Raw genomic sequence first — 57,671 nt, 5'->3', positions numbered from 1 at the left:
GCTGATTTGTTCCACCGACGCGGCTTCTTTGGCGGTGAGCACCGGTTCGCGCAGCGGCGACACATAGCCCGCCGAGCCGAGCGCAACGTTTTGGGTGAGCGCGGCGAGATAACCCAGCGTTACCGACGGGTCGTAAATCTGCGCGACATCGCCAAAACTCGGGTCGTAAAACGGCACATCGCGCACCCACAGCGTGGCAATGCCGCTTTGGTCGGCGGCTTTTATCACGGTGGCGAAGTCGTCCATTTCGGGCACGGGGCTGTCGGGATAGCCTTTGAAGGGCGCAATCAGGCCCAATGTGAGTTTGCCCGGTTGGAAAGTGCGGGCGAAACCGCGATGGTTTTGCAGGCGTTCGGGTAATTTCAGCGCAGTCATTTTTTTGCTCCTTGTGATGTGTTTTTGCACGGGATGAAGTATATTTGTTTTATTCGGGAATGTGCTTCCCTAATCTCGGGCAAGAAAATACCAAATGTAGGTCGGGCATTGATGCCCGACGTTTTTAAATTTACCTGTATTTGTCGGGCATAAATGCCCGATCTGCGCAAGAAAAATTTATGGAACTCAACAATCTCAACGATATGACCGCCTTTGTCGCCAGCGTAAAAAGCGGCTCGTTTACCGCCGCCGCCAAACAACTCGGGTTGACCCGCTCCACCATCGGCAAACGCATCGCCCGCCTTGAAGCGCGGTTGAACGTGCGCCTTTTGCAGCGCAATACGCGCAACCTTGCGCCCACCGATGAAGGGCGGCTGTTTTACGAACGCTGCACCGCCGTGTTGGAAGAGCTGGAAAACGCCGAGCAATGCCTTGCCCAACGCAGCATCGAGCCGCAAGGCCGTCTGAAAATCAGCGCGCCGCTGGTGTTGGGCAAAACCATCTTGCCGCCGCTGTTGGCGGATTTTCTCCACCGCTATCCGCAAACCAGCGTCGAACTCTCACTCACCGACGACTACGCCGACCTGATTTCAGACGGCTACGATCTCGCTCTGCGCAACGGCAACCCGCCCCAATTCGACAGCCTGATCGCCCGCACCGTCGGCAGCCAGCAAATGCTCACCTGCGCCGCCCCAGGCTATCTCGTTCAACACGGCACGCCGCAAAGCCCCGACGATTTGGCACACCACCAATGCCTGCATTTCCTACACGGCGGCCGCGTCAGCCGCTGGCGTTTCCAGCAAAAAGGCAAAGAAACCACCTTCCAAGGCAGCGGACGCTTCAGCGCCGACAACGGCGAAGCCCTGCTGGAACTCGCGCTGTCCGCATTCGGCATCGTGCAACTGCCGCATTATCTGGTGCAAACCGCCCTCGATTCAGGCAGCCTGAAAAGCGTTTTAAATGATTTCCAATCCAAACCCGTGCCCGTGATGGCGGTGTATCCCAGCCGCAAACAGCTCTCGCCCAAAGTGCGGGCGTTGGTGGATATGATGGGGGAAGCGTGGGGGAAGGCCGTCTGAGATGCCGCCGGCCATTCCAAAAAAGCTGCCTGAAAAACAAAAAAGGCCGTCTGAAAACCTAATTCCGGGTTTCAGACGGCCTGAGAACTTTGCAAAATCCCCCAAAATCCCCTAAATGTCTTGGTGGGATTTTGGGGGATTTTGCAAAGGTCTCATGTAAAAATAAATCGATAAGGTATATAATTGGCGCGCAATCCATCATTTCACAGAGACAAATTATGCACACACAAAATCTTATTATCGGCTTTGGCAAAGCGGGCAAAACGCTGGCGGCAGATTTGGCGAAACACGGGCAGCAGGTCGTGCTGGTGGAACAGTCGGCGCAGATGTACGGCGGCACTTGCATCAACATCGGCTGTATTCCCAGCAAAAAACTGATTGTCGAGAGCGAGCAGCGCGGGCATAACGCCGACAAAGCGGCAGTGTTTGCGGCGGCGATGAACGCGAAAAACACCCTGATTCCGAAATTGCGCGCCGCCAATTTCGCCAAACTGGACAATCTGGACGGCGTAACCGTGCTCAACGCGCGCGCCGAGTTTCTCGACGATCGCACGGTCAAACTGACTGACCCAGACGGCGGCGAGCAAACCCTTACCGCCGAACGCATTTTCATCAACACCGGTGCCACCCCGCGCCGCCTGGGTGTGGCGGGCGAAGACAGCCCGCGCGTACTGGACAGCACCGGTGTGCTCGCGCTGAACGAACGCCCGCGCCGCCTCGTCATCATCGGCGGCGGCTACATCGGCTTGGAATTTGCCTTTATGTTCCACGCTTTCGGCAGCGAAATCACCATTCTCGACGGCGGCGACCGCTTCCTGCCGCGTGAAGATCGCGACATCGCCGAAGAAATGCTGCGCGTATTAAACAGCAAAGGCATCAAGGTGTTGCAAGGCGTGAAGATTGAAGCGTTCCGCGACAATACGGCGGACACCAGCGTCATCACGTCGCAAGGCGAATTTACCGCCGACGCGGTGTTGGTGGGCGTGGGGCGCGTGCCGAACACGCAAGGATTGGGTCTGACAAACGCGGGCATCAAAACCGACCAGCGCGGCTTCATCCTCGTTGACGACCATCTGCGCGTGCAAGGCAAAAACCACATCTGGGCGATGGGCGACGTGGCGGGCAGCCCGATGTTCACCTACATCTCGCTCGACGACTACCGCATCGTGCGCGAACAGCTTTTCGGCGACGGCAAACGCAACCGCGCCGACCGCACCCCGTTCCCGACCGCCACCTTTACCGAGCCGCCGCTCGCTCATATCGGCTTAACCGAAACCGCCGCGCAGCAATCGGGGCGCGAGGTGAAAGTGTTGAAACTGAAAGCCGACGCAATTCCGAAAGCCAAAATCCTCAACCAAACCGACGGCCTGCTCAAAGCCGTGGTGGACGCGCACAGCGGCGAAATTCTCGGTGTAACCCTGTTCTGCGCCGAAGCGCACGAGATTATCAACCTGTTCAAAATGGCGATCGATCACCGCATCCCCGCCACCTACATCAAAAACCAAATCTTCACCCACCCGACCATCGCCGAAGGGCTGAACGATTTGTTCGCGGGCTGCTAAAAAACTGGTTGTAAAACGACCGCACTTGATACGGAAATGCCGTCTGAAAGCGATTTCAGAATCGGTGCGGGTATGTTGTTTGTAACCAAGTTTGTAGAGGCCGTTTTTCTTTGTCCAACGGGCATCTTTGTCCTTACTCGGTGTGGTTTGGCCGCTGACTTGTCCTTCTTCATCGACTTCTATAGCCTGACGCTGTTTGCTGCCGGCAGTTTGAATAATGGTGGCGTCAATGACGGCGGCGGATGCTTTCTCTATTTTTAGGCCTTTTTCGGTCAGTTGGCGGTTAATCAGTTCCAGCAATTCGGACAGGGTGTCGTCTTGCGCCAGCCAGTTGCGGTAGCGGCATAAGGTGCTGTAATCGGGGATGCTCAGTTCGTCAAAACGGCAAAACAGGTTGAAGTCGATGCGGGTGATGAGGCTGTGTTCGAGTTCGGGATCAGAGAGGCTGTGCCATTGTCCGAGCAGGACGGCTTTGAACATGGACAGCAGTGGATAGGCGGGACGGCCACGATGGTCTCTAAGGTAGCGGGTTCTTTGACGATTCAGGTACTGTTCGATCGGTTGCCAATCAATCACTTGATCCAACTTCAATAGTGGGAAGCGATGGAAAATCCTCTAAATGTCTTGGTGGGAGTTTAGGGGGATTTTGCAAAGATCTCGGTGTATAGGAAGGAATTTGGCGGTAAAGTATTTGCGATATTCCTTATGCTTTTATCAAATTGCTGTTCAGAGCTGCTATGGAGCGTTTTGATGTTGATTGGCATATCGCTTTGCAGCCATTTTGTCATTGCGCGATGACAAAACGATAGCGAAATAGTGACAAAATGTGCGCGAGATTATAACGCCGTGTAAAAAATAAGATCTAAAATTTGGTCTTTTTCACTTTATTTTTACATATTTATGCGATAAATTGAAATATTAAAATCAACTAATTGATTTTGAGCGATTATACAATTTACATTTTTTTATAATATAGAAACAACCATTTTGAGTTACATATAATTAAATATTGTAAAATATAACACAAAAAAATGAGAGAAACCTTATAAAATAAGGTTTCTCTTTTTTACACTTTTATTGACACAGGCGGATTGAGACCTTTGCAAAATTCCCCAAAATCCCCTAAATTCCCACCAAGACATTTAGGGGATTTCTCATGAGCACCTTCTTCCAGCAAACCGCCCAAGCCATGATTGCCAAACACATCGACCGCTTCCCACTATTGAAGTTGGATCAGGTGATTGATTGGCAGCCGATCGAACAATACCTGAATCGTCAAAGAACCCGTTACCTTAGAGACCACCGCGGCCGTCCCGCCTATCCCCTGTTGTCCATGTTCAAAGCCGTCCTGCTCGGACAATGGCACAGCCTCTCCGATCCCGAACTCGAACACAGCCTCATCACCCGCATCGACTTCAACCTGTTTTGCCGTTTTGACGAACTGAGCATCCCCGATTACAGCACCTTATGCCGCTACCGCAACTGGCTGGCGCAAGACGACACCTTGTCCGAATTGCCGGAACTGATTAACCGACAACTGGCCGAAAAAAACCTAAAAGTAGAGAAGGCATCCGCCGCCGTCATTGATGCCACCATTATTCAGACCGCCGGCAGCAAACAGCGTCAGGCCATAGAAGTCGATGAAGAAGGGCAAGTCAGCGGCCAAACCACACCGAGCAAAGATAAAGATGCCCGTTAGACAAAGAAAAACGGTTTATACAGACTCGGTTACAAACAACATACCCGTACCGATGAGGAAGGCTATATCGGGAAACTGCAGATTACCCCCGCCAATGTCCATGAGTGCAACCATCTGTCGTCTTTGTTGGAAGGCATTGCCGAAGGTACGACCGTCTATGCCGACAAAGGCTACGACAGCAAGGAAAACCGGCAACATCTGAAAGAGCATCAGTTGTTAGACGGCATTATGCGCAAAGCCCACCGCAACCGTCCGCTGACGGAGGCGCAAACCAAACGCAACCGATATTTGTCGAAGACCCGTTATGTGGTCGAACAAAGCTTCGGTACGCTGCACCGTAAATTCCGCTACGCCCGGGCAGCCTATTTTGGTCTGCTCAAAGTGAGTGCGCAAAGCCATCTGAAGGCGATGTGTTTGAACCTGTTGAAAGCGGCTAACAGGCTAAGTGTGCCTGTTGCCGCCTAAAAGGCGGCCCGGATGCCTGATTATCGGGTATCCGGGGAGGATTAAGGGGGTATTTGGGTAAAATCAGGAGTAATTAGGAGCGGAAATAGACGAAAACCTGTGTTTGGGTTTCGGCTGTTGGGGGAAAAGGAATTTTGCAAAGGTCTCTGCCTTTTGCGTTGAAGTTTTCCAACCCCCGCCCGATACGTTTTTCGTTATAATCATCCCGATTCCTGTTTATATATATTTCAAAATGTTCAAACGCTTCCCTTTATTTTTCCTCTGTGCCGCACTGTTTTCGGGCTGCGCCACTCATCCCAAGCACACCCCCGCCGCCGTGGAAACCGCCGAAACGCTCGGTCTGCCCGCCAGCTCGCAGCCGCCGATTGCGCCGCAATGGTGGCGTGCGCTCAACGATGCCAAGCTCGACAGCCTGATTGACACCGCCCTCGCGCGTTCGCCCGATTTGGCGGCGGCACAGGCGCGCTTGCGGCAGGCGCAGGCGGGGGCGGATTTGGCGGATTCGCAGCGCGGCGTGAAGATTGGATTGGGGCTGAGCGGCGCACTGCTGCACCGCGACGGCGTAAACGAGCGCGAGAAGCCCGAACTCATCAGCGATTTGGAAAAGCGGCTGCTGGGCGACCACGGCACCAATATCACTTATGAATCGCTGCAACTGCAAGGGCAATGGTCGCCCGATGTGTTCGGCAAATACAAGCACCAGCTGGAAGCTGCGCTGGGGCAGCAACGCGCCGTGGAATACGAAATCGCGCAGACGCGGCTGCTGCTGGCGCAGGGCGTGGCGACGTATTACCGCCAATGGCAGTTGCTGCTGGAAACGCGGCAGCGCGTGGCGCAGCGGGCGCAGTTGAATCGCGAACGCGAGCAGGTGGTGCGCGAGCTGATTCGCGCAGGACAACTTGCACCGAGCAAACTCTATGCCGTGCAACAGGGCAACAGCCGTTTTCAGGCTGCCTTGTCAGATTTGGACGGCAATATTGCCCAAGTGCGCCACGCGCTTGCCGCGCTGACAGGACAACCGGCGCAGGCGTTGGACACTTTCACGCCCAATCCCGCCACCACCACCCCCGCACCGCCCGTGTCGCAGCTCACCGCCGATTTGCTCGGCAAACGCCCCGATTTGGCGGCGCAGCGCGAGGCACTGACCGCCCGCCGCCATCTGGTTGCCAGCGCGAAAACCGAGTTTTATCCGAACATTACCATCAAGGCGCTGGCCGGCTTGTCCAATGTGGAAATCGGCAACCTGCCGCATTCGTCGTCGTTTCTCGCCGGACTGCTGCCGAGCGTGAGCCTACCGATTTTTACTTCCGGCACGTTGCGGGCGAACCTGTCGCGCAAGGAAGCCGAGTTTGACGAGCAGGCGGCGCGTTACAACAAAAACGTTTACACCGCCCTGCGCGAGGCGGCCGACGCGCTGACGCAATACGAAACCGCTGCCGCAGCCGTGCGCGACCAAACCGAGATGACCGCGCTGGCCCGCAAAAACGCCGCCGCCGCGCAAAGCCGCTACCGCGCGGGGCTGGACAACAAGCTTGACTGGCTCGCCGCGCAGGACGAAACCCTGCAAAACGAAGCGCAACTGGCGCAGGCACAGGCGAAGCTATTTACCGCGTGGCTGGCGTTAAATACCGCCTTTGGCGGAGGTTTTGCGGCGGACAAATAAGGTGTAGAAATCCCTAGCGTTGTTTACAGTATTTCAGGAGAATACTGACATGAACATGCACAAAAATACCCGCCTCACCCCGCACCACCGCCAAGCCATTTGGACAGCATACACACAGGAGAAGGAAAGCGTAAGCTCATTGGCACGGCGTTACCAAGTCAGCCGTGTCACCATCTATCGCGCACTTAAAGCCGCAAGGGGTAGGCTGCTCAAACCCCAAACCAGCACCAACAACCGTTTCAAACAGGCAAAGTACGGAATGAAACGCCTAGCCAAGGTAGAACGCAGCATTCAGAAAAAACTCAAAAGGCAGGCCAAACGCTACAATAAATCCTACCCCGGAGAGCTGGTACATCTCGATACCAAACGGCTGCCGCTGCTCAAAGGTCAGAAAGCCACCGACAAACGAGATTACCTGTTTGTCGCCATTGATGATTTCTCAAGAGAACTGTATGCCGCCATCCTGCCGGACAAAACCGCAGACAGTGCGGCCAAGTTCCTAACGGAACAAGTCATCGAACCCTGCCCCTATTTGATCGAGTGCGTGTATTCGGACAACGGCAGCGAATATAAAGGCGGGGCAAGTCATGCTTTCGGTACTGCCTGTTATGAAAACGGCATCAATCAAAAGTTTACCCGTCCAGCCCGTCCGCAGACCAACGGCAAAGCCGAGAGGGTTATTCGGACGATTATGGAAATGTGGCACGAAAAGCAGAGTTTTGACAGTCGGGAACACCGGCAAAAGGAGCTGTGCCGATTTGCGAACTTTTATAACACCGTGAAGCCGCACGGTAGTCTGGGCGGCGATACGCCGTTTGAGGTCTTGCAGGCTTACTTTTCTCAACCTGTGGTGTAAACAATGCGGTTATTTTCTACAGCTGAGGTAGCCTAAAAATCTAAAACTTTGTCCCGTCCACCCCACCAAAGGAAACCCCATGCCCCTGCAATCCGGCGGCTACACCTTCAAGCCGCATGAAATGCCCTTTATGCCGGGTTCGCCCGCCTCGCCCGAGCATCCGAAAAAGCGGCGGCTCGCGTATCTTGCCATCGGTTTATTACTCGCGCTGTCGTCGGGCTTCCAAAACGGGCTGCTCACCGCCTCGCTGCCGCAGCTGCGCGGCGATTTGTCGCTCGATTTGCAGCAGGGCGGCTGGATTCAGGCGGCGTATTTCATGGCTTACGCCTGCATGAGCGTCCTCTTTTTCAAAGTCCGCAAGGCGTATGGCCTGCAACGCTTCGTCCGCATCACCCTGTTCGCCCAGCTTGCCGCCAGCCTACTGCAACTGGTTTATCACCATTACGAAGTGGAACTCATCGCGTGTGTTGCCGCCGCAATCGCCGCCAGCGGCCTGCTGGTGCTGTCGATTTACTACATGATGCAGGGCTTTACCGGCACGAAAAAGCTGGTCGGGCTGGTGTTCGGGCTGGGTCTGATGCAGGTCGGCACGCCGCTGGCGCAGAGCCTCGTGCCGCTGCTGTATGGCGACGGCGACCTCAACGGCGTGTTCGCCTTTCAGGCTACCCTCGCGCTCGCCTGCACCGCCTGCCTGTTCGCCCTGCCGCTGCCGCCCGGCATCACCGTGCGCAAATCGTTCACGCTGACCGACGCGCTCAGCTTTACCCTGTTCGCCTCCGGCATCGCGCTGTTGTGCGCCTTTCTCGTGCAGGGGCGCACGGTGTGGTGGACGACGCAGTGGCTCGGCTGGCTGCTCGCGGGCGGTGTGGGGCTGACGGGGCTGGCGTTGTACATCGAATCGACGCGGCACAAGCCGATGCTGGACTGGCACTGGATGACCGTGCCGCAAATCCTCATCTTCGCCGTGATGGGCGTGATGGCGCGGCTCTTGACCTCGGAGCAGACCGTCGGCGCGGCGGGGCTGATGGGCGCGGTGGGCGTGGGCAGCGCGCAGATGAGCACGTTTTACCTGATTGTTGCGGGCGGAATGCTGGCGGGTGTGGTCGGCAGCCTGATTTTGCTGGATATCAACGACATCCGCCGCCCCGTGATGGTTGCGCTCGCCTGTTTCGCCCTCGGTGCGTGGCTGGAAATCGGCGTGGGCATGCAGACCCGCCCCGCGCAACTTTATTTCAGCCAGTTTATCGTTGCCTTTGCCTCGCTGCTGTTTATGGGGCCGATGATGCTTGAAGGCGCACTGCGCGCGCTGGCGAAAAGCCCCGACCACATGATGAGCTTCTCCGCCGTGTTCGGCCTGTCGCAAACCCTCGGCGGGCTGGCGGGTGCGGCGGCATTCAGCGCGTTTTTAACTTACCGCACCCGCGACCACCTCGCCGCCATCGCGCAAAACCTGACCCTCTCCAACCCCGCGCTCGCCGCCGACATCCAGCGCAACGCCGCCGCCCTCTCCGCCACCCTCTCCGACCCGGTGCTGCTGCAAGGCCGCGCCGTCTCGCAAATCACCGCGCAGGCGGGCAAAGAAGCGTCGGTGGCGGCATACAGCGACCTGTTCGCGCTGCTGGCGGCGATGGCGGCGGTATCGACCCTCGTCGCCGTCGCCCTGTGGCTGTACCGCCGTTATTACAAGATTGATATTCTGGCGGCGGAGAAGGCGAAAGTGTTTGCGGCGTTGGGGAAATAGTGTTTCAGACGGCATTAAAGGCAGCCTGAAAACCACCGCACCAACCCATTAACCGAATCAACCCCCAAATCAACGGAAAGCAAAAAATGTCCCAACCCGACACCCCCGAACAACCCGACACCGAATCCCCAAAAACCGCCGTGCCGCAGCCCGAGATGCAGCCTGAAACGTCGTCTGAAACCCCGTCCGAGCCGCAAGAGCCCGCCCAATGGCAGCCTGAAAAACACCGTTTCGGCAGCATCGGCATACTCGCCGCCAGCGCAATCGGCGTGGTGCTTGCCCTGTATGCCTTCCGCCTGCCGCCCTTCGGCATGGGCGAGGTTTACACCAACAACGCCTATGTGCGCGGCAGCGTAACCGCCGTCAGCCCGCGCGTGGGCGGCTATGTGCAGAAAGTGCTGGTGCGCGATTTTGACAACGTAAAAGCAGGGCAGCCGCTGGTGGAAATCGACCCCGCGCCCTACCGCGCCAAAGTCGCCCAAGCCGAAGCTGGGCTGGCGGGGCAGCAGGCGGCGTTGAACAAAACCGCGCAGGACAAAGCCTCCGCCCTCGCCGTCTCCAAAGCCAACCAAGCCGCGATTGACAACGCCCGCGCCCAGCTTGACCGCGCCCGCCGCGAATGGCAGCGCATACAGGCGGTGAGTGCCGATGCCGTGTCGCAAAGCAGCCGCGATGCCGCGCAAACCGCCGTTAAACAAGCCGAAGCGGGCCTGAAACAGGCGCAGGAGCAATACGCCGTGGCGCAGCAGAACATCATCAACACGGGCGTAGGGCGCGAGGGCGCACAGGCGGGCATCGCCAACGCGCAAGCCCTGCTGGACTTGGCAAAACAGGATTTGGGGCATACTGTGATTTACGCGCCCGCCAGCGGCAAACTCGGCGAAGTCAGCGTAAAACAAGGGCAGCTTGTGAGCGCGGGCACGCAGCTGATGTCCGTCGTGCCGCCCGAACGCTGGATCATCGCCAACATCAAAGAAACCGATATGGCCAACGTGAAAATCGGGCAGAGTGCCAGCGTGAGTATCGACGCACTCGGCGGCAAGGCGTTCAGCGGCAAAGTCGCCGAAATCTCGCCCGCCACCGCTTCCGAATTCAGCCTGATTAAAGCCGACAGCGGCACGGGCAACTTCGTCAAAATCGCCCAACGCATCGCCGTAAAAATCGTATTTGACGCAGGGCAACAGGATTTGGAACGCCTCGCGCCGGGGATGTCGGCGGAAGTGAACATTGCTACGAAGTAAGGTAAAAGGTCGTCTGAAAAGTTTTCAGACGGCCTTTCAGACTGCTTTTTTTATTGAAGTAAAGCAAATCGGGCATTATCCGTGCATTAATTGCCCAACCCACTCAACAAAAAGCAGCCTCAAACTCCATTCCCCCATTTTCAGGCTGCCTTGTAAAATTCTATAATTACGCTTTTATGCCAAACCATTTATCTGCGAAAGTCCCACAACCAATTTGACGTTGCCGTCATCGGCGCAGGCCCGTCAGGCTCGGTTGCCTCCGCCCTGCTTAACAAACAGGGCTTCAAAGTATGCGCGCTGGAAAAACAGCATTTTCCGCGCTTTGTGATTGGCGAGAGCCTGCTGCCGCACTGCATGGAAATGCTGGAAGAAGCCGGTTTGGCCGATGCCGTGCGCGCCGAGAAAGGCTTTCAGTTTAAAAACGGCGCAGCGTTCGCATGGCGCATTTCACGCGCATCACCGACAACATCGCCGCCGAAGCCGATTTTGACCGCAACAAAATCCTTATTACCACCCACCCGCAGCACCGCGACGTATGGTTTTGGACAATCCCTTTCGGCGACAACACCTGCTCGCTCGGCGTGGTCGGCACACCCGACAAACTGGCGGGCGATTCCGAAGCCGTGTTGAAACAAATAGTGGCAGAATGCCCCAATCTGGTTGAATTTTTTAAACATTCCGAATGGGAAAACGGCTTCCCCTACCGCAGCATCCAAGGCTATTCCGCCAATGTTAAAGCCCTGCACGGCAAACATTTCGCGCTGTTAGGCAACGCCGCCGAGTTTATTGACCCCGTGTTCTCATCGGGCGTAACCATCGCGCTGCATTCCGCCAAACTCGCCGCTGACCTGCTTGCCCGCCAGCTCAAAGGCGAAGCGGCAGACTGGCAGCGCGAGTTCGCCGAGCCGCTGATGGTGGGCGTAAACGCTTTTCGCACCTATGTGGACGGCTGGTACGACAACCGTTTCCAAAACGTGGTGTACGCACCCAACCGCGCGCCCGAAATCAGCCGCATGATTTCCGCCATTCTCGCGGGCTATGCGTGGGATACGGCAAACCCGTTTGTAGAAAAATCGGAACAGCGGCTGAACACGCTGGCGGAACTGGTGGGGGATTTGGCGTTTGAATAGGTGTTGATGTCGTCTGAAAACAGTTGCAGGTCGGGCATTGATGCCCGACAAACACCGACCTGTTTATCTTAAAATGAGACCTTTGCAAAATTCCCCAAAATCCCCTAAATTCCCACCAAGACATTTAGGGGATTTTGGGGAATTTTGCAAAGGTCTCAAAAGGAGAAGAAATATTACAAACAGCTGTTCCGTTAATTGAGCAAATTGATGAGTTATTTTTCGGAAAGTTGGATAACAACGAAGAACAATTTAAGCATTTTCTTGTTAGATTAAACAAAAAATAAGAATATTATTTATGGAGTTGTCAATTTTGATAGCTCCATACTACATTTGAAACTCAAAAATAGAGCATAGCTATAGAACAGAAATTTATTCAAGAGAATTATTTACACCAAAATATAGAAGTCCTCTGTTTTATTTTCAAAAAGTAAAACAGAGAACATAAATGGTTGGCTCTTGAAAGCAATGTGTAAAAATTTTACGTTAATATTGTAAAATATAATGATATAATTACTCTGTTATCGGGGTTATTTTTACGTATTTTTAAGAAAGTCATCAATATTTGATTGCAACAAGTTGAAATAATTAGAGTTTTATTTTTTCATTCTTTCCTTATATAGAAACAACCCTTCTGAGTTACATAAACAATCCAACAATATTGCTTGATACAAACCGCCGAGGTTTGAGGATAGATTGGGTATCCGTATTGGATGAAAGCAATCCGTCAGACTTTGAAAGCCATTTACAAAAATGCTTTAAAATTTGACCGCGCTTTTATTGTCGATACCCTCCAAGCACAAAGGTCGTCTGAAACTTTAATTTTAGACGACCTTTTTCTTTGTGTTTAAACCGCTAAACAGTATTATCGAAAAGCAATAGAGATACCGATAAAACCGATTTACTCCTGCCAGATAATCTCGTGTTTAGAACCATAAGTAATCCTTTTAATATTGTGTTCAAGAGCAATTTCTTTATCTAGCTTTCCTGAATATTTTGAACCTGCCAATTTTTGAAATAAAGTAATATTCAGCTCATCATTGTGGGAAGTTGTCTTTATATCTGAAATGCCCATTGCGCTATTGCCTACTAAACCTGTCAAATGAACCTGCCTATAATCCTTAGCTTCATGGACAGTAATTTTGAAATTCCCAATATCATCCAACTTGATTTCATCATTAGCGAAAAAACAGCCGGACAATATCAAGCCGGTAATACCCAGCATAGCTACCTTAATTTTCATCGTCATTTTATCCTTCGATAGAAGCATCTTCTAGTGTGCCGTCAAAATTGCCATCCATAACAATACGGTATCTCTCAACAAATCTCCATCATTGAAGCCGACAATACGCAATTTAAAATTCTTTAGAATCATAAATAAAGTCTTGAAGATGACTTTCAGACGACCTAGCCGACAGTTTTACCCCTATTTATCCTGTTTATTGACAAGGCTCCAATGAGAAAAGTTCTTTGATAAGCGCTTTAGACGTATAAACCTACAAAGTATGATGTAATACTGTTTCTTACCCATTTAGAGTAAGTGTATAGATTATGGGTAACTCTTTTGCTGTATTGTCCTTGTTATTTAGAAAAAATAATAATACGGTAAGTTTTATTATGTATAGTGGATTAAATTTAAATCAGGACAAGGCGACGAAGCCGCAGACAGTACAGATAGTACGACAAGGCGAGGCAACGCCGTACTGGTTTAAAGTTAATCCACTATAATTTCAGGTTGTTTATCCATCATCCACCTTATCGTAGGAACGATTATGCCTCAAATGAAATTTAAATTATGGCTGCCGGTGTTGTTGGCTGCCGTTTTAGCAGCCTGTTCACAATCACATCAAGCAGTTGAAGCGCCTGCTGCCACCAATTCAGCCGTACCAAGCCAAAGTGCGCAAGCGGCAGAGAAATTAGGAACAAGCTGGGGCGATGAAGTGGAATCTTCCGTTCATTCCGTAAATTTGCGCCGTGTCAGCCAGGAACCTTTGGCGCAAAGCGTATTAAACTACTCTTCCAAAGATTATCGCGGCCGCAGCGTCAATTCGATTGCTTTAGCTTCAGGCAAAGTGGAATTGTCTGTACGCGGTGACGATGGCAGTCTGCTGCCGATATTCCGTGACAAAGGCAACTACTATCTGCGCGGTACAGACGGACAGTCATACCGTTTGGTCTATCAAAACAACAGCAACAAAACCTTGGAAATCGTAGCCAGCGTTGATGGTTTGGATGTGATTTCAGGCAAATCGGCTAGTAAATACGCCGACGGTTATGTCTTGTACCCTCATGATTCTTTAGAAATCGAAGGTTTCCGCAAAAGCAGCAGCGCGGTGGCGTCGTTTGTCTTCAGCAGCCCCCGCGACTCTTATGCCGCCAACTCGGATAATGGCTCCATCCGCAATACGGGTGTAATCGGCACTGCAATTTTCGAACTGTACGACCCAAACCGCAGCAGAAATGAACCACAAGCCTTTCCCGCCGATGACGGATACGCCAAACCGCCTACCCGATAAGGCATAAATAATAAAAGCGGTCTGTAAACCAAATAGGCTTCCAGACCGATTTTTATTTTGCAGTAGCAATGAAAATAAAATGACTTGATTAAAGATAAACAAGTAAATAGTTTGTTCTATAGTGGATTAACTTTAAACCAGTAAGGCGTTGCCTTGCCTTGTCGTACTATCTGTACTGTCTGCGGCTTCGTCGCCTTATCCTGATTTAAATTTAATCCACTATAAATCATCCTAAGACAAAAGGTCGTCTGAAAACCGGTTTTACAGATTTGAACTGCACCCCAAAAGTTGGACACATCCCCTCCAACTCACAAGGTGCAGTTTTTTTATGAGCAAATATACATTACACTTCAAATACCAAGCCGTACTCCACTACCTGCATATACGCAGCCAACAGCGTACCGCAGACCACTACGGCATTTCCCGAACCCACCTGAGACGATGGATACGCGCCTATCAAGAAGGCGGCATCGGCGCACTCGAACATCCCCAATCCAAAACCATGCCCCAACACCGCAAAAACCCCTTCATCGCAGATAAACCCGACCAAGAAAAAACGCAGGCAGAGCTTATTGAAGAGTTGTGCTATATGCGCGCAGAGGTTGCCTATCTAAAGGAGTTAAAAGCCCTCAGCCAAAAACAGACCGAAAAGGACAAAGCCAAACCGTCCAAACACTGAGGGCGCAACACCCGCTCAAATACCTGCTGCACATTGCAAACCTGCCCAAAAGCAGCTTCTACTACCACCACCAAGACCGGCCCGACCCCGACGAAGCCGACAAAGCCCTCCTTGTCGAAACCTACCGGCGGCATAAAGGACGCTACGGACAAAGGCGCATTGCCGCCGCATTAGATTGGAACCGCAAAAAAGTGGCGCGGTTGATGAAGCAGTTGGAACTGAAAGCCCTCATACGGGCGAAAAAAGCCTACCGCCATCCCGCCATGGGCGAGATATCGGAACACCTCCTCAAACGCCGGTTCAAAGCCCGAAAGCCCAACGAAAAATGGCTAACCGACGTTACCGAACTCAAAGGGAAGGACGGCAAACTGTACCTCTCGCCAATCTTGGACTTGTTCAACCGGGAAATCGTCGCCTACGCCATGAGCCGCAGAGCCGACAGCGAAATGGTGAAGGAAATGCTCGAAAAAGCCGCGCCCCGTCTGACTGATAAAGGAACGATGCTTCATTCGGACCAAGGTGTGCTGTACCGTACGGCGGGGTATAGGGAATTGCTTGCGGAGCATTCCATGGTTCAAAGCATGTCGCGAAAGGCGAACTGTTGGGACAATGCGCCGATGGAAAGCTTCTTTGCGGTGTTGAAGACGGAGTGTTTCTATAACGCAGGTGAATTGACGGTAGATGAATTGATGAAGCAGATAGATGACTATATGGATTACTACAACCGGGAGCGTTGCAGTTTGAAATTGAAAAAGCTGAGTCCTGTCGCATACAGAACCCAGCTTGCACAGAGCGCCTGAATAGGCTTTTATGAGTGTCCAAGATTTGGGGGCCAGTTCAATTTTCAGACGACCTTTATGCTTTTGAGGCTCAGTTCAACCTATTTCTTCAAAATATATTTGCGTACAGCGGCGTTGTGTTCTTCCAGATTATGGCTGAACTGGCTCAAGCCGGTGCCGTCCATTTTGGAGACGAAATAGAGGTATTTTTCATTCGACGGATGCGCGGCGGCTTCAAGGGCGGCTTTGCTCGGCAGGGCGATGGGGGTCGGGGTTAAGCCGCTGCGGGTGTAGGTGTTATACGGCGTATCGCGCTGGAGGTCGGCTTTGCGGATTTTGCCTTTGTACGCGCTTCCCATGCCGTAAATCACGGTCGGGTCAGTCTGCAGGCGCATGCCGATGTTGAGGCGGTTGACGAATACGGAAGCAACATGGGCGCGGTCGTCTTCGTGGGCGGTTTCTTTTTCAATCAGGCTCGCCATAATCAGCATTTCATACGGATTTTTGTAGGGCAATCCGCTTTGGCGATCCTCCCAAGCGTCGTTCAGACGACGTTGCATGGTTTGATAAGCGGTTTGGTAGATTTGCAAATCGCTGCTGCCTGCGTCGATTTCGTAGCTGTCGGGGAAGAACTGGCCTTCCGGGTTGCTGCTGAGCGCATCTGGGGCAACTGCCTGCATGAGTTCCGCATCGCTCCAGCCGCGTGTTTTATGTTCGATGTCGGGGGTGTTATCGATGATTTTACGCATGGTGGCAAAACGCGAACCTTCGACGATTTGAACGGTAACAGCATCGGGTCTGCCGTTGCGGATTTTCTGTAAAATGCCCCATGCGGAAATGTTGGAAGGGAGGCGGTACGAGCCGGCGTTGAGTTTATTGTGTGCGCCTATCATATAGGCGGCTGCGACCAAAACGTGGCGGTTGTAAACGATTCCGTCTTCGGCAAGTGTACGGCTGACGGAAGAGATGCCTTGGTTTTTGGCAATTTTGATACGGTATGCTTTGTTGTTGTCTTTGGGAACAAACAGCAAGGCGGCGAACACGGCGGCAACGGCAACAAAAAATACCGCAAACCATTTCAACATTTTTTTCAGCATGGTAGGATTTTTGATTTGTGAACGTCGGGCGACAGTATAACCGAAATGTGCACCCCATTCCCGCACACCCGCCCGACGTATGTTTTTTCCGCCTCAGTGGTCGTCTGAAATAAAGGGTCGTCTGAATTATGAATCTTCCGTCCGAATGCCAAGACATTGACTGGCAACAAGGCTGGTGGCAGCCTGCGCGCCGCGCGTTTTCACCAAACTTCGAACCGCGGGCAGAATCAGAAACCGTGTCGCTGGTGGTTTTACACAATATTTCGCTGCCACCTTTCGAATATGGGACGGGCGCGGTGGAAAAACTGTTTACCAACCGCATCGACCCCGATGAACATCCGTTTTTCAGCGTCATCCACACCTTGCGCGTTTCCAGCCACTTTTTGATTACCCGCGAGGGCGAGGCGGTGCAGTTCGTTTCTTGCGACGATATGGCATACCACGCAGGCGTATCGTCGTTTCGCGGACGCGAAAAGTGCAATGCGTTTTCGGTCGGTATCGAATTGGAAGGCTGCGATTTCGAGCCGTTTACTGAAGCACAATATCAAACGCTGGAAACTCTGTTGAAAGCGTTGGTCGGGCATTATCCCATCACCGCCGTTACCGGCCATCAAGACATCGCCCCCGACCGCAAAACCGATCCCGGCCACTTTTTCGACTGGCAAAGATTGCAGACGGCGGGTTTTCCGGTTGTCCGTTAATCGCTCAAAAATGCCATATAGCATTTTTCAGACGACCCAGCCCGATTTTGGGCTATCATTCACGGCATTTGCTGTCAGAAAAGTTTATTTTCGTTATAATTGAATGTTCATACGGGACAATCCGTGTCCGACTCCGACGAACTTACTCGCGGCAATACGATTCCGCATACGCCCAAAGGCAAACCACCCCGGGCAACGAAGACGGAATGCCGCTCTTACAAAAAGTGATTACCCATGATTTTCATCGTCTTAGGCTTGGCAGTCATCCTTGCCGTCATCGCCTACAATATGTACCAAGAAAACCAATACCGCAAACAGGTGCGCGAGCAGTTCGGCCACTCCGACAAAGACGCGCTCCTAAACAGTAAAACCAGCCATGTGCGCGACGGCAAAGAATCCGGCGGCAAAGGCCTGTTCGTCAAAAAAGCGAACAAAGCCCAAGAAGCCGCGCTGCGCAATCTGCAAGAACAAGACGAAATCTTCGCCGCCAAAGCCAAACTCGCCAAACCTTCCGCCATCAAAACCGATGTCGAGTTGGCGATTGAAGACGACTTTACCGACGAGCCGGTACAGCATACCGTCATCGGGCTGAACAACGAAATCACCACCCAAGCCGCCAGCGACGAACCGGTTAACCTGCCGTCCGCCGCCAACCAACCTTTGGTCAGCTTGGACGAATTGTCTCAAGTCGAATTGCCGTGGTTTGACCCGCGCTTCGACTACCTCGCCTACATCGCCCTCTCTGAAGCGCAAGAGCTGCACGCCCTGCCCCGCCTGTCCAACCGCCACCGTTTCCAAATCATCGGCTGCACCATGGACGACCGCTTCCAAGTTGCCGAACCGATTCCGAGCGTGTATTACCAAGGTTTCGTTGTCGGCCTGCAAGCAGTCAGCCGCAACGGTTTGGCAACCCAAGAAGAATTGCAACAATTCAACCAACAGGTTGACACCTTCGCCCAACTGATGGGCGGCAAGGTCCTCCACACCGATTTGGCGGCGTTTACCGAAGTCGCGCAGGCATTGGACACCTTCTGTGCCCGCGTCGATCAAACTATCGCCATCCACTTGGTTTCACACAGCAACATCAGCGGCGTCGAACTGCGCGCTTCTGTTGAAAACCTCGGTTTCGTGTTGGGCGAAGACGGCGCATTCCACTACACCGGACAAACCGGCAGCCCGATGTTTGCCATCCACAGTCTCACAGGCGACGCGTTTACCAACGCCCTCTTGGACAACCAGTCCTACAAAGGCTTCAGCATGTTGCTCGATATCCCGCACGCACCTGCCGGCGAAAAAACCTTCGACCTCTTCATGGACTTGGCGGTACGCCTCTCCGGTCAGTTGGGCTTGGATTTGGTCAACGACAAAATGGAAGAAGTTTCTACCCAATGGCTCAAAGACATTCGCAATTACGTCTTGGCGCGTCAGGAAGAAATGGTCAAAGTCGGCATCAAACCCGGCAGCAAACAAGCCCTGCGCCTGTTTTCCTAAAATCAAATGTAATCAAAGCGGATATGTCGTTACGGCATATCCGCTTTTTTTCGGGTAAAATTCATCTGTTTTCAACCTATCATTTTTCAGACGACCTTTGTCCGTATCAGACGAAGGTCGTCTGAAAACCCTCCTTCATGAATCAAACCGCACAACACATCCGCCACCTCACCGACCTCCTCAACCGCTACGCCTACGAATACTACACCCTCGACGCACCCAGCGTACCCGATGCCGAATACGACAAATTATTCCGCGAACTCGAAGCGTTGGAACGAAACCATCCCGAGCTCAAACTGCCCGACAGTCCGACCCAGCGCGTCGGCGGCGAGCCTTTGGCGGGATTTGCCGAAGTGCGCCACGAAGTGCCGATGCTGTCGCTGACCAACGCCTTTTCCCCGCAAGATGAAAACGGCGTGTTCGACCATGCCGAAATGTACGCTTTCGACCAACGCGTGCGCGACGGTTTGGACGGCGGCAATCCCGAATACGTTATCGAACCCAAATTCGATGGCCTCGCCATCAGCCTGCTCTACCGCGACGGCGTATTGGTGCAGGCTGCGACACGCGGCGACGGCACGATAGGCGAAGACGTTACCCAAAACGTCAAAACCGTCGCCAACATCCCCCTGCGGCTGCACGGCGATAATCCGCCCGAATTCATCGAAGTCCGCGGTGAAGTGCTGATGCTCAAAGCCGACTTTACCGCCCTCAATAAAAGACAAACCGAAAACGGGCAAAAACCCTTTGCCAATCCGCGCAATGCCGCCGCCGGCAGCCTGCGCCAACTTGATTCGCGCATCACCGCGCAACGCAAACTGCACTTTTTCCCCTACTCGATTGCCCGCCAGCAAGGCGGTTTCGCAGCCGAAGAACACATCCAAGAACTCGCCTATTTCCAAGAACTCGGCTTCAGCCTGCCTAACGGCAATTTCGGCTGTTTCAAAAATATCGGCGAAGTATTGGCGTTTTACGAACAAATGCAGCAAAAACGCCCCTCCCTACCCTACGAAATCGACGGCATGGTGGTCAAAGTCAACAGCTTGGCGCAACAACGCGAACTCGGCTTCATCTCCCGCGCGCCGCGCTGGGCGATTGCCCACAAATTTCCCGCCGAAGAAGCCCTGACCATCGTCGAAGCCATAGACGTGCAAATCGGGCGCACCGGCGCCGTTACCCCCGTCGCCCGCCTGCAACCCGTATTCGTCGGCGGCGTCACCGTCACCAACGCCACCCTGCACAATCAGGACGAAGTATCGCGCAAAGACGTGCGCGTCGGCGATACCGTCGTCGTGCGCCGCGCCGGAGACGTTATTCCCGAAGTCGTGCGCGTGATTTTCGAACGCCGTCCGATGCAGGAAACCGCCGTTTCCAACGTTTCAGACGGCCTCAAATACCAACAAGACGACCTCTTTGCCGAAACACCGTCTACCAATCAAACCCAATCCGTTCCGCTACACAAGCCCTACCGCCTGCCGACCCACTGCCCCATCTGCCGCAGCGAAATCGAACGCGAAGAAGGCGAAGCCGTCGCCCGATGCAGCGGCGGCATGCTTTGTCAGGCGCAACGCGCACAAGGCTTAATCCACTTCGCCTCGCGCAAAGCCATGGACATCGACGGCCTCGGTCAAAAACAAATCGAGCAGCTTGTCGCCCAAGACCTCGTCCGCCATTTCGCCGACCTCTACCGCCTCGACATCCCGACCTTGCAAAAAATGAAGGAAACGGCGGATAAAGTGTCGTCTGAAAACGAAAACGGCGACGCCGAAACAGTTTCAGACGACCTGTCTGAACTCAATACCCAAAACGGCAAAAAACAGCCGACCAAGTGGGCGGAAAACATCCTCGCAGGCATAGAAGCCAGCAAAACGCCCGAACTCACCCGCTTCCTGTTCGCGCTCGGCATCCGCCACGTCGGCGAACGCACCGCCAAAACGCTGGCACAGGCATTCGGCTCGCTGGAACACGTCCGCCGCGCACCCGAACCCATCCTCGCCTGCCTGCCCGACATCGGCACCGTCGTCGCCCGCTCCATCGCCCACTTCTTCGCCCAAGACGCGCAACAGGCGATGATAGACGAGCTGCTCGCCGCAGGCGTTGCCCCGCAAACCCAAGCCGTTACCATCCCGCCCGCCCGCCATGCCGAGCCGCAACGCTGGATTGCCCGCCTGCCCGGTTTCAAAATCAGCGAAAACAAAGCCCAAGCCTTATGGGAACTCGCCGGCAAAAGCATAGAAGGCCTGCAAACCGACAAAGCCCTGCCTGCTGACTGGCAAACATGGCGCAGCGAAACACAAAACGCCGCCCTGCTCGAAAACCTGAAAACCTTCTTCGCCCAAACGTCGTCTGAAAACCAAGAAGCAACGGTTTCAGACGACCTCAACGAAGCCGTAGCAGGCAAAACCTTTGTGTTAACCGGCACGCTGCCCACCCTCAAACGCGACCAAGCCCAAGCCTTGATCGAAGCCGCCGGCGGCAAAGTTTCCGGCAGCGTGTCCAAAAAAACCGACTACGTCGTCGCCGGGGAAGCCGCCGGCAGCAAGCTAGAAAAAGCCAACGCCTTGGGTGTGGCGGTTTTGAGTGAGGAAGAGCTTTTGACGATGCTGGATTAAGCATTTATTAAAGATACTCAAGGATATGACCGAGCCAATTTCCCGACTGTCCAAATCGTTGATTCTGTTCTCAATCAATTTGGCAACTTATCGGGGAATGAACACTCTAAACCTGTTGAACGCCTTTTAAATGCCTTACCTTTTTGCCGCCGACAATGTGGCAACCAAGTCAAACCTAGACAACCGAGGTCGTCTGAATTTTCGATTCGACAATCAAATAGAAGGAAACTGAATGAAACCGATTAAAAAAGCCGTCTTCCCCGTAGCCGGTATGGGCACGCGCTTTCTGCCTGCTACTAAAGCCAGCCCGAAAGAAATGCTGCCCATTGTCGACAAACCGTTGATTCAATATGCGGTAGAAGAAGCAGTAGAAGCAGGCTGTACCGAAATGGTGTTCATCACCGGCCGCAACAAACGCAGCATCGAAGACCATTTCGACAAAGCCTACGAGCTGGAAACCGAGCTGGAAATGCGTCAAAAAGACAAACTGCTGGAACACGTCAAAGACATTCTGCCTTCCAACATTACCTGTCTTTACATCCGCCAGGCCGAAGCTTTAGGCTTGGGACACGCCGTATTGTGCGCCCGCGCCGCAGTGGGCGACGAACCCTTCGCCGTCATTCTTGCCGACGACTTGATTGACGCACCCAAAGGCGCGCTGAAGCAAATGGTCGATATCTACAATCAAAGCGGCAACAGCGTTTTAGGCGTGGAAACCGTCGATCCGTCGCAAACCGGCTCGTACGGCATTGTTGAAGTGGAAAAACTGAAAAGCTTTCAAAGAATTACCAATATCGTTGAAAAACCGAAACCCGAAGAAGCGCCGTCCAACCTTGCCGTTGTCGGACGCTACATCCTGACCCCGCGCATTTTCAGCCTTCTGGAAAACCTGCCGCGCGGTGCGGGCAACGAAATCCAACTGACCGACGGCATTGCCCGCCTGTTGGATCACGAGTTCGTCCTCGCCCATGCCTTCGACGGCAAACGCTACGACTGCGGCAGCAAACTGGGTTATCTCGAAGCCACTGTCGCCTACGGCTTGAAACATCCGGAAACCGGCGCGCAGTTCCGCGAACTGCTGAAACAATACATGCCCCAATAAAGCAAATGACAAAAAGGTCGTCTGAAAGTTTCAGACGACCTTTTTGTTTGTACGGATACACGGTTTTCTGTGTATAGTGGATTAACTTTAAACCAGTACGGCGTTGCCTCGCCTTAGCTCAAAGAGAACGATTTTCTAAGGTGCTGAAGCACCAAGTGAATCGGTTCCGTACTATCTGTACTGTCTGCAGTTTCGTCGCCTTGTCCTGATTTAAATTTAATCCACTATAAAAACCAAAGTGCAATGCTTAAAGCTTAAAGCGGCCCCCGTAAATCTTCCTGCGTATTGCAGCTGAAAAAAACATGTTCCGAACCAAAATGCACCGATCTCGCCCGTTGCTGATGCAGCCAGCCGCTCAAGGTTTTCATCCCCGAATACAGATACGGGACGGTGCTTTGCAGGATTTGCGGACGGATATACATTACGTTGTAATGCGGCGTGACCGGTGTTTCCACATAAAACGCATTGCACAAAGGCGTGCGCTTTGAAACCGTTTCAAATTTCGCCACCAAATCAGACGGCAGCGCAGGCATATTGCACGGTACCACCAGCAGCCAATCCGCCGCCGCAATCTGCAAATCATTGGCAGCCGTACACAAAGCCGCCAGCGGTCCCAAATGCTGCCATTGGCGCGAATCGGCAAAAATATGCGCACTACGGCGAGCATATTCTTCCAAATTCCGGTTGGCGCTGATGGCGATGTGTTTAACCTGCGGACGCAACGCTTCAATAACATGATCAATCAAAGGTTTGTCACGCCACAATACTAATCCTTTATCCGTCCCTCCCATTCGCTCTCCCTGCCCGCCGGCCAATATCAATGCGAAGGTTTTCATTTTGGTAGTCCTTTGTGAAGTCGCTGGTTTTGTGTGCCCATACTGTTAATCGGCTGATTCTTATGTTTTTAATTCGTAGATGTTATGTTCCTACCGATTCCCTGCGAAATCGGCACATCATCCCAGGTCGTCTGAAAAGACGGTTACCCGCGATAAAATTCATATAAAGTGAATTTTATCATAACACGATTTTACATTAAAGCGCATATCGCCTCATTCGCACCAAATTCCCCTTCGGACAGGTTGTTTCCCCGCCTAAAGGATGATATGTTTATAACATTTGGCAACAAAACGCCCTTCCTTTATTCCATGAGCTTACGAACCCTATTTTCAGGCGGCCTGAGCCTGTCCTCACGATTAAAACTGCTGACTGTCTTATGGGTTGGTTCGGCTTTATTGTCCGTCATCCTGACCCTGATTTTATCGCTGAGGCTGGAAAACGCAGCCACCGTCATTGATGATGCCGCAAGCTTGAGAATGCAGGTTTACCGTTTGGCTTACATGGCCAGCGAACGCACCCCGCAAGCGCAAATCGACAACCAATTGCGCGAATTTGAAGGAACACTCCTGCGCATCACCCAAAGCGATGCCATCTATCCCCTGATGCCTTCGGAAACACCGCCGGCCTATGGCCTGATCCAATCCATGCTCTTAATCGACTGGAAGTCAAACATCCAACCCGCGCTGAAACGTTACCGCAGACCGACGCAGATCGAACTCTACCGCTTTGCCGGCAATATCGAATTGTTCTTGCAGGCATTGGAAAACGCCAACGAAAAAAACACCTTATGGCTGCGCCGTTTCCAAATGGCGATGATGCTGATGATTTTTGTCGCCGCAGGTTTAATGATCGTATGGCACTACGCTTGGATTATCCGTCCGCTTGAAACCCTGCGCGACGGCGTGGAAACCATCAGCCAAGGCCGATTCGGCGTACAAATCGATACCGAACAGATTCAAGAGTTTGCGCAAGTCAGCAAAGGCTTCAATCAAATGAGCAGTCGTCTGAAAGTCCTCTATACCGATTTGGAAGGCCAAGTCGCCAGACAAACCCAAGACCTCGCCCGTCAAAACCGTGACCTGACCCTGCTCTACCAAACCACGCGAGACCTGCACCAAACCCTAACCCCGCGCGAAGCGGCAGAAGAATTCCTCGCACGGACCCTGCCTGCCGTTTCCGCAAGCGCAGGCAGCATCCGCCTTTTAGACAACGACCGTAAAAACACAAACCTTATTGCCTCCATCGGACTGTCTGAAGCCGAAGACAGAGATTCGGATACCGAACAAACCCAACCTGAAGAAGAAACACCCCTATTCAAACATACCGTTGTTTTCCCCATCACCTATCAAGAAGAAGAACTCGGCATCCTGACCCTATATTTTTCAGACGACCCCACACTTAACGACAACGACAACGAACTCCTGCGTACATTATGCGGTCAATTAGGTGTATCCATCGCCAGCAGCCGTCTCGAACAAGAGCGGCGCCTGCTTGCCGTACTCCAAGAGCGCAACCTGATTGCCCAAGGTTTGCACGACAGCATCGCCCAAGCATTGACCTTCCTCAATCTTCAAGTTCAAATGCTGGAAAGCGCGTTCCATGCCGACCAGAAAGAACAAGCCGAAGAAAACATCCGCTTCATCAAAGACGGCGTGCAAGAATGTTACGAAGACGTGCGCGAACTCCTGCTGAATTTCCGAACCAAAATCAGCAACAAAGACTTCCCGGAAGCCGTAACCACCCTGCTGTCCAGGTTTAAACGCCAAACCAAAATCAATGTCGAAACAGTATGGCAGGACGACGGCCGCACATTAAACGATGACGAACAGCTGCAAATCATCTTCATCCTGCAAGAAAGCCTGTCCAACATCCGCAAACACGCCAAAGCCCAACACGTCAAAATCAGCATGCTCAACCAACAAAACTTTACCCTGAGCATCGAAGACGACGGTATCGGCTTTAACCTGCAACACCTGCACAAACTCTCCGGCGAACATGTCGGACTCGGCATCATGCAAGAACGCGCCCGCCGCATCAATGCCAACCTAGACATCCAATCCCAGCCCGAACAAGGCACAACCGTTACCTTAACCTTACCGCAACACAAGAGAACGACCCATGACTATTAAAATCATCCTCATTGACGACCACACACTCTTCCGCAGCGGCATCAAAGCCCTGCTCTCCCGTCAAAGCGACTTCGAAGTCATCGGAGAAGCCGCCGACGGTTTGTCCGGCGTCAAAATGGCGGAACAGCTCAAACCCGACGTCGTCTTACTCGACCTTGACATGCCCGTCATGAACGGTCGCGAAGCACTGGCACAAATCTTGGGCGTCAACCCGAACCAAACCGTCATTATGCTGACCGTTTCCGAAGACAGCGACGACCTGACCGAATGTATGCGCATCGGCGCACGCGGCTTTTTGCTGAAAAACATCAACGCCGACTTCCTGCTCGACAGCATCCGCAAAGCCGTGGACGGCGACAACGTCTTCTCTCCCGAAATGACCACCCGCCTCGTCCAATCCCTGATTTCCCCGTCCGCACCACGCACCGACCAGGCACTCTCCACCCTCACCCCGCGCGAACTCGAAATCCTCGGCTACCTCGCCGCCGGACACAGCAACAAAGTCATCGCCCGCCATTTGGACTTGGCAGAATCCACCGTCAAAGTCCACGTCCAAAACCTGTTGCGCAAACTCAACCTCAGCAGCCGCGTCCAAGCCGCCGTTTACGCCGTCCAACACAAAGTCCCGCAGCCTGAAATCAATTAAACGGCTCAGGATATCGATGCCAAAGCGGTAAAAACAAAAAAGGTCGTCTGAAAACGGGTAGAACGAATCTCGCTCCAACGTTTTTCAGACGACCTTTTCCATCAAACAGGTGTAGAAATGAAGATACTGATTTATTCGGTTTTATAGTGGATTAACTTTAAACCAGTACGGCGTTGCCTCGCCTTGCCGTACTATCTGTACTGTCTGCGGCTTCGTCGCCTTGTCCTGATTTAAATTTAATCCACTATACTTCCCATCAGCTTGCTTGTCCTGCCAGCTCATCGGCTTAATGCTCCCCAAAACACGCCGACTCAGCAAAACAACCATATTCGATGCACCGATAAACCGTGTCTACCAAACCATTACCGACAATCAACATTGGCAATACCGCTCTTCTTTGGACAATTTACAAATTATCAGCCAAGAAAAGACGAAAAAATAACCGCTCGAAAGCGGTTAGATTTTATAGTGTGGTGCGGACGGAGAGACTCGAACTCTCACACCTCTCGGCGCCAGAACCTAAATCTGGTGCGTCTACCAATTTCGCCACGTCCGCGTGATGAAACCGAAGATTATACACAAAGTATCCTGCTCTGCAAACAATCTTTGGCTTGAAATTGCTTTATTCTGACCGATATAATGGCAGGTCGGTTATCTGCCGGAACACACTAATATCAAAGAGGAACATCATGCCTGTTTTACTGATTCAGGATTTTTTACAGACACAGGGTTTGAAGCTGTCTTCAGACGACCTCCGTATTGCTTATCTGACCGCAAAGACGGTGATGGATATGGGCAATGCTTCGATTGACCGCTCGGTTTTGTGGCGTGAGGAAGACGGCTGGAAGCTGGCAGACCATATTGAAGAAACGCCTGAAAACGAAGTTTTGCTCAAACAGGTTTTCATGGCTTTGGATTCGGTATTCAGCCGTGCAACAGCCGTCAAAAGCGTGGCGGTTTATATTCACCTTCCTGGCGAACCGCACGCAAGGCTGGTTCGTATCGCGGCACAAGGCGAGTCTTTGGAGAACCTGCTGGCGGTTCATGAAGAAAACGGTACGGTTTACCTTGCCTGCCGTACGGCGCAAAGCGGTTGGATGAATATTGCCAACGATATAGCTTATTGGCTTTCGCTGGACGAAATCCAAGGCAGCCGGAACGAGGGCAGCGGAAGCCAGTTGTCCATCCCTGTGGCAACACAAAACGGAACGGTTTTGGGCGTGGTTCACGTTGAATTTGCCGATAAAGATCAAGCCGATGACGCGGCCCAAACGGATTGGTCGGCACTGGCTTTGGCACTTGCCGATCCGCTGAAAGCATTGACAGGCATCGAAGACAAGGAAAAAGAACATGAATAATACCTTGAAATTCGTCGCTTCCTGCCGCCTGCCGACCGAATGGGGCGACTTCACTATGCACGGTTTTGAAGAACCGAACGGACAAGAACACATCGCTTTGACGATGGGCGATTTTTCAGACGACCTCCCCGTTCTGACCCGCATCCATTCCGAATGTTTGACCGGGGATGCCCTGTTTTCCAAAAAATGCGACTGCGGCCCGCAGCTTGAAGCGGCGATGAAGGCGGTTCAACAAGAAGGGCGCGGTGTGATCGTTTATTTGCGTCAAGAAGGGCGCGGCATCGGTTTAATCAACAAAATCCGTGCCTACAAGCTTCAAGACGAGGGGATGGATACGGTCGAAGCCAACCTCGCGCTTGGACTGCCCGTTGACGCACGCGACTTTACGCTTGCCAAGCAAATCTACGACCATCTGAATATCCGTGCTGTCAAGCTGTTGACCAACAATCCTGAAAAAATTCAAACCTTGAAAGATGCAGGCATCAATGTTGTCGAACGTATTCCGCTCCATGTCGGCGAGAATGCGGAAAACGAACGATATCTGCACACCAAAGCCGATAAATTGGGGCATATGATTTTTGATTGAGATAATACTAAACTTATTTATTATTTATATTCAAATAAATATATTTATCTTGAAACAAACGGCTTGCCCTGATAGAGGTTTTTTGGTTTAATCCCGAGTTCTCGGGTGATTAGCTCAGTTGGTAGAGCGTCTGCCTTACAAGCAGAATGTCGGCGGTTCGACTCCGTCATCACCCACCAGGTTTCCTTTCATTGTTGCAAAACAATGATGCGCGGTGGTAGCTCAGTTGGTTAGAGTACCGGCCTGTCACGCCGGGGGTCGCGGGTTCGAGCCCCGTCCGCCGCGCCAAATTTAAAAAAAGCACCGATTTGTCGGTGCTTTTGTTTTTTAGTTGCTGCATTTTGTATATTGGATACTCAATCTAAAAAAGGTCGTCTGAAAACCGAATACAGTTTTCAGACGACCTTAATCTCAAAAAGCTTTATTTATGACCATATTCAGCAATATATTGGGCAATTGCAGCTTCAGGGTTAGCAGCGTTAATAAGTTGAGGTACTTCTACATAACCGCGTTTAACCAGATTTTTTTCACGCAAAGCATTACCTTGCATTCCGAATACTATATAAACGCCTAAACTAAGAAGGCCGACTATGCCACCCAACATCTCATTCTGACCAGCTAATACATTTAACACAACAAAGGTGACAAATATTCCAATCCCCAAACCCCACATTTTTTTCACACAAGCCCAAATAGCCCCAAAGAAAAATGCAGGCCAAGACCAGCCTTGTTTGACTGCCTCATACTGATTCATAGGATCTTTAAAAATCTTGTAAAGTTTCATAAAACACCTTTCTTTTATGCCTTAAAAAGTTAACGTCATGATTCTATCAAAATATATTAAAAAGTTGAATCATTATAAGATTAACGGTCGTCTGAAGACTCAATTTGGTTTTCAGACGACCTTTCATTCACTTATACCATCCCTGCCTTATCACTCAGCCCAGTTTTTCTTCTTACTGGTTTTGCCTATGCCCGGATTGAAACTGTTGGTCGGGTCGAGTTTGCGGTAGAACTGCTTGAGCGCGGGTTTCGCTTCGTATAAATGACCGACGTTGTGCTCGGCGGGATATTGCGCGCCGCGTTGGTCTAAGAGGTGAAGCATTTCATGCTCCAATGCCATGCAGTCGTTGCCTTTTTTGATGATGTAATCCTGATGGAAAACATGGCACATGAAATGTCCGTAGTAGAGCTTGTGGATAATTTTATTGTCGATTTCCGACGGCAGTTTTTCAAACCAGTCGCGGTCGTCGCGGCGCAGGGCGATGTCCAGCGCGACCAAATCTTCCACTTCATCATCATGCACGGCGCGGTAGCGGATGGCGGCTGAGGCAACGGCAAAACGGTGCAGCATGGCGGCTTGGGTTTCTTCGGCGTTGCATTCGAAAAACGCGCCGCCGTGGTGTGAAAAATACTCTTTCAGGAACGCGCGCGCTTCATCGACGCCTTTTCCGCCCATTTTCAGAATTAAATGGTGTTCGTATTTGTCGCGGTAATCGCGCATGGATTTGGGCAGGTGGTCGGGCAGATATTTGCTGACGAACTGCATGACCTTGTCGGAAAAATGTTTGGGCAGAAAGCTGACTTTTTTGCCGAATCGGTCAACTTTGGCTTTGAAATCAAATAATTTCGGCAGTTGGTGCGTGCCGAATTTTTTGATGACGTAGAACGTGTCTTTGCCGTACACATCGGCAATATCGAAAGCATGACGGTGGATGTATTCGCCGGAAACAGGCAGGCTTTCAAATTCGCCCAAGGCGGCGCGGCGGATGTCGGTCAGTTCATTAATATCGTTGGTGCCGATGTAGAACACGGCGGTTTGTTTCTCTTGCGGGAAGGTGTCCAAACGGACGGCAAAAACCATCAGTTTGCCCGCGCAGCCGGACGCCTCGTAATGGCGCGCTGGGTCGGCGTTAAAACGCGCGGCGGTCGGCTCGTCCACTTGGCGCACATGGTCGCAATAGGCGTGGTCGTGTCCTTTGCCTGCATCTTGCGTGATGTCTTTTCTTTGATAGTGATGGCCTTGAAGATTAGTCAGGATTTCTTCGGGCGTGTCGCCCAAATCTATGCCCAAATGGTTGACCAGTTCCAGTTTGCCCTCTTCGTTGATTTGGGCAAACAGCGCCATTTCCGTGTAGGCCGGGCCGCGCTGCACCAATGCGCCGCCGGAGTTGTTGCACACGCCGCCCAAGACGGACGCGCCGATGCAGGATGAACCGATGACCGAATGCGGTTCGCGCCCCAAAGGTTTCAGCAGCAATTCGAGTTGATTCAGGGTTGAACCGGGCAGGCAGACGACTTGTTCGTTGTTGTTGATGGTTTGGATGATGTTCATCCGCATGGTGTTCACAATCACGATGTCGCGGTCGTAATCGTTGCCGTCGGGGGTCGAGCCGCCCGTCAAACCGGTATTCGCCGCCTGCGTAATCACAATCACGTCCGCTTCAACGCAGGCCTGCAAAATTTTCCACATTTCCAGAATGGTTCCGGGGCGCACCACCGCCAACGCCCTGCCCTCGCCGAAACGGTAGCCTTGGCGGTATTGTTCGGTTTTCGCGGGGTCGGTGATGATGTATTTTTCGCCGACGGTTTGGGTCAGGCTGCTGATTAATTGCGAGGCGTTCATGATGCGCTCCTTAGGGCTGGTTTTATTGGATTAAAATAGTGATTGTAGTAACGCGACACGGCAAAGTAAAGGTCGTCTGAATACGGTCCGACAAGGAATACTGCAAACCATCCACATCATCCGTCCACACGCCCTACCCCTGAATTGGCCATTTTCCCCGCTATACACAATTTTTTTGCCGAACGGTGTGAACAGCCTGTGAATAAGTTCTATTACCTTTTGATAATCAAACAAAAAAATACAATGCTTAAAAAATAGTCAGTTTGTCGGTTTAGTCACATTCCGTGTTTGCCTTTGTGTGTGCAGTCTGTGGAAAAGTCAGCTAACTTATTCTATTCTCAACCAAAATATTCAATGATTAAAAATTAGGCAATACGGCGTATAATCCGATTGATCAAACACACCCACTCAAAAATCCCGATTTTCAAAAAAAGGACAAGGAATGCACACCCTTTCGGAACAAGTCCGCTTAAATGAGGCGCGCAAAAAGTTGGCAAAAAGCAGGCGTTGGGCGACGGGCTTGCTGCTTGCGGCGTGTGGGCTGTTTGCAGCCTCCGCCGTTTATGTGCGCCAATATCCTTGGTTGGGATTTGTCAAAGCGTTTGCCGAAGCGGCGATGGTGGGTGCGCTGGCGGACTGGTTTGCCGTAACCGCGCTTTTCAGACGACCCCTCGGCCTACCGATTCCCCATACAGCGATTTTGCCGCGTAATCAGGCACGCATCGGCGATGAATTGGGGCGGTTTATCGAACACAATTTTTTGCAGGGCAAACCCATCGCCATGCGTATTTACCAAGCGCAGCCCAGCGATAAATTATTGAAATGGCTGGACGGCGAAGACGTAAAATCGCATTGGCTGCCCTGGCTTTCCAAGCAGATTCCGACCCTGCTTGCCATCGCCAAACCGGAACAAACGGCGCGTTTTACGGCGATGCTGCTGGAAGAACGTTACAGCGGCGGACAAATCGGCAACGCGCTTGCCGACGGTTTGCGGCTGCTGAAAGTGCAAGGGATGCACGAAAAAGCGTTTGAAAGCCTGCTCCGTCAGATCCGGCGTTGGCTGAAAACGCCGGAAACCCGTGAAATGCTGGAGCAGAACCTGCGCGAATGGGCGGCGAAAATCGAAGGCAGCAATCCTGGAACTTGGGACAGGCTTAAAGCGGCGGTGAAATCGACCTTGGTGGAGAAAGTCGATGACTGGGCAGCAGAAAAAGCGTTGGCATGGATAGACGGCTATTTGGCAACAGCGGACAAGCAGGATAACGCGCTGCGCCGACAATTCTTGGTGCAATACGACGAACTGACCGAACGCCTGACCGCATCGCACCTGTGGCACCGCCGTCTGGACAAATTCAAAAAACAGCTCGCGCAATCGCCCGCCCTGCAACGTCAAATCATGACCTTATGGCGCGGCATTTTGGACTGGGCGCGGGAAGATGTGGAAAAACAAGACTCTTTGTGCCAAGCGCAACTGGAAAAGCTGCTGCATCATATGCGTTCGCAAGCCCAGGCATACCCGCAATTTATGCGGCGGGCGGATGTGCGGATTTCGCTTTTGGTTCGGGATTTTGTGATGCGTTATAAAGATAAGGCCGCTTTGTTCGTCGCGGACAAAGTCAAAGGCTGGGACAGCCGCCTGATGGTGGAAAAACTGGAATTGAGCGTGGGCAAGGATTTGCAATATATCCGTATCAACGGCACGCTCGTCGGCGGACTGGTCGGACTGGTGATTTATACGGTATCGCTGTGGCTGGCGGGATAATGTGCAAAGAGGTCGTCTGAAAGCCCAACGGCGTAAAAAGCAAGCGGCATTTTATCCCTACTTTGTCCGTTTATGTCGATTGAGGTCGATTTTTTCAGACGACCCCTTGCCTTTTACGACTGTAAAATATCAATAACGCCATTTGCCTAATTTGATAAAATTACGGACCGATTTTTTGTGCCTGCCTGCTAAGGATGGTCTATAAAACAGGTCGTCTGAAAGTTTCCCGGCCGCTTTTGACGGCTTGAATGTGAATTTCGCAGGCGGATCTGGACGGCAGCTTCAAGCCCGTTACGCCGTTCAGACGACCCCTATTTAAGATTGATATGTATAAGTTCCTCCCTATTGTCCACGTTTTGTCCAGACTGGGGCTGCTGTTTTCAATGGTGCTCGCAGTACCGACGCTGATGTCGTATTTTTTTCTGGACAACGCGTTTCCTGCGTTTGCCTACACGGCTTTGGCAACGACGCTGACTTCTTGCGCAGTTTGGTTGATGACCTTCCATTTCCGCCGCGAGCTGCGCCCGCGCGACGGGTTTACGTTGGTTTTGATGCTGTGGCTGGCGTTTGCGCTGGTGGCGGCGATGCCGATTTATATTCACATCCCGGGCATCAGTTTTACCGATGCGTTTTTTGAGGCAATGTCCGGACTGACGACGACAGGCGCGACGGTCATGACGAGCTTGGACACGCTGGCCCCTTCGGTGAATTTTTGGCGGCATATGCTCAACTGGCTGGGCGGCATGGGTATCATCGTGCTGGCGGTTGCGATTCTGCCGATGCTGGGCGTGGGCGGAACGCAGCTCTTCAAGGCTGAAATTCCAGGGATGGACAAGGAAAGCAAAATGGCGCCGCGCATTTCGCAGGTGGCAAAGAAACTTTGGTTCTTCTACACGATGACGACGGCGGCGGCTTTTCTGACGCTGCATTTTGCGGGGATGAGCTGGTTTGATGCGCTTTGCCACGCGATGTCGGCGGTGTCGCTGGGCGGTTTTTCGACACACGATGCCAGCATCGCTTATTTTGATTCGCTGACCGTCGAATGGGCGATCATGTTTTTCACGCTCTGGGGCGGTGTGAATTTTGCCACGCATTTCACGGCGCTGACACGGCGTTCGCTCAAATCCTATTGGCAGGACGAGGAATGCCGCGTACTGCTGGTGCTGCTGGCGGGCAGTATTTTGATGTCGGCAGTGTATCTGTGGCAGAAGGATTTTTATGCAACCTTTGGGGATTCGCTGCGTTTTGTCAGCTTCAACTTTGTCTCCATCGGGCTGGCAAGCGGTTTTTCCAACACGGATTTCGCGCAATGGCCGCTGATCGTGTCGCTGTGGATGTTTTTCCTGTCCAACCTGTTGGCAAGCTCCGGCTCTATGGGCGGCGGCATTAAAAATGTGCGGGCGTTGGTCTTGTTCAAATTCAGCCTGCGCGAGATGATGATTCTGCTGCACCCGAAAGCGGTGCGCACGGTCAAGGTCAACGGACGCATGATTCCCGACCGCATGGCGCTGACAGTGATGGCGTTTATTTCGATTTATTTCATGACGACGATTGTATTCAGCTTTTTGCTGATGGCAAGCGGGATGGAATTTATCTCCGCCTTCACCGCCGTCATTGCGTGTATTACCAATGCGGGCCCGGGCTTGGGCGAGGTCGGACCGGCGGGCAGCTATGCGGTATTGAGCGATGTGCAGAAATGGCTGTGTTCGGCCGTCATGCTGCTGGGCCGCTTGGAGATTTTTACGGTGTTGATTTTGCTGACGCCGGCTTATTGGAAAAAATAAAGACAGGTCGTCTGAAAACGGATTTCGGGTTTTCAGACGACCTTTTTGTTATCAGGTTTGCCATGCGTGCAAAGCGGCAAGCCTTGAAAAGGAGCGGCTCTGCGTTAAACTGCAAGAGCAAAACAAGCAACGCAAAGGAAATACGATGGATATCCTTACCCGCCTTCAAAACTTGCCGCCGAGCAAGTTTCATTACAGACTTTTGGTGCTGGTCGGTATCGGCTGGCTGTTTGACGCGATGGATACCGGGCTGGTGTCGTTCATCCTGCCCGAGCTGGGCAAAGACTGGTCGCTTGCGCCTGCGCAATTGGGCTGGATTGTCAGCATCTCCTTTGTCGGCATGGCATTGGGCGCGGTCATCAGCGGCTGGTTTGCCGACCGCTTCGGCAGGAAAACCGTTTTTGCCGGGACGATGGCGGTGTACAGCGTGGCGACGGGTTTATGCGCGTTTGCACCCAACCTGTCCGCACTTTTATTTTTCCGCTTCTTTGTCGGCGTAGGATTGGGCGGACAGCTCCCCGTCGCAGTGTCCTTGGTCAGCGAATACGCCCCGCCGAAAGTACGCGGACGCTTTATCGTGTTGCTGGAAAGTTTTTGGGGCCTGGGCTGGCTTGCCGCAGCACTCGCTTCCTATTTCTTTATCCCAAAATTCGGCTGGCACAGCGCGTTTTTAATCGGCGCACTACCGATTTTGTATATCCCGCTGGTGTTGAAATTCATCCCCGAATCCGTACCCTACCTGCTCTCGCAAGGCAAAACGGACGAAGCACACCGGCTGGTCAGCCGCTTGGAAGAGGAAGCGGGGATTACGCCCGCCGCAACCGCCATCGCACCGCCGCAACAGGAAAAACAGCGCATCCGTTTTATGCAACTATGGCAACAGCCTTTCGCACGGCGCACGCTGATGCTGTGGCTGGTTTGGTTCGGCATCGTCTTTTCCTATTACGGCATTTTTACTTGGCTGCCGAAACTCTTGGTCGAACAAGGCAATACGGTGGTTAAAACCTTTGAATATGTACTGGTGATGATAGTCGCGCAACTGCCCGGCTACATCGCGGCGGCGGCATTGGTGGAGAAAATCGGGCGCAAAGCGACTTTGGCGGGCTTTCTCGCCGCCTGCGCCGTCTGCGCGTGGTTTTTCGGGCAAAGCAGTAGCGCCGCCGAAGTCATGGCATGGGGCAGCCTGATGTCGTTCTTCAACCTCGGCGCATGGGGCGTTTTATACACCTACACGCCCGAACTCTACCCTCTCCGCTTCCGGGCCTTCGCCTCCGGCTGGGCGGGCGCAATCGGGCGCATCGGCGGCATCCTCGCGCCTATGGTGGTCGCCAAAATGGTCGGTGACAGCAGCGGATTCGGCAATATTTTCATGATGTTCGCCGGCGTGATGATGCTGATTGTATTGGTGATTTTGGCTTTAGGCGAAGAAACCAAAGGCAGGACGCTGGAAGACATCAGCGGGTAAATGCCGTTTTGCCCGTTGATGAATGATGTATAGCAAACATACTTAACTTTAAATACAGCATGTCATCAAATTCCGTCATTCCCGCGCAGGCGGGAATCCATCGTAAAACTTAAGAAACCCTAATTTGAAAAACAGTTTCTGAAATTCAAAAATGGATTCCCGCCTACGCGGGAATGACGGGGTCGGAAGCCCTGAAGTATCGAAAGTTAATTATGTTTGCTATAAAAGGCTGTCTGAATGGTTTTCAGACGGCCTTTATCTTTAAACAACCGAAAAACGGCGTGATTTCTTCGACGGTTTCAATAAACAGCCCTGCCTCGGCAAGCAATTTTTCCAGTTCGGCGAGGGAGCGGAAGCGGTATTCCGGCGGAGTGTTTTCCTGCATTTCCCGCCAAGTGTAGATGTGGTTTTCAAGCAGATAGGGTTTGATTTGCCGTTCGTAAACCTCGTGCGGGACGGTGTGTTCCAGCAGATAACGGTACACGCGGTCAAACTTGGCCGCATCCTGTCCGGCGTCAAACAGTATCAGCTCGTCCGCCATCAGCCACTCTCCGTCAGGCTTCAAGAGACGGCGTATGGTTTTCAAGGCCTGCGGCAGTCTGTCCGGCGGGATTTGGTGCAGGAACAGGGAAGTCAGTACCGTATCGGCGGCATACCTAGGCAAGTCTTCCTGCCCGATTTCACCCTCTACCAACCTGATTTCCGAATGCCCCGCCCAAGTCTGTCGGGCGGCGGCCAAGTTGGCTGCATCCGCGTCGATTCCGACAATATCCGCGTATTGTCCGACAAACGGCGCAAACGATTTTCCCGTACCGCAGCCCAAGTCTGCCAGGCTGCCACCTTTGCGGGACGACAGGCGGTACAGCGTCTGCGCCAGCAGCGGGGTCGATTCGAAGGTATCGCGCCCGTCGGGCATGATTGTGCGTTCCACATAGCGGGACAGGGTTTGCGTCCATTGTTGTGCCTGGCTGTCCATGACCGGCTCCTTAAAAAAACGGATAGACTTTGGTTTCAGGCCGTCTGAAAAGACGTCCTACTCCGCCCAAATTACCGTTTCCGACGCATCGCGGCGCGGTTTCGGGTTAATGTCGCGCACACGGTAGCCGAAGGTTGCGGCGACGGATAAGCCGTAATGTTCAGGGTCGAGCAATCCGGCTTCGGCAAGGATTTTTTCCACTGCGGCATATTCCATGCCTTCGATGGCGCAGGAATCGATGCCGAGCATCGCCGCGCCAGTAAGCATATTGCCCAGCGCGATGTAGGTTTGCTTGCTTGCCCAGTCAAACAGGGCGCGTTCGTCGTCGGCGATGGACATATCGTGGGTTTGGAAACGGCGGTAGCGTTCAAATGCGCCCGCCCTCTCTTCGGCGGTCATACCGCGTCTGTCCATCAATTCTTCAAAAGCAGGGCTGTCGTAGCGGGCGTGTTTTCGTGCCAATAGGAAAACGACGTGGCTGGCATCCGAAATGGAAGCCTGCATCCCCCAGGCGAAGGGTTTGATTTTTTCACGCAATGCCGCGTTCTGCACGACCACGAACTGCCACGGCTCGCAGCCGACGGAGCTGGGCGAAAGGCGGCCGAAATCAAGGATGGCGGCAAAATCTTCGGCACTGATTTTGCGCGCAGGGTCGTAGTAGCGGACGGAAACACGGCGTTTGAAAATTTCGAGGGCTTGTTCGCGGGTCAGTATCATGATGATTCCTTTGATTGAGTATGGAAAGGGCTTCCTTTCGGACAATCAGAATGGTCAAACGTTCGCAAAGATTGCAACACCAGCGGCAGCGAAACCGTTTGACGGTTGTGTGCAGAAAGGTAGGCGGCGTTAATCAGCTCCAGCGATTTCAAGCCTTCGCGTCCATCGACAATAGGCTCGGCTTTGCCGCGCAATACATCGACAACATTTTGATAATACAGCGGATGCCCGAAACCGTACACCGATGTGGTTTCGTAATTGGCGGTTTTGACCTGTTCGTCGTAATCGCGTCCGTCGGCAAAATTCCATTCCTGAATTTCGTTCACCGCCATGCCGCCGATGCGTACCGTGCCGGTTTCGCCCAAAATGGTAATCGAGCCTTCGAGGTTTTTCGGGTAGGTGCACATGGTTACCGCCATCGAACCGAGCGTGCCGTCGCGCCAACGGAGGTTCATCACGCCCGTGTCTTCGGCTTCAATTTTTCGGTGGGTCGCAATCATCGCCTGCACTTCCGCCACCGGGCCGATGAGCCATTCCATCAAATCGACGTAGTGGCTTGCCTGATTCATGAATGCGCCGCCGTCCATCTTCCAAGTGCCGCGCCAACCGCCTCCTTGGTCGTAATACGACTGCGGGCGCGTCCAAAAAACATTCAAATGCACCATATAGATTTTGCCGAAGCGTTGTTCTGCGACCGCGCGTTTGAGTAGTTGCAGCGTGGCGTTGAGGCGGTTTTGTTTCACGACAAACAAGCGTTTGCCCGCTTTGTCGGCAGCTTCGACCATGCGCTCGCCGTCAGTAAAACAGGTAGCCATCGGTTTTTCGGTGACAACGTGAAAACCCGCTTCCAACGCCTCAACCGCCTGTTCGGGATGCAAACCGGACGGCGTGGTGATGACGATTACGTCGGCATCGGTTTCTGCCAGCATGTCGGTATAGCGGGCATAGCCTTTCGCACCGGTGTGCTTGACTGCCGCTTTAAGCGCGGCAGGATCGATGTCGCACACGGCAACGAGTTCGCAATCTTCTTGCAATACCTCAAACGAGCCGAAATGGTTGTTAGAAATACGGCCGCAGCCGACTAAGGCGAATTTGATTTTGCGGTTTTGAATGGTTTCAGACATTTTCAGACGACGTATATAGTTATAAAAAACGGAAAAAGATTATAGATAAATCAGCCCTCAACCGATACCTAAAATCATGAAAAATTTGACGGGGCGGCAAGATATGGATGTGCTTTCCGCCGTCGGCTCTTTCCTTTCGAACTCAGGCTGATATGAAGTTAATTTACAACAAATGCGTATCGTGGTTTATAATTCTGTTCTTACGAAACAGGGGTGCTGCCTGATGTTCTGGCGGCTGAGAAATACCCTTTACACCCGATCGGGATAATACCTGCGTGGGGAGTTTTCACGGATTCTGTTTTTAAGACGACCCTTTTTGATATGGGGTCGTCTGAAAAAACAAAACGCTCCTGTTTCTTCTTTTCAAACGAGAAAACAGGAGCATTTTTTATGACTACGCCAAAGAAAACCGCCAAAACCTCCGGCAACGAAGCGCGTGAGCTTGCCGACTTGAGCGAAGACATCGGCATCCGCTTCAAATATCCGAACTCGGAGCGCGTGTATCTGCAAGGCAGCCGCGACGACATCCGCGTGCCTTTGCGTGAAATCCGTCAGGACGACACCTACACGGCGCAAGGCACGGAAGCCAACCCGCCGATTCCCGTCTATGACACCAGCGGCGTGTACGGCGATCCGGCGGCACACATCGACCTGAAACAAGGTCTGCCGCACGTCCGCACGGCATGGCTGGACGAACGCGGCGATACCGAAATCCTGCCCAAGCTCTCCAGCGAATACGGCATCGAACGCGCACACGACCCGCAAACCGCCCATCTGCGCTTCAACCAAATCACCCGCCCGCGCCGTGCGAAAAGCGGCAGCAACGTAACCCAGCTTCACTATGCGCGCCGCGGCATCATCACGCCCGAAATGGAGTTTGCCGCCATACGCGAACGCATGAAGCTGGACGAACTTTTCAGACGGCCTGAATACGCCAAGCTCTTGAAACAGCACGCAGGGCAAAGTTTCGGCGCGAACATCCCGACCCATCCCGACCAAATCACGCCCGAATTCGTACGCCGAGAAATCGCCGCCGGACGCGCGATTATCCCCGCCAACATCAACCACCCCGAACTCGAACCGATGATTATCGGCCGCAACTTCCGCGTCAAAATCAACGGCAATTTGGGCAACTCCGCCGTAACCTCCAGCCTGACCGAAGAAGTCGAAAAAATGGTGTGGTCGCTGCGTTGGGGCGCGGACACGATTATGGATTTGTCCACCGGCGCACACATCCACGAAACGCGCGAATGGATTATCCGCAACGCGCCCGTTCCCATCGGCACGGTGCCCATCTATCAGGCTTTGGAAAAAACCGGCGGCATCGCCGAAGATTTGACTTGGGATTTGTTCCGCGACACCTTAATCGAGCAGGCGGAACAAGGCGTGGACTATTTCACCATACACGCGGGCGTGTTGCTGCGCTATGTGCCGATGACCGCCAACCGCCTCACCGGCATCGTATCGCGCGGCGGCTCCATCATGGCGAAATGGTGTCTCGCCCACCATCAGGAAAACTTCCTCTACACGCATTTCGACGAAATCTGCGAAATCATGAAAGCCTACGACGTGTCGTTCAGCCTCGGCGACGGCCTGCGCCCCGGCTGCATTGCCGATGCCAACGACGAAGCGCAGTTCGCCGAATTGCACACCTTGGGCGAATTGACCGGCAAAGCATGGAAACACGACGTACAAGTCATGATCGAAGGCCCCGGCCATGTCCCGTTGCAACGCGTCAAAGAAAACATGACCGAAGAGCTGCAACACTGCTTTGAAGCGCCTTTCTACACACTCGGCCCGCTTGTTACCGACATCGCACCCGGCTACGATCACATCACCTCGGGCATAGGCGCGACCAATATCGGCTGGTACGGCACAGCCATGCTCTGCTACGTTACCCCGAAAGAGCATCTCGGCCTGCCCGACAAAGAAGACGTGCGCACCGGCATCATCACCTACAAACTCGCCGCCCACGCCGCCGACCTCGCCAAAGGCTGGCCGGGCGCACAGTTGCGCGACAACGCCCTGAGCAAGGCGCGTTTCGAATTCCGCTGGCGCGACCAATTCCGCCTCAGCCTCGACCCCGAACGCGCCGAAAGCTTCCACGACGAAACTCTGCCTGCCGAAGGCGCGAAAATCGCCCACTTCTGCTCGATGTGCGGTCCCAAATTCTGCTCGATGAAAATCACGCAGGAAGTGCGCGACTACGCCGACAAGCAAAAAGCCCAGCGGCAGGGTATGGAGGAAAAAGCGGTCGAGTTTGTGAAGAAAGGGGCTGAGATTTACAGTTGATAAAAAGGTCGTCTGAAAAGTTTTCAGACGACCTTTTTCTATTTTCTGAACTCATCCCTGACGATATCCAGCCAAGCCCTGAGCGCGGGGGTGGGACGCTGGTGTTTTTTCCACGCCATGGTCAGTTGCCAGCAGATTTCGGGTTCGGTCAGCGGGACGGCGGCGAAGGTGTCGGGGTTGATTTTGCGGGCGTAGTATTCGGGTAGAAGGGCGATGCCCATATGGTGCGCCACCATGTCGGCGAGCAGATCCCATTGTCCGGTGCGGCAGACGACGTTGGGGGTGAAGCCTTGGCTGCGGCAGGCGGTTTGGATGGTTTCGTTGAGGGAAAATCCTGAGCCGAAGAGGATAAACGGTTCGTGTTGCAGGCTTTTGAGGCTGAGGGCGGCATGGCGGGCTTGGGCGCGCGGCATGAGGACGACGAGCGGGTAGTCGCAGAGGGTAATGCTGTCGAAGTCTTCGTGGACGGGGGCGAGCAGTTGTCCGGCGTCAAGTTCGTTGTTGCGCAAGGATTGTTCGATGGTGAGCGAACCTTGTTCGAGGAAGGTCAATTCGATGCCGGGCCATTGGCGGCGGAAGCGGAACAGGGCGTTGCTGAGCAGGTCGCTGCCGAGCAGTGCCAAACCCAGCCGCAGCGTGCCGCTTTTGATGTGGCGGTAGCCGTCGATGCGGGAGAGCAGCAGGTCGCGTTCGTGCAGGAGGTTCAGCGCGTGGCGGTACACTTCTTCGCCGATGGGCGTGGTGGCGACTTGACGTTTTTTGCGGCCGTTTTCTTTAACCAGCAGCGGCACACCCAGCTCTTCTTCCAATGCCTGTATGGTTTTGCTGACGGTGGGTTGGGTCAGGTTGAGCGCGGATGCGGCGGCAGAAAAACTTTGCAGGCGCACGAGTTCGGCGAAACAGTGCAGGCTTTTGAAGTCCATTATTCCTCTTTTGCATGATTTTAGTTCAGATAATTCATATTATGCGTAAACCGCGTCCTTATAATCAAGCCTTCGTTTTGGATTACGGATGGATAAACCTTATGGATACGCTGACGCGATTTTTTCAGACGACCTTGCAGCTTGCCGTAGTCGGCTTGGTGTGGCTGGTGTCGGATTTGATGGTGCGCTTTGCCCATCTGCCTGTTTCTTCGGGCGTATTGGGGCTGTTTTTGATGCTTGCGCTGTTGGGTTTGGGCGTGATTAAAACCGGCATGGTCGAGCGCGGCGCGAAATGGGTGTTGGGCGAGCTGGTGTTTTTCTTTATTCCGATTATGGTTTCCGTATTGCAATACCGCGATTTGCTTCTTTCCGAAGGTTGGCGGCTGGTGCTGACGATTGCGGTCGGTACCGCGCTGGTGATGATCAGCACGGCGCTGACGCTGAATTTCTGCTACCGCTGGAAACGCCGCCTGCATAAAAAACTGCACGCCTGATAAGGAATAAAAATGGATTACGCCGCGCTTGCCTGCTTCGCTTGGACCTGCTTCGCCTATTTTGTGGCGAAAAAAATCTACCGTAAAAAACCGCTGATGATTTTCTCGCCCGTCGTGACCGTCTCGGTCAGCACCATCGTCCTGATGCTGCTTTTGGGCATTTCCTACGACACTTACCACAAATACACGCAGGGCATCGTTTTCCTGCTCACGCCGGTAACGGTCGCCTTCGCTATCCCGATTTACGAAAACCGCGAGGTCATCCGCCGCCAGCTTCCCATCCTGTCGATAGCGATTTTGGTCGGCATGTTCGTCGGCGTGGCCAGCGCGTTTTTGATGGGCAATATGTTCCACTTCGACAGCGAAGTCACCAACAGCCTGATGGCGCGCTCGATTTCCACGCCGTTTGCCGTCGTGTTGGCAAGTGAAATCCACGGCTCGGCATCGCTGGTATCGCTGTTCACCATCATCACCGGCTTCGTCGGCATGATATTCGGCGATTTGTTTTTAGCATTCACCCGCATCCGCTTCCACACCGCCAACGGCGTCGCACTGGGCAATGCCGCCCACGGCTTCGGTACTTCCCGCGCCGGACAACGCCACGAAACCGAAGGCGTGATGGCGAGCCTGACCATGATTTTGGCGGGGCTGTTTATGGTCATCATCGGGCCGAGCATGGTGCATTTGGTGGTTTGGCTGATGGGCTGAACGGCAGTTTTATAGTAGATTAACTTTAAACCAGTACGGCGTTGCCTCGCCTTGCCGTACTATCTGTACTGTCTGCGGCTTCGTCGCCTTGTCCTGATTTAAATTTAATCCACTATACAAAGATATTGGCAACGTCGTCTGAAAAGCCGTTTACAGGTTTTCAGACGACCTTTTTTTGAGTTGGCCGCGGATATAAACGTTGACAATGACAAAATATTAATACTATGCTGAAGTATTACTCACTAGCGGATATATTATGCAAACAACTCATCCGAACCCATCCCTCCGTCTCAACATCATCGGCACAGGCAAAGGACTGCCTTCGCGGCTGGTTCCTTCCAACGAAATCGATGCCCTGCTCGGCATCAAAGAAGGCCGCACCGAAAAACTCAGCGGCTTGGCGCAACGCTACTTTCTGGCAGACGACGAATCTGCCGATGCGATGCAGCTTCAAGCCGCAAAAATTGCGCTGGCGGCAGCAGGCATCACGATTGACGATGTGGATTGCGTCATCAACGCTTCGGGCATCGACCGTCAATGCATTCCCTTCAATGCCGCGCATACATTACGGCTGCTGAAGCCCGCGCGCCCGATTGCCGCATTCGATGTCAACATGACCTGTTTGTCGTTCTTACGCAGCTTGGATTTGGCGGATTCGCTGTTACACAAATATCCCACCATTTTATTGATCAGCTGCGATGTCGCCTCTGTCGGCTTGGACTGGAACGATTTTCACAGTTCGACCATTTTCGGCGACGGCGCGGCGGCGGCGGTCATCAGGTCGTCTGAACGCGGCGGCGTGCTGACAAGCAAATTCGAGGTACATCCCGAAGGCTACGAATTTTGCACCATTCCTGCGGGCGGCTATGAAAACCACCCGTCCAAACATCCCGAAAGCTATGTCTCCCAAGCGTATTTCCACATGAACGGCAAAAAGCTCTACAAACTTGCCGCCGAAGCCATACCCGGCTTCTTGGATGAAACGTTGGCGCAGGCGGATTTGACGTTGGCAGACATAGACTGGATCGTTCCGCATCAGGCAAGCCGCGGCGCTTTGCAACACATCATCAGCCGTCTGAAACTCGACCCCGCCAAAATCGTCGATATTTTCAACACCCACGGCAACCAAATCTCCGCCTCCATCCCCTCCGCGCTGCACCACCTGCTGACCGACTTCCCCGTCCGATCCGGCGATAAAGTTTTGCTGTTCGGCACATCCGCAGGCGTGGGCTTGGGCGCCTTGGTTTGGGAAAAACCATGAAAAAGGCCATCGTCACCGGCGCAACCGGCGGACTGGGGCGCAACCTTGTGCAGACGCTGCTTGCCCAAGGCTGGCAGGTAGCCGCATGCGGGCGCAATACCGAAATCGGCAAAATGCTGGATACGGAATTTCACGCCTTCGATTTGTCCGACCGCAATCAGACCCTGAAGGCATTTTCCAATGCCGATATCGTGTTCCATTGCGCCGCGCTGTCCTCGCCGTGGGGGCGTTATGAAGATTTTTACCGCGCCAATGTGACCGCCACGCAAAACGTCTTAGCGGCGATGCGGCAGCACCATATCGGCAAGCTGGTACACGTTTCCACACCCAGCATCTATTTCGACTACCTCGACCAGCACAAAGTCCCCGAAACCTTTATCAGCCGCCACTTCGTCAACGACTACGCCTACACCAAATTCCTTGCTGAACAAGAAGTTGCCGCCGCCACCGACCTCTCCAGCGTCATCATCCGTCCGCGCGGCATTTTCGGCGAATACGATACCGCCGTCCTGCCGCGCCTGCTCAAAATCTCCGAAAAAGGCTTTCTGCCGCTGATTCGGCGCAGCGGCCGCGAAGCGGGCGGCGCATTAGTGGACGTGACCTACGTCGGCAACGTCGTCCATGCCCTTCTGTTGGCAGCTGAAGCTGATGTGCCCCGCGCCATGCCGTTCAACATCACCAACGGCGAGCCGCAGACCATCGCCGCACTCTACCGGCAAATCATCGATACCCTGCATCTCGGATGTCGTCTGAAACCTGTCTCCTATCGCCTGATTGACAGCGTTGCCCGCCTACTGGAAACGCAGGCGCGGCTGACCCGTTCCTTTCGCGAACCCCTCGTCACCCGTTACAGCATAGGCACGATTTCCTTCGACCAAACCCTAGACATCAGCCGCGCCCGTTCGCTGCTCGGCTACGAACCCCAAATCAGCATTGCCGACGGACTGCGGCAATACGCCCGTTCCCTGAAAGGCTGAAGCTATGGACATCCGTTTCTACCACACCGGCTACTGCACCCATCCCGAATGTATGGTCGAACGGGGCGGCAGCCTGCGTAAAGCAGCCTTTCCCGCCATGACCGCCCACATCACCCACCAAGGCGGCAACCTGCTGTTTGATACCGGCTACGCGCCCCGATTTTTCCAAGCCTGCCGCCGATTTCCCGAAAAGTTTTACGCGCTGACCACGCCCGTCACCCTCAGCCAACCGACCATACGCGAGCGTTTGGGCGATGCCGCGCACGACATCAACCAAATCTTCCTCTCCCACCTGCACGCCGACCATATTGCCGGACTCAAAGACTTCCCCGACGCAGAAATCATCCTTTCCCGCGCCGCCTACGATTTTGTTTACCGTACCGACAAACCCGAAAGCCTGACCAACCGCATCATCGAAGTCAAACAAGGCTTCCTGCGCGAGCTGTTGCCCCAAGACCTGCCGCAGCGCGCCCGCTTTATCGAAGATATGCCCGAAGTCCGCCTTGACGAAGCGTTTTACCCGTTTGAACAAGGCTACCGCATCAGTGCCGATTTGATTGCCGTCGCCCTGCCCGGCCATGCCGCCGGACAATACGGGCTGATAGCCGGAGAATTTTTCCTGATTGCCGACGCCGTTTGGCGGTTTGCGACCATCAGCCACAACCGCCGCCCCAACCCCCTTACCGGCCTTATCGCGCAAAACCGCAACGCCGTCCAAGCCACCATAGACCGCCTGCAAGACCTCCACCGCCGCAACCGCGAAATCATCCTCGTTCCCAGCCATTGCGAACCCACCTTGCGTCGATTGGGCATGGAAGGTTTGGATTAAAGCAGGTCGTCTGAAAACCCGACGAGCAAAGCCCCTCAACTGCACAAAAGAACACACCATGAAACCTTCAAAATGGCAAATCCTTAAATCCTTTTTCCACACACGAAACTACACGGAACGCGCCGCCCTTGAAGCACACCAGCAAAAACAGCTCGACCGCCTTTTGACAAACCACAACAGCCGCTTCTACCCCCACAGCGCCAAGCTGCAAGACTACCCCGTTATCAACAAACGCATCTTCATGCAGCATTTCGCCGACATCAACGCCTACGGCATCAGCGAAAAAGACGCCCTCTCCGTCGCGCTCAAAGCCGAAGAAAGCCGCGACTTCAGCCCCGTTTTTCAGACGACCTCGGGCAAAGAAATCACCGTCGGGCTTTCCTCCGGCACCAGCGGCAACAGGGGCATTTTCCTCGTTTCCCCCGAAGAGTCCGCCCTGTGGGCAGGCTATATGCTCAAACGCATGCTGCCCCGCCCCTACCTCTCCCGCCACAGCATCGCCTTCTTCCTGCGCGCCAACAGCAACCTCTACACCGCCGTTAAAAGCCCGCTGATACGCTTTGAGTTTTACGACCTGCTCGAAGCCTTGGACGCGCACATCCCAAGGCTCAACGCGCAAAAGCCCACCATCCTCATCTCCCCCGCCCAAGTATTGCAGCAGCTTGCCCAACACCCCGACCTCACCATACACCCCAAAAAAATCATCTCCGTTGCCGAAGTTTTAGAACCTCAAGTCAAAACCCGCATTGAACAACGCTTCGGCACGCCGGTTCACCAAATCTACCAATGCACCGAAGGCTTCCTCGCCCACACCTGCGCCTACGGCAACCTGCATCTGAACGAAGACATGGTCTATATCGAAAAAGACTGGATAGACCGCGAAAGCGGCCGCTTCGCCCCCATCATCACCGACTTCAACCGCAAAAGCCAACCCGTCATCCGCTACCGCCTCGACGACGTTTTGATTGCCAACGACGCACCCTGCCCCTGCGGCAGCGCATTCGCCCGCATCAGCGCCATCGAAGGACGCTGCGACGACATCCTCGACGCACGCACGGCAAACGGCGAACCTTACGCCCTCTACGCCGACTTCATCCGCCGCGCCATGATTTCAGACGACCTCATCCAAGAATACCGTGTCGAGCAACACGGCAAAGCCCTGCACATTTTCCTGACGCCCGACACAGAACAAACCCGCGCCGCCGCCACACGCAACCTGGACTGCCTGTGGCAGACGCTGCAACTTCGCCCCTTTGATTACGTTTTCCAGCCGGAACAAACCCGCCCCCTGCACCAAAAACGCCGACGCGTGACGAAAATTTCCCCGTATAGCGAAAATCCGTAATTGTTTTAATGCGTTATCTTTCCAAGCAAAGACAAAAAGGGTCGTCTGAAAAATTTCAGACGACCCTTCCAGTAAAAAGAAAAACGCCATACCCGACCTTACCTTCCTATAGTGGATTAAATTTAAATCAGGACAAGGCGACGAAGCCGCAGACAGTACAAATAGTACGGCAAGGCGAGGCAACGCCGTACTGGTTTAAATTTAATCCACTATACTTTCCGTAATACCTGCCATGTTAAGCTTGCAGTAACGCCCAACACTCTTTCAGACGACCTAAACCTTATGCGCTACCTTATCCCCCTCTTCTTCCTATCGTTTCCGTTAGCAACCTATGCCGGCGGTGATTCTTCAAAAGCCCAAGTCCTCAGTATTGTAGGCAGCCACGGTTACTATCGAATTTCCGTCCGCCAAATAGAACACCTAATTTATGACGATGGGTGTACGACATACAATATCCGTATTACCCCTCCTAGAAAAACCTTTTGGGATCTGTTTGGTCTGGGACGAGCCGACGACCATCCCACCGCCGAACAAACACAAGCTGCTGCCGCAGTGTTAAAACAGTATGCTGCCAATCAGCAACCGCTAGAAATCGGCTATTTGGGCGGCGGACTGTATCCCGATCCTCGACAAAAATGCCTTTATCACGGCACTGGGATGAGGTTTGATGCACCGGACTATTTAGCCGTACGTCAAGACGGACGCCTGAGTCTATATCCTTATCTGACCAAACCATAAATACATCCCCGCCACAAAGTAAAAGGTCGTCTGAAAACGGACGCAGTCAGTTTCTGCGGAGCTAAAACGAACTCAGTGAATCTTGAGAACAATTTTTTCAGACGACCCTTCCTAATACCAGCCAATCGAAATAAAAACCCCTTCCGCCCCAACCCGATCGGTTCAAGCCTCATCTACTGCACGATATCGCCCCACTCCAAACCGAATTTCTGCAAATATTTGCGCAGCCTGTCGCTGTCATTGGTTTTGGCGCGGCTGTTTCGGGAAACATGAAACAATGCCCGCCCCGCCTGCGCCATGTTTTGGTGTTTGCGGCATTCGTCAATCACGTTCTGCAATTGCAAGCGGTCAAACAAATCCAAATTTTCCCAATCGATTTTGTCAGGATAGTTATCCGCCTTTTCAGACGACCCCTTGTGCAAAAGGTCGTCTGAATCCGCCTCTTCATCCCATAACCATTTGAGCCGCTCAATTTCCGCCGCTACTTGCTCCGCCTGTATCCTGCCCTGCGGGGCAAGCGTGGCCAGGCGCATGATGCTGGCGGCAAGGTCGCGGAAATTGCCGCGCCATCGGGCTTCGTTTGAATGGGCGAAGGCAAGGTAGGCAGACAGGGCTTCTTTATTGAAACGGGTGGCGCGGCCGAGTTCCTGCGAGGCGAGCGCGAGCTGGTGTTCGATGTTCGGCTCGATGTCTTCACGGCGGTCGGCGAGCGCGGGCAGCGGGTAATTCCAAATATTGATGCGGGCGAACAGGTCTTCGCGAAAGCGTCCGGCGCGGATTTCCCGCCGCAGGTCGCGGTTGGTACCGGCGATAAGCTGGAAGCTGCTGTGCACTTCCTTGTCGCTACCGACGGGATAAAAATGTTTTTCTTCAATGGCTTTGAGCAACATGGCCTGTTCGTCCAAGCCCAATTCGCCGATTTCGTCCAAAAACAGTACGCCGCCGTCGGCGGTTTTCAAATAGCCTTCGCGCTTTTCCGCCGCGCCGGTAAACGCGCCTTTTTTGTGTCCGAACAGGGCGGAAGCCGCGCCGTCGCCGCGCAAGGTGGCGCAGTTCACATCGACAAACTCGCCTTTAATCAGATGGCGCGCCTTTTTCAATTCGAAAATCCTGCGTGCCAGCATCGATTTGCCCGCACCGGTAGGGCCGGAGAGCAGAATCGGCGATGGGGAATGCAGCGCGACTTGTTCGATTTCGGCAATCATGCGGTTGAAGGCGGCGTTTTGGGTGGAGATGCCGCTTTTCAGGTAGCGCACCGCGTCATCGCGCACAGCGGCAAGGCGTTCGGCAAGCACATCGTAACGCGCCAAATCCAAATCGATGATTTCATAACCGCCGATATCGCCTTTCCCCATGCTGCGCCTTTGGTTTTTCGGCGGCGCAGTCTGCAACAGCACGCCGGGGATTTGGCGCGATTCCACCAATAAAAACAGGCAGATTTGCGCAACGTGCGTACCCGTGGTGATATGGGTGAGATAAGTTTCTTCTTCAGTATCAAACGTATAGCCCGCCGCCCAGTCGTGCAGCTTGGTATAAACCTCGGAAAAATCCCACGGGTTTTCCAGCTCCATAGGCACGAGATTGACAACGGTGTGCGGCGACACCTGCTGAATATCGGCTTTCACATGATCCGCCAGATCGCGGTATTTCTCCGCATAAAACAGCTCCATGCGGTCAAGATGGAAATCATGACGCTGATTCATGGCGACATTCGGCCGCCACTTCTGCCAACGCCCTTGACCGAAACCGCTGTCCAATACCGTACCGAGAAAGCTGACGGCGACTTGTTTTTTGGGTGCAGTATTCATTTTCAGACGACCTAAACCATTCTTTCCAAGACAAATGCGCCGTAATCATCACCCAAAGGCAGCTCGAAATCCGTATGTAAGATTTGGCGTTCCGCCTGCACGGTTTCACCGGTTTCCGGGTTGAAACCCTCTTTCAAGGTCGTCTGAAAATACACGCCGAAGCCGCGTTTCTGCCATGCGGGCAGTTCGTTGAAATTAATGTTATTTTCAAACAGCAAATCGTGTTTTTGAGCGCGTGTCAGCCCGCTGACGGCATCCGTGGCGCGGGACACGCTTTCGCCTTTTTTACGCAGCATCCAATAGCAGTGGGCGTTGAGCGCGTTGCGGTGCGCGTCTTCATGCCGCCAACGGAAATAATCGACCACCAGTTTTTCGTTCGGCAAAACGCAAACCCGTGCATCAAAAGCGGCAGATTGCCCGTGCGCTACCGAAAAGGCAGCGCTGGCTTCGCCCGCCAATACCGAAATGATTTTGCGCGTTTTGCGTTTGAACGTATCGTCGTCGCGGCGCAACAGCAGCGAAATTTCATCGCTTTCCGAATAGCCGTACGCCACATTGAAACCGCACTGCATCAAATGCCGGACGGTGTGTGCCATCAGGTCGCGGAAGCGGATATCGAACGGGGCTTCAAACTGCCAAATTTCCTTAGTCAACCGCGTAAAGCCGCGACCGTCCAAGCGCACTACGATGAAGTTTTCCTGCGGCACGCAGAAATCGTAAGCGGTTTCGTATTGCCGCAGGCGTTTGTCCAAATCGTCGAATCGCATCACATCTCCTTAAATATCTTATTTTCTATAAATCTATCTAAAAATATATTTTTCAGCATTCTACGCTTTTTGCCGCAAAAGACCACATCAAAATATATTTTCTTTTTATTCAATAAATTAAAAATTAATTTTGAAATTTTTTTATCGTTGGCACGCTGTTGGCTATGTTGTAAATGTAACGATGCAGCAGATGCTGCGGAAAATACAGTTCTACAGGAAAGAATTTTCCGTAAATTTTTAGCTGCCGTGTCGTTACAGGGCGAATGCCGACAAGACTACAAAGTTTCTGCAGGTTCGACTCCTGCCTCGCCTAATAGGCGTTGACGTCTTGTTTTTCTAGTCGCCCACCTTTTCTGATTCAGCAGGCAAATGCCAGCCTTGTTTCCCTGAATGGTTGATGGCTTGCTGTATCGCTTGATCACTCAAGGTCGTCTGAAACTTTTCAGACGACCTACGACAAGAACCGTTTTAGGTGCATTCGGCAAATGCCGGAGGAATTACAGCCTGCAAACGCTCGAGGTCGCGGGTTCGAATCCCGCCTCTGCCGCCAACTATGGCAGAGTAGCTCAGAGGATAGAGCGCGTAAAAATTTCTCTACCCCTTGTTGCCAGATATACCACCCCTTACGGGCGGATGCCGGCAGGATTACATTAGATCGGTTATTGCGGGTTCGATTCCCGCCGCCGGAAACGGCGTAAATCCTGCCAATCTAGCCGCCCACCTTTTTCGCAGCATGGCGGACAAATGCCTTGGGAACTACATTCGTCGCAGGTTCGAGTCCTGCCCCGCTTTCGGCGGGTAGCTCAGTCGGTTAGAGCAATAAGGCGTTTCCAAAAAACTCGTTGTTTGCCGTGCTGCCCCTTATCAACACTTTCAGACGACCTGAAGAAGACATAGCCATGAACATCCTTTTCCGAAAAAAAGCTACCTGAAACTGAGCCGACTTTAAGGAATAGATATGAACACTTGGCTAATCATCGGCGTCATCGTTTTTTCGACTCTGGTTTGCGGGTCGTTCCAAACCTGCCGCAGCCGCAAACGCGAGCAGGCTTGGCGGAAACAGGCTTTTCCCGAAGCGGAATGCAGTTTGATAAAGGAAGGCTGCCGTTACGACATCGCGCTTTCAGACGGCCGCACCTTCCGCCAAGCCGAAATACTCGGCACGGCGCAGGGCAAAGAAGCAGAGTTTCTGTTCGGCTATGGAAGTATGCTTGTACTGCGTCTTTCAGACGACCGTAAAGCCTATGTGCGGCAGGCATGTATCCGCTGCGTGATTGAAAGCAAGATTTTAGAGGATTAAATATAGTGGATTAAATTTAAATCAGGACAAGGCGACGAAGCCGCAGACAGTACAGATAGTACGGAACCGATTCACTTGGTGCTTCAGCACCTTAGAGAATCGTTCTCTTTGAGCTAAGGCGAGGCAACGCCGTACTGCTTTAAAGTTAATCCACTATAAAAAGTTTAAGGGCGCAACCGGCAAATGCCGGGGAAATTACATCACTTAGGGAGTACGAGGTACGGGTTCAAATCCCGTTTCCGTCAGACAGAGGCGGAATAGCTTAACCGGAAGAGCGCGTAAAAAATGCATTTCCCCAACCCTTGTTGCAGGACGCGCCCACCCCTTACGGGCGGATGCCGGCAGGATTACATTAGATCGGTTATTGCGGGTTCGATTCCCGCCGCCGGAAACGGCGTAAATCCTGCCAATCTAGCCGCCCACCTTTTTTTACGGCAGCAGGCGGATGCCTGAAGGGATTACATTAACCTTCCACGTTAAAAAAACGTATCCCTTCAAATATTAGCCGCTGCGCTGCCACCCATTCGAGGTCGTCTGAACAGTTCAGACCACCCAAAACCAACAACACGAAAGGAAATGAAAATGGTTAACACCACCTTGTTCCAATCTATCAAAACCCGTTTGACCGCTGCCGACACACATAACGAAGCAGGCGGCATCGCCTACACGCTGACACCCAAACAACAGCTCGCCCAACTTGCCGCCACCGGCTGCCTGAACAGCACTTACTACACCGATGCGCAAGACCAGCTTGAGCAAGTATTGGAATTGGCAGAAAACCTGGATGCCGAGTTTATCGCCAAAACCGCCGTGTACGCCCGTCAAAAAGGCTTCATGAAAGACATGCCCGCGCTGTTGCTTGCCGTGTTGGCGCAGAAAGACGTGAACATGCTTGCCCGCGTATTCGACCAAGTGGCGGACAACGGTAAAATGTTGCGCAACTTCGCGCAAATCATCCGCAGCGGCGCGGTCGGCAGAAAATCCTTCGGCAACCGTCCGAAAAAACTGATGCAGACCTGGCTTTTGACCGCTACCGAAAAACAACTGTTGAACGCCGCTATCGGCAATGCTCCGTCGCTGGCGGATGTGGTCAAAATGGTGCATCCCAAACCGCGTGAAGCATGGCGTGCCGCCTGGTTTGCGTGGCTCATCGGCAAACCGTACGACCGCGAAGCATTGCCGCCCATCACCCGCGCCTTTGAAGACTACAAACAAAGCCGCCAAGGCGCATTGCCCGACGTTCCCTTCCAAATGCTCACTGCTTTGGAATTGAATAGCGGCGACTGGGCGCAAATCGCCCGCAACGGCTCATGGCAGCAGGTTCGCCAAAACCTGAACACTTTCCTGCTCCACGATGTGTTTGCGAAAAGCAAAAACATCAAAATGGTGGCAGAAAAACTGCGCGACCAAACCGCCATCCGCCGCGCCCGCGTCCTGCCTTACCAATTGCTGACCGCGTATCAGGCAACATCCGAACAGATGCCGTTTGAAATCCGCGAAGTCTTGCAAGATGCGATGGAAACCGCCGTACAAAACGTACCGGCAATCCGAGGCAAAGTCGTGGTTTGCCCGGACGTCTCCGGCTCCATGCACAGCCCGTCCACCGGCTATCGCGGCAGCGCGACCAGCAGAACCCGCTGTATCGACATCGCCGCGCTCGTATCCGCCGCCATGTTGCGCACCAACCCGAAAGCCCGCGTGATACCGTTTGAACAAATCACGGTAAACGTGCAGCTCAACCCGCGAGACAGCATCATGACCAACGCCCAAAAACTCGCCAATATCGGCGGCGGCGGAACGGCATGCAGCGCACCGCTCGCCCTGTTGAACCGCGAAAAAGCCGATGTGGATTTGGTCGTCATCGTGTCTGACAACGAAAGCTGGGCAGACCTCGGACAATGGGGCGGCAAAACCGGCCTGATGAAGGAATGGGACATCCTGAAACAACGCTGCCCCGAAGCCAAACTCGTCTGCTTGGACATCCAGCCCTACACCACCGTGCAGATGCAAAACCGCTGCGACATCTTGAACATTGGAGGCTTCTCCGACCAAGTGTTCACGCTCATCGGCTCGTTCGCCGAGCAAGGTATGGGTGCGGATTTCTGGGTGGAAGAGATTGAGAAAACCGAGCTGGTGGCGGTAAATTAGCCAAGAGGCCGTCTGAAGATAAGGTGGCAACGTTTTCAGACGACCTTACCGGTAAAAGATTGAGTGGCAAACATGAATGCTGACGAACTAGCCCTGTGCGAAACCTTTCCCGCGACCTTGCGGCATGAGGCAGAAACGCTGATTTTGCGGCAGCCCTACCGCAGCCGCTTGTCCGTCATCCAAGGGGAAACCGTTGTTTCAGACGGACAGACAATCCGCCTCATCAGACGCCAATATGCAGCTTTCCATGCGAAAGGGGACGAGGTTCGGCAACTGATGGCACACTGTCTGAATACCCGCCATCACGACGGTCATGTTCGCGAACGGCATTTCAAACCGCTGCTCGCCGCCGGACAGCCTGCGTTCGTCCTGCCTTTTGCCGCACAGTTGCTCGGCGAATATGTTTTGCCGATACAATTTGACGTTGCCGTATTTTTCCAACACAACGTTGCGGCTTTGGCACGTTTTTTCGCTGACAACCCGCTTTATTGGCAAAAGCAGAAAAACCGCATCCGCAGCTATTGGCATTGTTATCACAGCAGCCGTTATCCCGATTGGCAAAGTTATCCCGTCCGTTTGTTGGCGGAAGAAATCGATAAGGAAATCGCCCGTATTGTTTTCAGACGACCCCTCACACCAAACGTCGTCTGAAAACCCAAATAAGGAAATCAAACACTATGCAAAAATTCATCTTAATCCGCGGTCATCAAGGTTCGGGAAAATCGACTTTCGCCGAACAAAAAGCCGCCGAATTTAAAGCGCAGTATCCGGATGCGGAAATCGTCCGTATTGAAAACGACTTGCTCATGACCGACGAAAACGGCGTGTACCGCTGGTCGGGCGAGGCGGTGGATAAGGCGCAGAAACGCGGTAATGCTTTGATGACCGAGACCTTAAAAATCGGACGCAAAAATCCGAACCGCAACATTTTAATCATCCATTCCAACACCAACCAAAAGGCTTCGCGTTGCCGCCATTTGTTGGATCTGGCGAAAAAAAGCGGTTTTGAAACAGAAATCTACCGTATGCACAATTTCTATCCCAACCTGCACGGCGTGAAAGAGCATGACGTGTTGGCGGCGTATATCAAGCTGAACCAAAACCGCGTGGCAAACGAAATCCACGTCGAAGCCGTACAACCCGCCAGCGCGGAACAGCTGGAAAAAATCAAACAAATGCAGGCGTTCCAGCAGCAACCCCTGCCGTTTGACGAAACGCAGCAAACCTTCGTCACCGAAAATTATCTGCAACACGGCAGCCGCAACTTTACCGCCAAAGCGTCCAAGCGTTACCCCGAATTGCGCGTGTTGAAATACGCCCGCAGCGTGTTCTACGACAACCGCTTCGACGATGCGCTGCTGGAAATGCGCGGTTTGATTATCGACGCACACAACCGCATCATCGTGCGCCCGTTTAAAAAAGTGTTCAATTATTCGGAACGTATTGCCAAAGGCAGCCGTTACCCGATCCGCGTCGGCGACGAGCGATTGGTGGATGCGGTCGTAAAAGTAAACGGTTTCCTCGGCTGCTGCACTTTCGTCTCGCTTTCAGACGACCATCCGTCCCACGGTGCAACGTTTGACGGCAAAGTGCTGTATTCGACCACCGGCTCGCTCGACAGCGCGTTTGCTGACATGACCGCCGCACACTGCGCACAATACGAACCCCTGTTCCGCGCTTATCCGAACCACACTTTTTTGTTTGAAATCACAGATGCAAAAGACGTGCACATCATCCGCGAAGAATTGGGCGAAACCCTAATCGGCTGCATCGACGTGGCGACAGGCCGTCAGTTTACTGAAGCCGAATTGGACGAAATCGGCAAACAATACGGCATCCGCCGCCCCGAAACGCTGAAAAACATCACGTTCGGCGAGCTGAAAGGTCGTCTGAAAAACGTGGAACACGAAGGCTTTATGGTATTTGATGCGCAAAACGGCGAAATGCTGTTCAAACTCAAATCGCCGTATTACCTGATTTCCAAGTTTCTGGGACGAAGCAACGAAGGCAACATCGGACGCAAGCTCGACAAACGCCACGTCGACGAAGAGTTTTACCCCTTAATCGACCACATCCACGAGCATCGCGAAGCGTTCAACGCCATGCCTGAACTGGATAAGATTGCGTTTATTCAAGCATTCTTACGGCAACTGTAAGGTCGTCTGAAAAACGCAGAACGCTTGTGATAATATGACGGCGGCGGATGCTTTGTGTCATCCGCCCCTCATTATCACAAAAGGAAAAATGATGAAAAAAACCAATATTGTCAAAAAATTGATGCTTGCCGCCGTAATGCTCCCGTTAGCGGCACAGGCGGCGCAAGCTGCGGAGATGGCATCCTTCGGCGAACCGCCCAAAGACTTCAAAATCGACTATCAAACCGAACAAAACGGCATGATCATGGTCGAGCTCGTACCGCAAAAACAGACTGTCGACAACTGGACAAAAATGATCACCCTGCAATCCATGGCAGGCGCGAAACCGGGCGTAGAAAGATTTCGGGCAGATATGGCTTCCTTATGGCAGAATGCCTGCCCGAAAGGCAACTTTGACACCGTACGGGAAGGGGAAGAAAACGGTTATCCCTTCGTATTATGGCTGATGGCTTGCGAAAACAACCCACAAACCAACAAATCCGAATTTACTTGGGTAAAAGCAATACAAGGCAACGACGGCCTGTATGTGAAACAATACGCCTTCCGCTATGCACCCAACAAAGCCGAAGTCTTCGAGGCTATCAACCAGTTGCGTAATTTTACCGTCTGCGACAACAGCGCGAAGCATCCTTGCGGCAAAAGTGGAAAATAAGCGTTTAAACGTTTTCAGACGACCTTGATGGCAGAGTACGAGAAGGTCGTCTGTCTAAAACAAAAGCCATAATGCGCTTACGCCCCGCGTTCGAATGCCTCGATTTCGCCAACCTTAGGCGCATAACTGCTGCTTGTGTCGTGGCGCAAATCCAACCAAATATCCACCAGCGCCCAAGCGGCAGGCGCGGCAATCACATTCTGCCCCATGCACAACACCTGCGCGTCGTAGTTTTCCACCGAGCCGCGGACGGTAAGCAAATCGTGCGCCGTCGCCGCCCGTATGCCGCGTATCTTGTTGGCGGCAATCGCCGTACCCACGCCCGTACCGCAAATCAACAGCGCGCGGTCGGCACGTCCCGCCGCCACTTCCTGCGCCGCCGCAAACGAAAGCTGCGGATACGTTCCGTCCGATGACGACAAATCAACCAGACTGCCGACACGCGGATCGTTTTGTAAATGCGCTTTAAGCGCGTCTT

The 57,671-nt window shown here is 53.1% G+C and carries 46 protein-coding genes, 3 tRNA genes, 4 pseudogenes and 1 riboswitch (2 of these 54 cut by a window edge); of the genes and pseudogenes, 38 read left to right on the top strand and 15 right to left on the bottom strand.

The genetic code is table 11. The features are described from left to right. On the bottom strand, positions 1-375 hold the 5' portion of the coding sequence (locus tag H3L95_RS02840) for a TIGR03571 family LLM class oxidoreductase (RefSeq protein WP_003755193.1). The gene continues 591 nt to the left of window position 1, outside the view; only the first 375 of its 966 coding nucleotides appear in the window; the start codon lies at positions 373-375; its stop codon lies off the left edge, out of view. Positions 376-554: 179 nt separating this feature from the next. Here H3L95_RS02840 and H3L95_RS02835 point away from each other — a divergent pair, with 179 nt between their 5' ends. Both H3L95_RS02835 and H3L95_RS02830 read left to right on the top strand, forming a co-directional pair. Further along, positions 555-1,454, top strand: coding sequence for a LysR family transcriptional regulator (locus tag H3L95_RS02835; protein WP_040667829.1), 900 nt, complete (start codon positions 555-557; stop codon positions 1,452-1,454). 218 nt (positions 1,455-1,672) lie between these two features. After that, positions 1,673-3,016: an FAD-dependent oxidoreductase gene (locus H3L95_RS02830; protein ID WP_003755202.1), complete on the top strand. Its 1,344-nt coding sequence runs from the start codon at positions 1,673-1,675 to the stop codon at positions 3,014-3,016. A gap of 54 nt (positions 3,017-3,070) precedes the next feature. Here the strand turns inward: H3L95_RS02830 and H3L95_RS02825 are convergent. Beyond that, positions 3,071-3,628 (bottom strand): annotated as a pseudogene (locus H3L95_RS02825) (transposase); the annotation flags it as partial. A 544-nt stretch (positions 3,629-4,172) separates the two neighbouring features. Between H3L95_RS02825 and H3L95_RS02820 the strand changes: the two are divergent. The 6 genes and pseudogenes from H3L95_RS02820 (at position 4,173) to H3L95_RS02795 (ending at position 11,811) form a co-directional block, all read left to right on the top strand. Further along, positions 4,173-5,180 (top strand): annotated as a pseudogene (locus tag H3L95_RS02820) (IS5 family transposase). A 232-nt stretch (positions 5,181-5,412) separates the two neighbouring features. Further along, on the top strand, positions 5,413-6,843 hold the full coding sequence (locus H3L95_RS02815; RefSeq protein WP_241429738.1) for an efflux transporter outer membrane subunit: 1,431 nt from the start codon (positions 5,413-5,415) through the stop codon (positions 6,841-6,843). 49 nt (positions 6,844-6,892) lie between these two features. Then, complete coding sequence (locus tag H3L95_RS02810; RefSeq protein ID WP_003760186.1) at positions 6,893-7,699, top strand: IS481 family transposase; 807 nt, start codon at positions 6,893-6,895, stop codon at positions 7,697-7,699. 79 nt (positions 7,700-7,778) lie between these two features. Beyond that, positions 7,779-9,440, top strand: a complete 1,662-nt coding sequence (locus H3L95_RS02805) for an MFS transporter (RefSeq protein ID WP_003760188.1) — start codon at positions 7,779-7,781, stop codon at positions 9,438-9,440. An 86-nt stretch (positions 9,441-9,526) separates the two neighbouring features. Next, positions 9,527-10,681 carry an HlyD family secretion protein gene (locus tag H3L95_RS02800; protein WP_182096200.1) on the top strand — a complete coding sequence of 385 codons (1,155 nt, stop codon included), beginning with the start codon at positions 9,527-9,529 and terminating at the stop codon, positions 10,679-10,681. Between the two features lie 192 nt (positions 10,682-10,873). After that, positions 10,874-11,811: pseudogene (locus tag H3L95_RS02795) on the top strand (NAD(P)/FAD-dependent oxidoreductase). A gap of 898 nt (positions 11,812-12,709) precedes the next feature. Here the strand turns inward: H3L95_RS02795 and H3L95_RS02790 are convergent. Then, positions 12,710-13,057: a hypothetical protein gene (locus H3L95_RS02790; RefSeq protein WP_259345825.1), complete on the bottom strand. Its 348-nt coding sequence runs from the start codon at positions 13,055-13,057 to the stop codon at positions 12,710-12,712. A gap of 523 nt (positions 13,058-13,580) precedes the next feature. On the opposite strand from H3L95_RS02790, the gene H3L95_RS02780 reads away from it, so the two are divergent. The 3 genes from H3L95_RS02780 to H3L95_RS02770 all read left to right on the top strand — a co-directional run bounded on the left by H3L95_RS02780 (position 13,581) and on the right by H3L95_RS02770 (position 15,803). Further along, positions 13,581-14,324, top strand: coding sequence for a hypothetical protein (locus H3L95_RS02780; protein ID WP_003760209.1), 744 nt, complete (start codon positions 13,581-13,583; stop codon positions 14,322-14,324). A gap of 328 nt (positions 14,325-14,652) precedes the next feature. Further along, positions 14,653-15,003 (top strand): helix-turn-helix domain-containing protein, encoded by a 351-nt coding sequence (locus tag H3L95_RS02775; RefSeq protein WP_003756443.1) that lies wholly within the window; start codon positions 14,653-14,655, stop codon positions 15,001-15,003. Further along, positions 14,907-15,803: an IS3 family transposase gene (locus tag H3L95_RS02770; RefSeq protein ID WP_040668852.1), complete on the top strand. Its 897-nt coding sequence runs from the start codon at positions 14,907-14,909 to the stop codon at positions 15,801-15,803. Before H3L95_RS02775 ends, H3L95_RS02770 begins: the two co-directional genes overlap by 97 nt. Before the next feature lie 80 nt (positions 15,804-15,883). On the opposite strand, the gene mltG is transcribed toward H3L95_RS02770, so the two are convergent. Further along, the gene (gene mltG / locus H3L95_RS02765; RefSeq protein ID WP_003760214.1) at positions 15,884-16,879 is read right to left on the bottom strand and encodes an endolytic transglycosylase MltG; all 996 of its coding nucleotides are present in this window, start codon (positions 16,877-16,879) and stop codon (positions 15,884-15,886) included. Between the two features lie 128 nt (positions 16,880-17,007). Between mltG and ampD the strand changes: the two genes are divergently transcribed. The 4 genes from ampD (at position 17,008) to galU (ending at position 22,785) form a co-directional block, all read left to right on the top strand. Further along, on the top strand, positions 17,008-17,580 hold the full coding sequence (gene ampD, locus H3L95_RS02760) for a 1,6-anhydro-N-acetylmuramyl-L-alanine amidase AmpD (protein ID WP_003760216.1): 573 nt from the start codon (positions 17,008-17,010) through the stop codon (positions 17,578-17,580). A gap of 234 nt (positions 17,581-17,814) precedes the next feature. Next, positions 17,815-19,071 (top strand): cell division protein ZipA C-terminal FtsZ-binding domain-containing protein, encoded by a 1,257-nt coding sequence (locus H3L95_RS02755; RefSeq protein WP_003760219.1) that lies wholly within the window; start codon positions 17,815-17,817, stop codon positions 19,069-19,071. 137 nt (positions 19,072-19,208) lie between these two features. Beyond that, positions 19,209-21,683 carry an NAD-dependent DNA ligase LigA gene (ligA, locus tag H3L95_RS02750; protein ID WP_040668854.1) on the top strand — a complete coding sequence of 825 codons (2,475 nt, stop codon included), beginning with the start codon at positions 19,209-19,211 and terminating at the stop codon, positions 21,681-21,683. Positions 21,684-21,915: 232 nt separating this feature from the next. Then, complete coding sequence (galU, locus tag H3L95_RS02745) at positions 21,916-22,785, top strand: UTP--glucose-1-phosphate uridylyltransferase GalU (protein WP_003760224.1); 870 nt, start codon at positions 21,916-21,918, stop codon at positions 22,783-22,785. Between the two features lie 254 nt (positions 22,786-23,039). On the opposite strand, the gene H3L95_RS02735 is transcribed toward galU, so the two are convergent. Then, positions 23,040-23,621 (bottom strand): molybdenum cofactor guanylyltransferase, encoded by a 582-nt coding sequence (locus H3L95_RS02735; protein ID WP_003760227.1) that lies wholly within the window; start codon positions 23,619-23,621, stop codon positions 23,040-23,042. A 309-nt stretch (positions 23,622-23,930) separates the two neighbouring features. On the opposite strand from H3L95_RS02735, the gene H3L95_RS02730 reads away from it, so the two are divergent. After that, complete coding sequence (locus H3L95_RS02730) at positions 23,931-25,751, top strand: histidine kinase (protein ID WP_039863021.1); 1,821 nt, start codon at positions 23,931-23,933, stop codon at positions 25,749-25,751. Continuing rightward, positions 25,741-26,397 carry a response regulator gene (locus H3L95_RS02725; protein ID WP_003760231.1) on the top strand — a complete coding sequence of 219 codons (657 nt, stop codon included), beginning with the start codon at positions 25,741-25,743 and terminating at the stop codon, positions 26,395-26,397. The genes H3L95_RS02730 and H3L95_RS02725 overlap by 11 nt, the downstream gene beginning before the upstream one ends. 471 nt (positions 26,398-26,868) lie before the next feature. Here the strand turns inward: H3L95_RS02725 and H3L95_RS02720 are convergent. Continuing rightward, positions 26,869-26,953, bottom strand: a tRNA-Leu gene (locus H3L95_RS02720). Between the two features lie 133 nt (positions 26,954-27,086). Between H3L95_RS02720 and H3L95_RS02715 the strand changes: the two genes are divergently transcribed. The 4 genes from H3L95_RS02715 to H3L95_RS02700 all read left to right on the top strand — a co-directional run bounded on the left by H3L95_RS02715 (position 27,087) and on the right by H3L95_RS02700 (position 28,629). Beyond that, entirely contained in the window at positions 27,087-27,755 is a 669-nt protein-coding gene (locus H3L95_RS02715) for a hypothetical protein (protein WP_003760235.1), read from the top strand. Beyond that, complete coding sequence (gene ribA, locus H3L95_RS02710) at positions 27,748-28,341, top strand: GTP cyclohydrolase II (protein ID WP_003760237.1); 594 nt, start codon at positions 27,748-27,750, stop codon at positions 28,339-28,341. Before H3L95_RS02715 ends, ribA begins: the two co-directional genes overlap by 8 nt. 103 nt (positions 28,342-28,444) lie before the next feature. Then, positions 28,445-28,520: transfer RNA gene (locus H3L95_RS02705), tRNA-Val, on the top strand. A gap of 32 nt (positions 28,521-28,552) precedes the next feature. Further along, a tRNA-Asp gene (locus tag H3L95_RS02700) sits at positions 28,553-28,629 on the top strand. A 133-nt stretch (positions 28,630-28,762) separates the two neighbouring features. Here H3L95_RS02700 and H3L95_RS02695 read toward each other — a convergent pair. Then, the gene (locus tag H3L95_RS02695) at positions 28,763-29,125 is read right to left on the bottom strand and encodes a DUF2628 domain-containing protein (RefSeq protein WP_003760238.1); all 363 of its coding nucleotides are present in this window, start codon (positions 29,123-29,125) and stop codon (positions 28,763-28,765) included. A gap of 150 nt (positions 29,126-29,275) precedes the next feature. Beyond that, on the bottom strand, positions 29,276-30,967 hold the full coding sequence (gene dld / locus H3L95_RS02690; RefSeq protein WP_003760253.1) for a D-lactate dehydrogenase: 1,692 nt from the start codon (positions 30,965-30,967) through the stop codon (positions 29,276-29,278). A gap of 442 nt (positions 30,968-31,409) precedes the next feature. Between dld and H3L95_RS02685 the strand changes: the two genes are divergently transcribed. The 3 genes from H3L95_RS02685 to H3L95_RS02675 all read left to right on the top strand — a co-directional run bounded on the left by H3L95_RS02685 (position 31,410) and on the right by H3L95_RS02675 (position 35,978). Then, positions 31,410-32,729 carry a DUF445 domain-containing protein gene (locus tag H3L95_RS02685; protein ID WP_003760254.1) on the top strand — a complete coding sequence of 440 codons (1,320 nt, stop codon included), beginning with the start codon at positions 31,410-31,412 and terminating at the stop codon, positions 32,727-32,729. Positions 32,730-33,055: 326 nt separating this feature from the next. Continuing rightward, a complete protein-coding gene (locus tag H3L95_RS02680) occupies positions 33,056-34,513 on the top strand; it encodes a TrkH family potassium uptake protein (protein WP_003760257.1) in 1,458 nt (485 codons plus the stop codon). A 145-nt stretch (positions 34,514-34,658) separates the two neighbouring features. Then, positions 34,659-35,978 carry an MFS transporter gene (locus H3L95_RS02675; protein ID WP_003760259.1) on the top strand — a complete coding sequence of 440 codons (1,320 nt, stop codon included), beginning with the start codon at positions 34,659-34,661 and terminating at the stop codon, positions 35,976-35,978. A gap of 244 nt (positions 35,979-36,222) precedes the next feature. Here the strand turns inward: H3L95_RS02675 and H3L95_RS02670 are convergent, their stop codons facing one another. Genes H3L95_RS02670 through H3L95_RS02660 form a run of 3 tightly spaced genes read right to left on the bottom strand, consistent with a single transcriptional unit; the run spans position 36,223 to position 38,795 of the window. Next, positions 36,223-36,954 (bottom strand): class I SAM-dependent methyltransferase, encoded by a 732-nt coding sequence (locus tag H3L95_RS02670; protein WP_003760261.1) that lies wholly within the window; start codon positions 36,952-36,954, stop codon positions 36,223-36,225. A gap of 57 nt (positions 36,955-37,011) precedes the next feature. Continuing rightward, positions 37,012-37,671, bottom strand: a complete 660-nt coding sequence (locus H3L95_RS02665; protein WP_003760265.1) for an NAD(P)H-dependent oxidoreductase — start codon at positions 37,669-37,671, stop codon at positions 37,012-37,014. Continuing rightward, positions 37,668-38,795 carry a Gfo/Idh/MocA family protein gene (locus H3L95_RS02660; protein WP_003760274.1) on the bottom strand — a complete coding sequence of 376 codons (1,128 nt, stop codon included), beginning with the start codon at positions 38,793-38,795 and terminating at the stop codon, positions 37,668-37,670. Before H3L95_RS02660 ends, H3L95_RS02665 begins: the two co-directional genes overlap by 4 nt. Before the next feature lie 199 nt (positions 38,796-38,994). Further along, positions 38,995-39,094, top strand: a riboswitch (TPP riboswitch). Positions 39,095-39,185: 91 nt separating this feature from the next. Between H3L95_RS02660 and thiC the strand changes: the two genes are divergently transcribed. Beyond that, a complete protein-coding gene (gene thiC, locus H3L95_RS02655; protein ID WP_182096199.1) occupies positions 39,186-41,087 on the top strand; it encodes a phosphomethylpyrimidine synthase ThiC in 1,902 nt (633 codons plus the stop codon). A 38-nt stretch (positions 41,088-41,125) separates the two neighbouring features. Here the strand turns inward: thiC and H3L95_RS02650 are convergent, their stop codons facing one another. Beyond that, a complete protein-coding gene (locus H3L95_RS02650) occupies positions 41,126-42,010 on the bottom strand; it encodes a LysR family transcriptional regulator (protein ID WP_040668858.1) in 885 nt (294 codons plus the stop codon). A 14-nt stretch (positions 42,011-42,024) separates the two neighbouring features. Between H3L95_RS02650 and H3L95_RS02645 the strand changes: the two genes are divergently transcribed. From H3L95_RS02645 to H3L95_RS02610, 8 genes and pseudogenes are all read left to right on the top strand, one after another. Further along, positions 42,025-42,504 (top strand): CidA/LrgA family protein, encoded by a 480-nt coding sequence (locus H3L95_RS02645; protein ID WP_003760309.1) that lies wholly within the window; start codon positions 42,025-42,027, stop codon positions 42,502-42,504. 12 nt (positions 42,505-42,516) lie between these two features. Then, entirely contained in the window at positions 42,517-43,212 is a 696-nt protein-coding gene (locus H3L95_RS02640; RefSeq protein WP_003760310.1) for an LrgB family protein, read from the top strand. Between the two features lie 256 nt (positions 43,213-43,468). Next, positions 43,469-44,473, top strand: a complete 1,005-nt coding sequence (locus tag H3L95_RS02635; RefSeq protein ID WP_003760315.1) for a 3-oxoacyl-[acyl-carrier-protein] synthase III C-terminal domain-containing protein — start codon at positions 43,469-43,471, stop codon at positions 44,471-44,473. After that, positions 44,470-45,450 (top strand): NAD-dependent epimerase/dehydratase family protein, encoded by a 981-nt coding sequence (locus tag H3L95_RS02630; protein WP_003760317.1) that lies wholly within the window; start codon positions 44,470-44,472, stop codon positions 45,448-45,450. Before H3L95_RS02635 ends, H3L95_RS02630 begins: the two co-directional genes overlap by 4 nt. A gap of 4 nt (positions 45,451-45,454) precedes the next feature. Further along, positions 45,455-46,279 carry an MBL fold metallo-hydrolase gene (locus tag H3L95_RS02625; protein ID WP_003760319.1) on the top strand — a complete coding sequence of 275 codons (825 nt, stop codon included), beginning with the start codon at positions 45,455-45,457 and terminating at the stop codon, positions 46,277-46,279. Between the two features lie 58 nt (positions 46,280-46,337). Continuing rightward, positions 46,338-47,624 carry a F390 synthetase-related protein gene (locus tag H3L95_RS02620; RefSeq protein ID WP_003760321.1) on the top strand — a complete coding sequence of 429 codons (1,287 nt, stop codon included), beginning with the start codon at positions 46,338-46,340 and terminating at the stop codon, positions 47,622-47,624. A gap of 104 nt (positions 47,625-47,728) precedes the next feature. Beyond that, positions 47,729-47,839 (top strand): annotated as a pseudogene (locus H3L95_RS02615) (IS5/IS1182 family transposase); the annotation flags it as partial. Between the two features lie 67 nt (positions 47,840-47,906). Beyond that, entirely contained in the window at positions 47,907-48,362 is a 456-nt protein-coding gene (locus H3L95_RS02610; RefSeq protein ID WP_003760325.1) for a hypothetical protein, read from the top strand. 173 nt (positions 48,363-48,535) lie between these two features. Here H3L95_RS02610 and rtcR read toward each other — a convergent pair whose 3' ends face one another. Then, positions 48,536-50,170, bottom strand: a complete 1,635-nt coding sequence (gene rtcR / locus H3L95_RS02605; RefSeq protein WP_003760329.1) for an RNA repair transcriptional activator RtcR — start codon at positions 50,168-50,170, stop codon at positions 48,536-48,538. Between the two features lie 11 nt (positions 50,171-50,181). Continuing rightward, complete coding sequence (locus H3L95_RS02600; RefSeq protein ID WP_003760331.1) at positions 50,182-50,937, bottom strand: tRNA(His) guanylyltransferase Thg1 family protein; 756 nt, start codon at positions 50,935-50,937, stop codon at positions 50,182-50,184. Between the two features lie 958 nt (positions 50,938-51,895). Between H3L95_RS02600 and H3L95_RS02595 the strand changes: the two genes are divergently transcribed. From H3L95_RS02595 to H3L95_RS02575, 5 genes are all read left to right on the top strand, one after another. Then, complete coding sequence (locus H3L95_RS02595; RefSeq protein ID WP_003760337.1) at positions 51,896-52,237, top strand: hypothetical protein; 342 nt, start codon at positions 51,896-51,898, stop codon at positions 52,235-52,237. A 576-nt stretch (positions 52,238-52,813) separates the two neighbouring features. Then, positions 52,814-54,385, top strand: coding sequence for a TROVE domain-containing protein (locus H3L95_RS02590; RefSeq protein WP_003760342.1), 1,572 nt, complete (start codon positions 52,814-52,816; stop codon positions 54,383-54,385). Between the two features lie 72 nt (positions 54,386-54,457). Next, positions 54,458-55,036, top strand: coding sequence for a hypothetical protein (locus tag H3L95_RS02585; RefSeq protein ID WP_241429739.1), 579 nt, complete (start codon positions 54,458-54,460; stop codon positions 55,034-55,036). Positions 55,037-55,062: 26 nt separating this feature from the next. Next, positions 55,063-56,541, top strand: coding sequence for an AAA family ATPase (locus H3L95_RS02580; protein ID WP_003760347.1), 1,479 nt, complete (start codon positions 55,063-55,065; stop codon positions 56,539-56,541). An 88-nt stretch (positions 56,542-56,629) separates the two neighbouring features. After that, a complete protein-coding gene (locus H3L95_RS02575; protein ID WP_259345824.1) occupies positions 56,630-57,193 on the top strand; it encodes an HI_0983 family protein in 564 nt (187 codons plus the stop codon). A gap of 77 nt (positions 57,194-57,270) precedes the next feature. Here the strand turns inward: H3L95_RS02575 and H3L95_RS02570 are convergent, their stop codons facing one another. Continuing rightward, positions 57,271-57,671, bottom strand: the 3' portion of a protein-coding gene (locus H3L95_RS02570) for an RpiB/LacA/LacB family sugar-phosphate isomerase (RefSeq protein WP_003760350.1). It continues 43 nt past the right edge of the window; only the last 401 of its 444 coding nucleotides appear in the window; the start codon falls outside the window, past its right edge; it ends in the stop codon at positions 57,271-57,273.

The organism is Neisseria sicca (genome assembly GCF_014054945.1).
GTDB classification, from domain to species: Bacteria; Pseudomonadota; Gammaproteobacteria; order Burkholderiales; family Neisseriaceae; genus Neisseria; species Neisseria sicca.
This window is presented reverse-complemented; position numbering and strand designations above follow the sequence as displayed.

Coding starts and splice junctions, on each gene's coding strand:
- H3L95_RS02835 (WP_040667829.1), top strand. CDS start 555: ATGGAACTCAACAATCTCAACGATATGACCGCCTTTGTCGCCAGCGTA.
- H3L95_RS02830 (WP_003755202.1), top strand. CDS start 1,673: ATGCACACACAAAATCTTATTATCGGCTTTGGCAAAGCGGGCAAAACG.
- H3L95_RS02815 (WP_241429738.1), top strand. CDS start 5,413: ATGTTCAAACGCTTCCCTTTATTTTTCCTCTGTGCCGCACTGTTTTCG.
- H3L95_RS02810 (WP_003760186.1), top strand. CDS start 6,893: ATGAACATGCACAAAAATACCCGCCTCACCCCGCACCACCGCCAAGCC.
- H3L95_RS02805 (WP_003760188.1), top strand. CDS start 7,779: ATGCCCCTGCAATCCGGCGGCTACACCTTCAAGCCGCATGAAATGCCC.
- H3L95_RS02800 (WP_182096200.1), top strand. CDS start 9,527: ATGTCCCAACCCGACACCCCCGAACAACCCGACACCGAATCCCCAAAA.
- H3L95_RS02790 (WP_259345825.1), bottom strand. CDS start 13,057: ATGACGATGAAAATTAAGGTAGCTATGCTGGGTATTACCGGCTTGATA.
- H3L95_RS02780 (WP_003760209.1), top strand. CDS start 13,581: ATGCCTCAAATGAAATTTAAATTATGGCTGCCGGTGTTGTTGGCTGCC.
- H3L95_RS02775 (WP_003756443.1), top strand. CDS start 14,653: ATGAGCAAATATACATTACACTTCAAATACCAAGCCGTACTCCACTAC.
- mltG (WP_003760214.1), bottom strand. CDS start 16,879: ATGCTGAAAAAAATGTTGAAATGGTTTGCGGTATTTTTTGTTGCCGTT.
- ampD (WP_003760216.1), top strand. CDS start 17,008: ATGAATCTTCCGTCCGAATGCCAAGACATTGACTGGCAACAAGGCTGG.
- H3L95_RS02755 (WP_003760219.1), top strand. CDS start 17,815: ATGATTTTCATCGTCTTAGGCTTGGCAGTCATCCTTGCCGTCATCGCC.
- ligA (WP_040668854.1), top strand. CDS start 19,209: ATGAATCAAACCGCACAACACATCCGCCACCTCACCGACCTCCTCAAC.
- galU (WP_003760224.1), top strand. CDS start 21,916: ATGAAACCGATTAAAAAAGCCGTCTTCCCCGTAGCCGGTATGGGCACG.
- H3L95_RS02735 (WP_003760227.1), bottom strand. CDS start 23,621: ATGAAAACCTTCGCATTGATATTGGCCGGCGGGCAGGGAGAGCGAATG.
- H3L95_RS02730 (WP_039863021.1), top strand. CDS start 23,931: ATGAGCTTACGAACCCTATTTTCAGGCGGCCTGAGCCTGTCCTCACGA.
- H3L95_RS02725 (WP_003760231.1), top strand. CDS start 25,741: ATGACTATTAAAATCATCCTCATTGACGACCACACACTCTTCCGCAGC.
- H3L95_RS02715 (WP_003760235.1), top strand. CDS start 27,087: ATGCCTGTTTTACTGATTCAGGATTTTTTACAGACACAGGGTTTGAAG.
- ribA (WP_003760237.1), top strand. CDS start 27,748: ATGAATAATACCTTGAAATTCGTCGCTTCCTGCCGCCTGCCGACCGAA.
- H3L95_RS02695 (WP_003760238.1), bottom strand. CDS start 29,125: ATGAAACTTTACAAGATTTTTAAAGATCCTATGAATCAGTATGAGGCA.
- dld (WP_003760253.1), bottom strand. CDS start 30,967: ATGAACGCCTCGCAATTAATCAGCAGCCTGACCCAAACCGTCGGCGAA.
- H3L95_RS02685 (WP_003760254.1), top strand. CDS start 31,410: ATGCACACCCTTTCGGAACAAGTCCGCTTAAATGAGGCGCGCAAAAAG.
- H3L95_RS02680 (WP_003760257.1), top strand. CDS start 33,056: ATGTATAAGTTCCTCCCTATTGTCCACGTTTTGTCCAGACTGGGGCTG.
- H3L95_RS02675 (WP_003760259.1), top strand. CDS start 34,659: ATGGATATCCTTACCCGCCTTCAAAACTTGCCGCCGAGCAAGTTTCAT.
- H3L95_RS02670 (WP_003760261.1), bottom strand. CDS start 36,954: ATGGACAGCCAGGCACAACAATGGACGCAAACCCTGTCCCGCTATGTG.
- H3L95_RS02665 (WP_003760265.1), bottom strand. CDS start 37,671: ATGATACTGACCCGCGAACAAGCCCTCGAAATTTTCAAACGCCGTGTT.
- H3L95_RS02660 (WP_003760274.1), bottom strand. CDS start 38,795: ATGTCTGAAACCATTCAAAACCGCAAAATCAAATTCGCCTTAGTCGGC.
- thiC (WP_182096199.1), top strand. CDS start 39,186: ATGACTACGCCAAAGAAAACCGCCAAAACCTCCGGCAACGAAGCGCGT.
- H3L95_RS02650 (WP_040668858.1), bottom strand. CDS start 42,010: ATGGACTTCAAAAGCCTGCACTGTTTCGCCGAACTCGTGCGCCTGCAA.
- H3L95_RS02645 (WP_003760309.1), top strand. CDS start 42,025: ATGATTTTAGTTCAGATAATTCATATTATGCGTAAACCGCGTCCTTAT.
- H3L95_RS02640 (WP_003760310.1), top strand. CDS start 42,517: ATGGATTACGCCGCGCTTGCCTGCTTCGCTTGGACCTGCTTCGCCTAT.
- H3L95_RS02635 (WP_003760315.1), top strand. CDS start 43,469: ATGCAAACAACTCATCCGAACCCATCCCTCCGTCTCAACATCATCGGC.
- H3L95_RS02630 (WP_003760317.1), top strand. CDS start 44,470: ATGAAAAAGGCCATCGTCACCGGCGCAACCGGCGGACTGGGGCGCAAC.
- H3L95_RS02625 (WP_003760319.1), top strand. CDS start 45,455: ATGGACATCCGTTTCTACCACACCGGCTACTGCACCCATCCCGAATGT.
- H3L95_RS02620 (WP_003760321.1), top strand. CDS start 46,338: ATGAAACCTTCAAAATGGCAAATCCTTAAATCCTTTTTCCACACACGA.
- H3L95_RS02610 (WP_003760325.1), top strand. CDS start 47,907: ATGCGCTACCTTATCCCCCTCTTCTTCCTATCGTTTCCGTTAGCAACC.
- rtcR (WP_003760329.1), bottom strand. CDS start 50,170: ATGAATACTGCACCCAAAAAACAAGTCGCCGTCAGCTTTCTCGGTACG.
- H3L95_RS02600 (WP_003760331.1), bottom strand. CDS start 50,937: ATGCGATTCGACGATTTGGACAAACGCCTGCGGCAATACGAAACCGCT.
- H3L95_RS02595 (WP_003760337.1), top strand. CDS start 51,896: ATGAACACTTGGCTAATCATCGGCGTCATCGTTTTTTCGACTCTGGTT.
- H3L95_RS02590 (WP_003760342.1), top strand. CDS start 52,814: ATGAAAATGGTTAACACCACCTTGTTCCAATCTATCAAAACCCGTTTG.
- H3L95_RS02585 (WP_241429739.1), top strand. CDS start 54,458: ATGAATGCTGACGAACTAGCCCTGTGCGAAACCTTTCCCGCGACCTTG.
- H3L95_RS02580 (WP_003760347.1), top strand. CDS start 55,063: ATGCAAAAATTCATCTTAATCCGCGGTCATCAAGGTTCGGGAAAATCG.
- H3L95_RS02575 (WP_259345824.1), top strand. CDS start 56,630: ATGATGAAAAAAACCAATATTGTCAAAAAATTGATGCTTGCCGCCGTA.